Annotated in this window: 56 protein-coding genes and 2 pseudogenes; 35 read left to right on the top strand and 23 right to left on the bottom strand. The window is 56.8% G+C overall.

The window, feature by feature from the left end; translation table 11 throughout:
• Positions 1-48: 48 nt before the first annotated feature.
• The 9 genes from B2X55_RS04935 to rpmH form a co-directional block, all read right to left on the bottom strand.
• Positions 49-951, bottom strand: a complete 903-nt coding sequence (locus B2X55_RS04935; RefSeq protein WP_286821109.1) for an RluA family pseudouridine synthase — start codon at positions 949-951, stop codon at positions 49-51.
• A gap of 65 nt (positions 952-1016) precedes the next feature.
• Positions 1017-1730 carry a 16S rRNA (guanine(527)-N(7))-methyltransferase RsmG gene (gene rsmG / locus B2X55_RS04940; RefSeq protein WP_286821110.1) on the bottom strand — a complete coding sequence of 238 codons (714 nt, stop codon included), beginning with the start codon at positions 1728-1730 and terminating at the stop codon, positions 1017-1019.
• A gap of 14 nt (positions 1731-1744) precedes the next feature.
• On the bottom strand, positions 1745-3655 hold the full coding sequence (gene mnmG, locus B2X55_RS04945; RefSeq protein ID WP_286821112.1) for a tRNA uridine-5-carboxymethylaminomethyl(34) synthesis enzyme MnmG: 1911 nt from the start codon (positions 3653-3655) through the stop codon (positions 1745-1747).
• Positions 3656-3692: 37 nt separating this feature from the next.
• Positions 3693-5078 carry a tRNA uridine-5-carboxymethylaminomethyl(34) synthesis GTPase MnmE gene (mnmE, locus tag B2X55_RS04950; protein ID WP_286821113.1) on the bottom strand — a complete coding sequence of 462 codons (1386 nt, stop codon included), beginning with the start codon at positions 5076-5078 and terminating at the stop codon, positions 3693-3695.
• A gap of 129 nt (positions 5079-5207) precedes the next feature.
• On the bottom strand, positions 5208-5999 hold the full coding sequence (gene jag / locus B2X55_RS04955) for an RNA-binding cell elongation regulator Jag/EloR (RefSeq protein WP_286821114.1): 792 nt from the start codon (positions 5997-5999) through the stop codon (positions 5208-5210).
• Position 6000: 1 nt separating this feature from the next.
• Positions 6001-6672: a YidC/Oxa1 family membrane protein insertase gene (locus tag B2X55_RS04960; protein WP_226868115.1), complete on the bottom strand. Its 672-nt coding sequence runs from the start codon at positions 6670-6672 to the stop codon at positions 6001-6003.
• Between the two features lie 48 nt (positions 6673-6720).
• Positions 6721-6930 (bottom strand): membrane protein insertion efficiency factor YidD, encoded by a 210-nt coding sequence (gene yidD / locus B2X55_RS04965; RefSeq protein ID WP_036378769.1) that lies wholly within the window; start codon positions 6928-6930, stop codon positions 6721-6723.
• Between the two features lie 2 nt (positions 6931-6932).
• Entirely contained in the window at positions 6933-7373 is a 441-nt protein-coding gene (rnpA, locus tag B2X55_RS04970) for a ribonuclease P protein component (protein ID WP_082427673.1), read from the bottom strand.
• Positions 7374-7453: 80 nt separating this feature from the next.
• Positions 7454-7588 carry a 50S ribosomal protein L34 gene (gene rpmH / locus B2X55_RS04975; protein WP_005842699.1) on the bottom strand — a complete coding sequence of 45 codons (135 nt, stop codon included), beginning with the start codon at positions 7586-7588 and terminating at the stop codon, positions 7454-7456.
• A gap of 423 nt (positions 7589-8011) precedes the next feature.
• Between rpmH and dnaA the strand changes: the two genes are divergently transcribed.
• The 9 genes from dnaA to htpX all read left to right on the top strand — a co-directional run bounded on the left by dnaA (position 8012) and on the right by htpX (position 17555).
• On the top strand, positions 8012-9460 hold the full coding sequence (dnaA, locus tag B2X55_RS04980) for a chromosomal replication initiator protein DnaA (RefSeq protein ID WP_055160485.1): 1449 nt from the start codon (positions 8012-8014) through the stop codon (positions 9458-9460).
• Between the two features lie 267 nt (positions 9461-9727).
• Complete coding sequence (dnaN, locus tag B2X55_RS04985) at positions 9728-10840, top strand: DNA polymerase III subunit beta (RefSeq protein ID WP_286821117.1); 1113 nt, start codon at positions 9728-9730, stop codon at positions 10838-10840.
• Positions 10841-10888: 48 nt separating this feature from the next.
• Entirely contained in the window at positions 10889-11125 is a 237-nt protein-coding gene (locus B2X55_RS04990) for an RNA-binding S4 domain-containing protein (protein WP_286821118.1), read from the top strand.
• Between the two features lie 7 nt (positions 11126-11132).
• Positions 11133-12230 carry a DNA replication/repair protein RecF gene (recF, locus tag B2X55_RS04995; RefSeq protein ID WP_270528988.1) on the top strand — a complete coding sequence of 366 codons (1098 nt, stop codon included), beginning with the start codon at positions 11133-11135 and terminating at the stop codon, positions 12228-12230.
• Between the two features lie 47 nt (positions 12231-12277).
• The gene (locus B2X55_RS05000; protein WP_286821120.1) at positions 12278-13294 is read left to right on the top strand and encodes a DUF721 domain-containing protein; all 1017 of its coding nucleotides are present in this window, start codon (positions 12278-12280) and stop codon (positions 13292-13294) included.
• A gap of 6 nt (positions 13295-13300) precedes the next feature.
• Positions 13301-13567, top strand: a complete 267-nt coding sequence (gene remB / locus B2X55_RS05005) for an extracellular matrix regulator RemB (protein ID WP_036378618.1) — start codon at positions 13301-13303, stop codon at positions 13565-13567.
• A gap of 26 nt (positions 13568-13593) precedes the next feature.
• Positions 13594-15660 carry a DNA topoisomerase (ATP-hydrolyzing) subunit B gene (gene gyrB, locus B2X55_RS05010; RefSeq protein WP_278520046.1) on the top strand — a complete coding sequence of 689 codons (2067 nt, stop codon included), beginning with the start codon at positions 13594-13596 and terminating at the stop codon, positions 15658-15660.
• Positions 15661-15935: 275 nt separating this feature from the next.
• A complete protein-coding gene (locus tag B2X55_RS05015; RefSeq protein WP_349678229.1) occupies positions 15936-16646 on the top strand; it encodes a YjbE family putative metal transport protein in 711 nt (236 codons plus the stop codon).
• A 48-nt stretch (positions 16647-16694) separates the two neighbouring features.
• On the top strand, positions 16695-17555 hold the full coding sequence (gene htpX / locus B2X55_RS05020) for a zinc metalloprotease HtpX (RefSeq protein WP_036378626.1): 861 nt from the start codon (positions 16695-16697) through the stop codon (positions 17553-17555).
• Positions 17556-17981: 426 nt separating this feature from the next.
• Here htpX and B2X55_RS05025 read toward each other — a convergent pair whose 3' ends face one another.
• Positions 17982-18635 (bottom strand): prepilin peptidase, encoded by a 654-nt coding sequence (locus B2X55_RS05025; RefSeq protein ID WP_286821122.1) that lies wholly within the window; start codon positions 18633-18635, stop codon positions 17982-17984.
• Positions 18636-18841: 206 nt separating this feature from the next.
• Between B2X55_RS05025 and cpaB the strand changes: the two genes are divergently transcribed.
• The 11 genes from cpaB (at position 18842) to B2X55_RS05080 (ending at position 28403) form a co-directional block, all read left to right on the top strand.
• Positions 18842-19906, top strand: a complete 1065-nt coding sequence (cpaB, locus tag B2X55_RS05030) for a Flp pilus assembly protein CpaB (protein WP_286821124.1) — start codon at positions 18842-18844, stop codon at positions 19904-19906.
• Positions 19903-21516 (top strand): type II and III secretion system protein family protein, encoded by a 1614-nt coding sequence (locus tag B2X55_RS05035; protein WP_286821125.1) that lies wholly within the window; start codon positions 19903-19905, stop codon positions 21514-21516. Before cpaB ends, B2X55_RS05035 begins: the two co-directional genes overlap by 4 nt.
• 18 nt (positions 21517-21534) lie before the next feature.
• Positions 21535-22371, top strand: a complete 837-nt coding sequence (locus B2X55_RS05040) for an AAA family ATPase (RefSeq protein WP_286821126.1) — start codon at positions 21535-21537, stop codon at positions 22369-22371.
• A gap of 80 nt (positions 22372-22451) precedes the next feature.
• Complete coding sequence (locus B2X55_RS05045; protein ID WP_286821128.1) at positions 22452-23570, top strand: P-loop NTPase; 1119 nt, start codon at positions 22452-22454, stop codon at positions 23568-23570.
• Positions 23567-24532 carry a type II secretion system F family protein gene (locus B2X55_RS05050; RefSeq protein ID WP_286821129.1) on the top strand — a complete coding sequence of 322 codons (966 nt, stop codon included), beginning with the start codon at positions 23567-23569 and terminating at the stop codon, positions 24530-24532. The genes B2X55_RS05045 and B2X55_RS05050 overlap by 4 nt, the downstream gene beginning before the upstream one ends.
• Before the next feature lie 28 nt (positions 24533-24560).
• Complete coding sequence (locus tag B2X55_RS05055) at positions 24561-24812, top strand: hypothetical protein (protein ID WP_286821130.1); 252 nt, start codon at positions 24561-24563, stop codon at positions 24810-24812.
• A 71-nt stretch (positions 24813-24883) separates the two neighbouring features.
• Positions 24884-25108 (top strand): pilin protein, encoded by a 225-nt coding sequence (locus B2X55_RS05060; protein WP_286821131.1) that lies wholly within the window; start codon positions 24884-24886, stop codon positions 25106-25108.
• A gap of 57 nt (positions 25109-25165) precedes the next feature.
• Positions 25166-25603, top strand: a complete 438-nt coding sequence (locus tag B2X55_RS05065) for a TadE family protein (protein WP_286821132.1) — start codon at positions 25166-25168, stop codon at positions 25601-25603.
• Positions 25604-25619: 16 nt separating this feature from the next.
• Complete coding sequence (locus B2X55_RS05070) at positions 25620-27026, top strand: CpaF family protein (protein WP_286821133.1); 1407 nt, start codon at positions 25620-25622, stop codon at positions 27024-27026.
• Between the two features lie 35 nt (positions 27027-27061).
• Entirely contained in the window at positions 27062-27985 is a 924-nt protein-coding gene (locus tag B2X55_RS05075; RefSeq protein WP_286821134.1) for a type II secretion system F family protein, read from the top strand.
• A 64-nt stretch (positions 27986-28049) separates the two neighbouring features.
• Positions 28050-28403, top strand: a complete 354-nt coding sequence (locus B2X55_RS05080; RefSeq protein ID WP_286821136.1) for a DUF192 domain-containing protein — start codon at positions 28050-28052, stop codon at positions 28401-28403.
• A 42-nt stretch (positions 28404-28445) separates the two neighbouring features.
• Here B2X55_RS05080 and B2X55_RS05085 read toward each other — a convergent pair whose 3' ends face one another.
• Positions 28446-30119 (bottom strand): hypothetical protein, encoded by a 1674-nt coding sequence (locus B2X55_RS05085; RefSeq protein WP_286821137.1) that lies wholly within the window; start codon positions 30117-30119, stop codon positions 28446-28448.
• Positions 30116-31681, bottom strand: a complete 1566-nt coding sequence (locus tag B2X55_RS05090; protein WP_286821138.1) for an NAD(P)/FAD-dependent oxidoreductase — start codon at positions 31679-31681, stop codon at positions 30116-30118. The genes B2X55_RS05085 and B2X55_RS05090 overlap by 4 nt, the downstream gene beginning before the upstream one ends.
• 259 nt (positions 31682-31940) lie before the next feature.
• Here B2X55_RS05090 and B2X55_RS05095 point away from each other — a divergent pair, with 259 nt between their 5' ends.
• The 3 genes from B2X55_RS05095 to B2X55_RS05105 all read left to right on the top strand — a co-directional run bounded on the left by B2X55_RS05095 (position 31941) and on the right by B2X55_RS05105 (position 33095).
• Complete coding sequence (locus tag B2X55_RS05095; RefSeq protein WP_286821140.1) at positions 31941-32162, top strand: hypothetical protein; 222 nt, start codon at positions 31941-31943, stop codon at positions 32160-32162.
• A 308-nt stretch (positions 32163-32470) separates the two neighbouring features.
• Positions 32471-32836 carry a type II toxin-antitoxin system RelE/ParE family toxin gene (locus tag B2X55_RS05100; RefSeq protein WP_286821141.1) on the top strand — a complete coding sequence of 122 codons (366 nt, stop codon included), beginning with the start codon at positions 32471-32473 and terminating at the stop codon, positions 32834-32836.
• A complete protein-coding gene (locus B2X55_RS05105) occupies positions 32823-33095 on the top strand; it encodes a helix-turn-helix domain-containing protein (RefSeq protein WP_286821143.1) in 273 nt (90 codons plus the stop codon). The genes B2X55_RS05100 and B2X55_RS05105 overlap by 14 nt, the downstream gene beginning before the upstream one ends.
• A gap of 17 nt (positions 33096-33112) precedes the next feature.
• On the opposite strand, the pseudogene B2X55_RS10865 reads toward B2X55_RS05105, so the two are convergent.
• A pseudogene (locus B2X55_RS10865) lies at positions 33113-33316 on the bottom strand (transposase); the annotation flags it as partial.
• Between the two features lie 447 nt (positions 33317-33763).
• Between B2X55_RS10865 and B2X55_RS05115 the strand changes: the two are divergent.
• Positions 33764-33955 (top strand): annotated as a pseudogene (locus B2X55_RS05115) (IS256 family transposase); the annotation flags it as partial.
• 197 nt (positions 33956-34152) lie between these two features.
• On the opposite strand, the gene B2X55_RS05120 reads toward B2X55_RS05115, so the two are convergent.
• The 3 genes from B2X55_RS05120 to B2X55_RS05130 all read right to left on the bottom strand — a co-directional run bounded on the left by B2X55_RS05120 (position 34153) and on the right by B2X55_RS05130 (position 36929).
• Complete coding sequence (locus B2X55_RS05120) at positions 34153-34764, bottom strand: Flp family type IVb pilin (RefSeq protein WP_286821144.1); 612 nt, start codon at positions 34762-34764, stop codon at positions 34153-34155.
• A 228-nt stretch (positions 34765-34992) separates the two neighbouring features.
• Complete coding sequence (locus tag B2X55_RS05125) at positions 34993-35754, bottom strand: DUF3226 domain-containing protein (protein ID WP_286821145.1); 762 nt, start codon at positions 35752-35754, stop codon at positions 34993-34995.
• Entirely contained in the window at positions 35751-36929 is a 1179-nt protein-coding gene (locus B2X55_RS05130; RefSeq protein WP_286821146.1) for an AAA family ATPase, read from the bottom strand. Before B2X55_RS05130 ends, B2X55_RS05125 begins: the two co-directional genes overlap by 4 nt.
• Before the next feature lie 486 nt (positions 36930-37415).
• Here B2X55_RS05130 and B2X55_RS05135 point away from each other — a divergent pair, with 486 nt between their 5' ends.
• Positions 37416-38798, top strand: a complete 1383-nt coding sequence (locus B2X55_RS05135) for a Tad domain-containing protein (protein ID WP_286821147.1) — start codon at positions 37416-37418, stop codon at positions 38796-38798.
• A 115-nt stretch (positions 38799-38913) separates the two neighbouring features.
• Here the strand turns inward: B2X55_RS05135 and B2X55_RS05140 are convergent, their stop codons facing one another.
• Entirely contained in the window at positions 38914-39312 is a 399-nt protein-coding gene (locus B2X55_RS05140; protein WP_286821178.1) for a type II toxin-antitoxin system HicB family antitoxin, read from the bottom strand.
• Positions 39313-39334: 22 nt separating this feature from the next.
• A complete protein-coding gene (locus B2X55_RS05145) occupies positions 39335-39520 on the bottom strand; it encodes a type II toxin-antitoxin system HicA family toxin (protein ID WP_286821148.1) in 186 nt (61 codons plus the stop codon).
• Between the two features lie 323 nt (positions 39521-39843).
• Here B2X55_RS05145 and B2X55_RS05150 point away from each other — a divergent pair, with 323 nt between their 5' ends.
• The 3 genes from B2X55_RS05150 (at position 39844) to gyrA (ending at position 44338) form a co-directional block, all read left to right on the top strand.
• Positions 39844-40842, top strand: a complete 999-nt coding sequence (locus B2X55_RS05150; RefSeq protein ID WP_286821149.1) for a pyridoxal-phosphate dependent enzyme — start codon at positions 39844-39846, stop codon at positions 40840-40842.
• Between the two features lie 47 nt (positions 40843-40889).
• Positions 40890-41786 (top strand): exopolyphosphatase, encoded by an 897-nt coding sequence (locus B2X55_RS05155; RefSeq protein WP_349678230.1) that lies wholly within the window; start codon positions 40890-40892, stop codon positions 41784-41786.
• A gap of 125 nt (positions 41787-41911) precedes the next feature.
• Positions 41912-44338, top strand: coding sequence for a DNA gyrase subunit A (gyrA, locus tag B2X55_RS05160; protein WP_036378147.1), 2427 nt, complete (start codon positions 41912-41914; stop codon positions 44336-44338).
• 79 nt (positions 44339-44417) lie between these two features.
• Here gyrA and B2X55_RS05165 read toward each other — a convergent pair whose 3' ends face one another.
• Complete coding sequence (locus B2X55_RS05165; RefSeq protein WP_286821153.1) at positions 44418-45398, bottom strand: LacI family DNA-binding transcriptional regulator; 981 nt, start codon at positions 45396-45398, stop codon at positions 44418-44420.
• Positions 45399-45699: 301 nt separating this feature from the next.
• Between B2X55_RS05165 and B2X55_RS05170 the strand changes: the two genes are divergently transcribed.
• From B2X55_RS05170 to B2X55_RS05185, 4 genes are all read left to right on the top strand, one after another.
• Positions 45700-46923, top strand: coding sequence for an oligosaccharide MFS transporter (locus tag B2X55_RS05170; RefSeq protein ID WP_264293538.1), 1224 nt, complete (start codon positions 45700-45702; stop codon positions 46921-46923).
• Positions 46924-47045: 122 nt separating this feature from the next.
• On the top strand, positions 47046-48422 hold the full coding sequence (locus tag B2X55_RS05175; protein ID WP_286821155.1) for a NosD domain-containing protein: 1377 nt from the start codon (positions 47046-47048) through the stop codon (positions 48420-48422).
• Positions 48423-48712: 290 nt separating this feature from the next.
• Positions 48713-50203: a glycoside hydrolase family 32 protein gene (locus B2X55_RS05180; protein ID WP_286821156.1), complete on the top strand. Its 1491-nt coding sequence runs from the start codon at positions 48713-48715 to the stop codon at positions 50201-50203.
• A 72-nt stretch (positions 50204-50275) separates the two neighbouring features.
• Complete coding sequence (locus tag B2X55_RS05185) at positions 50276-51541, top strand: oligosaccharide MFS transporter (protein WP_286821157.1); 1266 nt, start codon at positions 50276-50278, stop codon at positions 51539-51541.
• A 75-nt stretch (positions 51542-51616) separates the two neighbouring features.
• On the opposite strand, the gene B2X55_RS05190 is transcribed toward B2X55_RS05185, so the two are convergent.
• Together B2X55_RS05190 and B2X55_RS05195 are read right to left on the bottom strand one after the other, a co-directional pair.
• Positions 51617-52264 (bottom strand): YczE/YyaS/YitT family protein, encoded by a 648-nt coding sequence (locus tag B2X55_RS05190; protein ID WP_286821158.1) that lies wholly within the window; start codon positions 52262-52264, stop codon positions 51617-51619.
• 27 nt (positions 52265-52291) lie between these two features.
• The gene (locus B2X55_RS05195; RefSeq protein WP_286821160.1) at positions 52292-52786 is read right to left on the bottom strand and encodes a nitroreductase family protein; all 495 of its coding nucleotides are present in this window, start codon (positions 52784-52786) and stop codon (positions 52292-52294) included.
• 209 nt (positions 52787-52995) lie between these two features.
• Between B2X55_RS05195 and B2X55_RS05200 the strand changes: the two genes are divergently transcribed.
• The 3 genes from B2X55_RS05200 to B2X55_RS05210 are packed head-to-tail and all read left to right on the top strand — an operon-like array spanning position 52996 to position 54136.
• Entirely contained in the window at positions 52996-53514 is a 519-nt protein-coding gene (locus tag B2X55_RS05200) for an SRPBCC domain-containing protein (protein WP_286821161.1), read from the top strand.
• A gap of 59 nt (positions 53515-53573) precedes the next feature.
• Complete coding sequence (locus B2X55_RS05205; RefSeq protein WP_286821162.1) at positions 53574-53915, top strand: winged helix-turn-helix transcriptional regulator; 342 nt, start codon at positions 53574-53576, stop codon at positions 53913-53915.
• On the top strand, positions 53912-54136 hold the full coding sequence (locus tag B2X55_RS05210) for a hypothetical protein (protein WP_036378166.1): 225 nt from the start codon (positions 53912-53914) through the stop codon (positions 54134-54136). Before B2X55_RS05205 ends, B2X55_RS05210 begins: the two co-directional genes overlap by 4 nt.
• A 636-nt stretch (positions 54137-54772) precedes the next feature.
• Here the strand turns inward: B2X55_RS05210 and B2X55_RS05215 are convergent.
• On the bottom strand, positions 54773-56020 hold the full coding sequence (locus tag B2X55_RS05215) for an NAD(P)-dependent malic enzyme (protein WP_036378170.1): 1248 nt from the start codon (positions 56018-56020) through the stop codon (positions 54773-54775).
• 307 nt (positions 56021-56327) lie between these two features.
• A complete protein-coding gene (locus B2X55_RS05220; protein ID WP_036378174.1) occupies positions 56328-57611 on the bottom strand; it encodes an LCP family protein in 1284 nt (427 codons plus the stop codon).
• Positions 57612-57671 lie beyond the last annotated feature (60 nt).

Consider the following 57671-nt stretch of genomic DNA (forward strand, 5'->3'; position numbering starts at 1 on the left):
GGTTGCTTAAAGTTGTAAACTACTGATTCTCTATTATAAAAAGCATAGCTAGTATTTTATCACTGTTTCACGTGAAACAATATCGGGGCCGATGAGGTGACGCATGTCTTGGGGAACGGGGGTTTGTACTTGAATCTCTTTGCCGGTAAGAGGATGGCGGAAACACACGCGCCAGGCGTGCAGGGCCTGCCGCTTCATCCTATCACAAGGGCCGCCGTAAGCTGCGTCGCCTAAAAGGGGATGGCCTAGGGCGGAAAAGTGGACGCGGATCTGGTGGGTGCGGCCGGTCAGCAGGTGGAGTTTGAGCAGGGAATATGCAGGCCACGATGCGCTGACCTCGTACTCCGTCAGCGCACGCTTCCCATCTGCGCGCACCTGCCAGTGATTCGCCTTGCTCGTGTCGCGGCCGATGGGCATATCGATACGTCCCTTTTCCCGATTCAGCTGACCAGTCACTAGTGCCAAATACTCGCGGTAAATCTGGCCGTGACACTGCGTCATCGCGTGCTGGATGCGCGCCGATTTGGCGAGGATGACGATGCCCGTCGTATCACGGTCAAGGCGGTAGAGCGGATGGATGCCGGCCGCTTCTCCTCTGCGCCGGAAATAACCGGCCACTGCATGGACGAGCGTGTCGCGCGCTTCGCGATGCGTCGGATGGACGATCATCGCGGCAGGCTTATTGACGATCAGGAAGGCTTCATCCTCGTAGAGGATATCGAGCGGCAGGTCGACGGGCACGACGGGCGACGCTTCCTGCCAGAGCATCGTCAGCTCATCCTCTGCCTTGACGCGCAGGCGAGCATTGCGGACAGCCTTCCCGTTGACAAGGATCGTGCCGTTCCACTTGATGTGTTTCCAGAGCTTCGCCGAAAGCCCCAGTGTGGACGATGCAAGCTGACGGATTTCCCTGCCGTCATGGGCATCATCAACCGTATAAGAAATCTTCACCAGACGTCTCCTCTCTTTTAAAAATAAAAACGGGGCATGTTTCACGTGAAACATGCCCCGCTGCATTAAAGCGGATTCTTTGCCGGAGTGCCGGCCTTGCGCGGGTAGGCCTTCGGCGTCGGCATCGTTTTGGTCACGGTGATGATGGCGCGCTTGTCATCGAGGCCGGGCAGATGGACTTCGCGCATCTCCGTCTTGCTGCCGCCCATGACCTTGATGGCCTTGGCTGCTTCTTCGACTTCCTCGGCGTACGCTCTGCCCTTGAGCGCGAGGAAGTGGCCACCGCGCTTGATAAAAGGCAGGCAGTATTCGCAGAGGATGGGCAGCCTTGCGACGGCGCGCGAGACGGCAAGGTCAAACTGCTCGCGGTATTTTTTGTTGCGCGCCCCCTCCTCTGCCCTCGCGTGGACGCAGTCGACGCCTTCGAGGCCGAGCTCGTCGACGACGGTCTGCAGGAAATTGACGCGCTTCTTCAGGGAATCCATGAGCGTCAGCTTGGCATCAGGGCAGAAGATCTTGAGCGGCAAGCCCGGAAAGCCCGCGCCTGTACCGACATCGATTATCGATACCGCCCCGTGGAACAGTGCCGGATCGTAGGCCGAGAGCGAGTCGACCATGTGCTTGACGGCCACCTCGTGTTCCTCCGTGATGGCAGTGAGATTCATTTTCTCGTTCCACTCCACCAGCAGCTCATAGTAGCGCGTGAACTGCGCGAGCTGCGTCTCACTCAACGTCAGGCCGAAGGCCTCCGCTGCTTTCTTCATCTCATCTCGAAACATCGTGCTGCCCCCTCTCAATCCTTCTCGTTCTCTTCATCATGGACATCGCGAAGCCGCTTCTGCTGCTCGAGCCAGACGAGCAGCACCGAGACGTCAGCCGGCGAGACGCCGCTGATGCGGCCGGCCTGGCCGACCGAGCGCGGGCGGATGGCGGCGAGTTTCTCGCGCGCCTCATCGCGAAGGCTCGGCACATCTTGATAATCAATATCCTCTGGCAGGAGCTTCGCCTCGAGTTTCTCCATGTGCGCGACCTGCTCGAGCTGCTTCTTGATGTAGCCCTCGTATAGGATGGCAGTCTCGACCTGCTGGCGCACTTCCTTTGCGAGCTCCGGCAGCTCCGGATACGCGAGGCGCAGCTTCTCGTAGTCGACCTGCTGGCGGCGCAGGAGGTCGGCAAGCGGCTGCGCGCTCTTGATGGGCTCGATGCCGGCAGTCGTCAGGCGCTCATTCGTCTCCTGGCTCGGATTGATCGTCGTCTCCTTGAGCAATTTCATCGCTGCGTCGATGGCCGCTTTCTTTGCCGTGAAGCGCGCCCAGCGGTCATCCTTGACGAGGCCGACGCGCCGGCCGTACGGCGTCAGGCGCAGGTCAGCGTTATCCTGGCGCAGAAGAAGACGATATTCAGCACGGCTCGTCATGATGCGGTACGGCTCATTCGTCCCCTTCGTCACAAGGTCATCGATGAGCACGCCGATGTACGCCTCTGAGCGCTTGAGAATGAGAGGCTCTTGCTTCTTTATGAACATCGCCGCATTGATGCCGGCGATGATGCCCTGTGCCGCAGCCTCCTCATAGCCCGACGTGCCATTGGCCTGCCCCGCCGAGAAGAAGCCATGGATGGCCTTGAACTCCAGCGTCGGCTTGAGCTGCGTCGGGTCGATGCAATCGTACTCAATGGCATAGCCCGCGCGCATGACGTGCGCGTGCTCGAGGCCCGGTATCGTCTTGAGGAAGGCGAGCTGTACATCCATCGGCATGCTCGTGCTCATGCCCTGCACGTAGACTTCATTCGTGTGCAGTCCTTCCGGCTCAAGGAAGAGCTGGTGGCGGTCCTTGTCCGGGAAGCGCAGGATCTTTGTCTCGATGGACGGGCAGTAGCGCGGGCCGATGCCCTCGATGATGCCGTTGGCCATCGGCGCGCGGTCCATGTTGTCGCGCAGGATCTTGTGGGTCGCCTCATTCGTGTACGTCAGCCAGCACGGCACCTGCTCGCGCGTCTCTTCATCGCTCATGAACGAGAAGTTGCGCGCCTCCTCATCGCCCGGCTGGATCTGCATCTTCTCGTAATCGAGCGTGCGCGCATCGACACGGGCGGGCGTGCCCGTCTTGAAGCGCATGAGGCGGATGCCCGCCGCCTTGAGCGAATCCGAGAACTTCATCGCCGGGCGCTGTCCGTTCGGGCCGCCGCTGTAGGTATGCTCGCCGACGATGATGCGGCCCTTGAGGTAGGTGCCCGTCGCCATGATGATGGCCGGCGCAAGGTAGACCTCCCCCGTCTCGACGAGGACGCCGCGCACGGCCTTCTTGTCCTCGGTGAGCAGCAGGTCCGTGATGAGGATTTGCTTGACATCGAGGTTCTCTGTCTTCTCGCACGTCTCCTTCATCGTGAACTGGTAGAGCTTCTTGTCCGCCTGCGCGCGCAGCGCATGGACAGCGGGGCCCTTGCCCGTGTTGAGCATGCGGAACTGTATGCAGGTCTTGTCCGCATTGACGCCCATCTCGCCGCCGAGCGCATCGAGCTCGCGCACGAGATGGCCTTTGCCCGGGCCGCCGACCGACGGGTTGCAGGGCATCAGAGCGATATTGTCCATCGAGAGCGTCGCCAGGAGCGTCTTGCAGCCGATGCGCGCGGCGGCCAGAGCCGCCTCCACGCCGGCATGGCCAGCGCCGATGACGATGACATCGTATGATCCAGCGGTAAACAACGAAAATCCCCCTTATCTATATTAGGTATGAACTGATTTATTTGCCAATGCAGAACTTGCTGAAGATCTCATTGATGATATCCTCCCCGACCGTCTCGCCCGTGAGCTCGCCGAGCTTTTCCCAGGCAGAGCGCAGGTCGATGGAGATGAAGTCGAGGCCCATCGAGGCCTCTATCGTGCGGATGGAAGCCTCGAGGTGCTCGTCCGCCTGGCGCAGGATCTCGGCCTGGCGCGCGTCCGTGACAAAGGTGCCCTCCTGTCCGGCCTGCGTGCCTGCGTAGACCTTTGCGGTAATGGCATTCGTGAGGTCGGCGAGTCCATCCTGCGTGCGCGTCGAGATCGTGATGACGGTGACATCCTTTCCAGCGCGCTCCTGCAGCATCGCCGGTGTGACAACGGCTGCGAGGTCGTCCTTGTTGAGCAGCAGGATGGCTTCCCGCCCGCGGACGAGCTTCAGGATCTCCGCGTCCTCGCTGTCGAGCGGGCGCGAGGCGTCGAAGAGCGCGAGGATAAGCGAAGCCTCCTTGACATAGGAGCGCGCCTTCTCGACGCCGATGCGCTCGACGACATCGTCCGTCGCGCGGATGCCCGCCGTGTCGATGATGCGCAGCGGGATGCCGCCGACGTCGGCGTACTCTTCAATGGAGTCGCGCGTCGTGCCCGGCACATCCGTGACGATGGCCCGCTCCTCGCGGAGCAGGGAATTGAGCAGGCTCGACTTGCCAACATTCGGCTTGCCGATGATAGCCGTCAAGAGACCGTCGCGGAGAATCCGGCCGGCATGAGCCGTCTTCAATAGATTTGCGATTTTGTTGCGTATCTCAACCACATTTTTCTCGATATCGTACGTCAGGATATCGTCGACTTCATCCTCGGGGAAGTCAATCGCGGCCTCGATATGCGCAATCATGCCGAGGACGTCGTGGCGCATTGCCTGGATCTCCTTCGAGAAGTGGCCTGTCAGGTGGCCGGCCGCCATCGTCAGGGACGTCTCCGTGCGCGCCTGGATGATGTCCATGACGGCCTGCGCCTCTGAGAGGTCAAGACGCCCGTTGAGGAAGGCGCGCTTCGTGAACTCGCCACGCTCTGCCGGCCTTGCACCGGCCTTCCACGTGAGCTCCAACGTCTTGCGCAGTGTCATGAGGCCGCCGTGGCACTGCAGCTCCACGACATCCTCCACCGTGTACGAATGCGGCGCTAGCATGACGAGCGCCAGCGCCTCGTCGATGACCTTGCCCGCCTCATCCACGATATGGCCGTAGACGGCGCGATGGCTGCCCGCCATGACGAGCGGTTTGCCGTTCTTCGCCCGGAACACTTTGCCGGCCGTCTTCAGGGCATGCTCGCCGCTGATGCGGATGACGCCGATGCCGCCCTCGCCCTGCGGCGTCGCGATTGCACTGATCGTATCTCCCTGCTGCATACTGGGTCTCCTTTCTCAATCCTTGTCAAAAACTCCGTCAAATACATCAAAAAGGGCCTGCTCCCAGAAGGAGAAAGCCCTTTCACAGCTCTCTTATCTTGCTGTCTGCCTCCGGGAAACGAATCAGTCTTACTCGTTTTCCCGGCCGCGCTGGCTGCCTTCCGCCCGACGGCGGCGACGCGGCACGATGACGACGTAGCGGCGCGGCTCATCGCCGGCGCTGTACGTCGATACCTTGCGGCTGTCCTGCAGCGCCATGTGAATGATCTTGCGCTCATGGCGGTTCATCGGCTCGAGGTGGATCTCCTGGCCGATGCGGCAGGCCTTCTCTGCCAGATGGCCCGCGAGGCGCGTGAGCGTCTCCTCGCGGCGGGCACGGTACCCCTCGATATCGAGGAGCACGTGCAGGCGCTCGCCCGAAACGCCGCGGTTGGCCGCGAGATTCGTCAAGTACTGCAATGCATCGAGCGTCTGGCCGTGCTTGCCGATGAGGATGCCGAGGCTCTCGCCCTCGATCTGGAAGAGGACACCCTCCTCCGTCTCCGAGTGCTGCAGCTCGACCTCGATCTTCATCGCCGCAAAGACATCATCGAGGAACTTGCGTGCGCGCTCTTCCTGCTCTGCGAGCGAGACGTCCGGCTTGGCAGCCGTCTCCGTCGCTTCGGCCTCTTCTCCGAGGCGCGTCTCCAGCTCCGCCATATCGGCAGACGGGTCCTTTGCGTCGAGGTCTGCCGATGCGCTCGTATCGATCTCACGGACGCGGATGCGCGCATCCCTGCGGCCGATCAGGCCGAGGAAGCCGCGCGAAGGCTGCTCGAGCACTGTGTACTCCAGGCTCGCGGGCGCACAGCCGAGGTCCGAGGCAGCCGCGTCAAGCGCCGCCTCGACCGTCCGGCCGGTCCATTCCATGGTTTCTGCCATATCAGGCAGCCTCCTTTTTCTTGTCGTCGTTGCGGTACATCCACCACTGCTGCGCGATCTGGACGATGTTCATCGTGACCCAGTAGAGAACGAGACCGGACGGGAAGTTCAAGCTGATCCAACCGATGAAGAGCGGCATGACCGTCATCATGATCTTCATCTGCTGGTTCATCTCCGTCGTCGTCTGCTTCTGCTGCAGGAACGTCGTCAGAGCCGAGAGGACCGGCAGGATGTAGTACGGATCAGGATCCGACATGTTCGGCAGCCAGAGGAAGGCAGCCGACTCCGGCGTCGGATACGTGAAATTGTAGAGCGCGTAGTACATGCCCATGAGGATCGGCATCTGGATGAGCAGCGGCAGGCAGCCAGCCAGCGGGTTGACGCCGGCCTCCTTGTAGAGCGCGCCGACCTTCTGCTGCATGACCTGCGGATTGTCCTTGTACTTCTCCTGGATCTTCTTCATCTTCGGAGAGAGCTCCTGCATGGCCTTCATCGACTTGACCTGCTTGACCGTCAGCGGGTAGAGCAGCATCTTGATGAGGATCGTCAGCAGGACGATGGCCACGCCGTAGCTGCCGAAGCCTGCAAGGTCCGTCACATTATAGAGTGCCTGCAGCACAACGTGCAGGAGATTCTCGATCGGTTCGAATATCGTTCCAAAGAAACCCAATATATCACATCCTAATCTTCACAAAAATAACAGTATCACATACGCCCGGCCTCACGGCACGGGATCATAGCCGCCCTTGTGGAACGGGTGGCAGCGCAGGATGCGCTTGAGGGCCAGCCAGCCCCCACGCCGGGCTCCATAACGCTCGATGGCCTCGAGCGCGTATTCAGAACACGTCGGGACATAGCGGCAGGAAGGCGGGAACATCGGCGAAATGAATCCGCGATAGAACCGCACCAACAGAAGAAACAGTGTCTTCAAGCTCAGGACCTCTTTTGCCTTGCAGTCGATTTCCCAGACGACGCCTTGCGGGGCGCCGCATGCCTCGGCCCGTGAAAGGCGCGCAGGTCCTTCTTCGAGCCCTTGAAGATGCCCGCCTGCTGGCCGAGCTGCAGGAAAGCCCGCTCGACAACAGGGCACTTGACATCGACGATGGGCTTGCGGCCGACGAGCAAGAGAGCCGCATCCTCGCGGACGCGGTCCTGGTTCAGCCGGTACGTCTCGCGCAGCAGGCGCTTGACGCGGTTGCGCGTGACGGCACAGCCGAGCTTCTTGCCGGCGGCAAAGCCGACGCGCCCGCGCACCCCGTCCGACGGGAATACGTACAGCACAAAGTAGCGGTTCGCAAAGGAACGGCCACTGCGGTAGACACGTTGGAAATCACTGCGGCGCTTGATGATCCGTCTTCTCGGTAAGGTAAGCATTCGCATTTCCCCAAAATCCAATCAGTAGTAAAAACGGTAAAAGATAAGCAAAAAAGGCCACCGAAGTGACCTCATCCGATTTATGCCGAAAGCTTCTTTCTACCGCGCTGGCGTCTTCTCTTCAGAACGAGACGGCCGCCCTTCGTCTTCATGCGCTCACGGAAGCCATGGGTCTTCTTTCTCCAATGGTTGTTCGGCTGGAAAGTCTGTTTCATGTGTGTAACACCTCCTTCTGGATTTGTGTCTGAGACTAATTGGCTGTATAGAAGCATAGTATCAGATTTTAACTATGTCAAATTATAGACTACCGACTCGCGGCCTGTCAAGGATTTTCCCTTGTCTTTTTCCCGTCAGACTGTGGATATTTTCAGGCTTATGGCCACTTGCACACAGAAAAACTGTTGATAAGTCACGCTAGTTTTGATAAGATATTGTTGATTATTGTGCGGAAAACCCCATTGGTGCCCTGCGAGGCAAGGCTCGTAAACATAAGATACTGTAAGATATCATCCACATTTCCCGCCTCTATCCCAAGGAACGACTATACTTATCCACAGCTGTGGATAAAAATGTGGATAACGTTATGCACCTGTGGAAAAAGTTTCTACATATTCTAATAGCAGGAAAGGATTTTTTTCATGGAGCAGACACAGCTGCAGGCTGTCTGGGAGCAGATCCTCACCAAGATGAAGGAAACTCTCGCCGAGTCAGCCTTCAAGTGGTTCAAGTCGGTCAAGCCGCTCTCCCTGACCGACGACGGATTTGTCCTGAGCGTCCAGAACGACCTCGTCAAGGACTGGATCACCAGCCACTACCTCACGATCGTCGAGGACGCGGTCAGCGCCGTACTGGGCAGCAAGCACAAGGTGAGCTTCCAGGTCGTGCCCGAAGCACAGCCTGAAGTGGAGCCAGCCAAGAAGGAGACAGCTGGAGAAGAAGAGACGGCCGCCAGTCACAGCAGCAGCCGCAAGAAAGAAGACCCCAATCAGGGAAGCCTCTTCCAGGACCAGCCGCCCGCCCCTGTCGATAACGGCGACATGCACATCGTCGCGCCGGGCGACCGCTCGTCGCTGAACCCGAAGTACACCTTCGAGACGTTCGTGACAGGCAGCTCGAACCGCTTTGCCCATGCGGCCGCCATGGCCGTTGCCGAATCGCCAGGCAAGGTCTACAACCCGTTCTTCATGTACGGCGGCGTCGGCCTCGGCAAGACACATCTCATGCACGCCATCGGCAACCGCGTGCTGCAGAACCACCCCGAGATGCGCGTGCTCTACGTCTCGAGTGAGCAGTTCACCAACGAGATCATCCGCGCCATCCAGGAGGGCAAGGCCGAGCTCTTCCGCCAGAAATACCGGACGATCGACGTCCTGATGGTCGACGATATCCAGTTCCTTTCCGGCAAGCAGAGCACGCAGGAAGAATTCTTCAACACCTTCAACGCGCTGCACGTCGCCGACAAGCAGATCATCCTGTCGTCCGACCGCCCGCCGCGCGAAGTCCAGAAGCTCGAAGACCGCCTGCGCTCGCGCTTCGAGGGCGGCCTGATCACCGACATCCAGGCGCCTGACCTCGAGACGCGCATCGCCATCCTCAAGAACAAGGCGCTGCTCGACCACGTCGACGTGCCGAACGATGTCCTGATGTTCATCGCCAACCGCATCGACAGCAACATCCGCGAACTCGAGGGCGCCCTGACGCGCGTCGTCGCCTACGCTTCCCTCATCAAGAAGCCCGTCACGACAGATGTCGTCGCCGAGGCCCTCAAGGACGTCTTCCCGAACAACCATAAGAAAGAGGTCACGCTCGAAGTCATCCAGGAGATTGTCGCCACCTACTTCAAGATCCGCATCGAGGACCTCCATTCCAAGAAACGCACGCGCAGCATCGCCTTCCCGCGCCAGATTGCCATGTACCTCTGCCGCGAGCTCACCGACACCTCGCTGCCGCAGATCGGCAATTTCTTCGGCGGGCGCGACCACACGACGGTCCTGCACGCCTACGACAAGATCGCCAAAGAGCGCGAGGAAAACGCCAAGCTTCATAAGATCATCAAAGACCTCATCGAGAGCATCCAGAAGATGTAAATGCCCCACAGGTTGCCGTGGATAACCCTGTGGAGAAGCCTCTGGATTTCCTGTCGATGGATTGTGGATAACCGCTAGGGGAGATTATCACCGTGGATACTGTGGATAACCTCCCCTATTGTTATGAACAAGTTACCCACAGCCAACTGTGCGCTCCTGCAAAGCCTCAGGCGACTTATCCACTTTTCCACATGGCCTACTACTACGTCGGCTATTTATATAAATATTTTAGTTATATCATAAAAAAAAGAGAGAAGGCCCCAAAGTATGAAAATCACATGCAATAAGAACGAGCTCACCAATGCCCTGCAGATCGTCGCTCGCGCCGTAGCCAGCAAACCGCAGACCCCCATCCTCTCTGGCATTTACCTGAGAGCCGAAGGCACGACCTTGGAACTCCAGGCCACAAATTATGAGATTGGACTCGTCGCACGCATCGAAGCAGAGATCGAGGAAGCAGGCGAGCTGACCGTGGGTGGCCGTTATTTCCAGGAAGTTGTCCGCAAACTACCTGGAGAAAACGTCAAACTCGCATGCGCAGCCGATGAAAAGATCGTCCACATCGAGTCCGCCATGGCCAAGTTCACGCTGCTCTCCATGAACGCAGCCGAGTTCCCGACCATCCAGCCGCTCGAAGGCAATCTCGACTTCGCCATCAAGGACAATATCCTGCGCGACCTCATCAAGAAGACCGTTTTCGCCTGCAGCAACGATGAAGCAAGACCTGTCTTCACGGGCTGTTCCTTAGAGGTCACCGAAAACAAGGTCACGATGGCCGCCACGAACACACATCGCCTCTCCGTCAAGTCCGAGACATTTGACCAGAGCATCGGCAATATCAAGGTCATCATCCCCTCGCGCATCCTGCAGGAACTCCTGCACAACATGTCCTCGGACATCCCGACAGATGTCAAGATCTCCTGCTCCTACAACCAGATCAGCTTCTCGTTCGACAATCTCTACATGACCTCGCGCCTCATCGAGGGCCAGTTCCCGAACTACCGCGGCGTCATCCCGCCGGAGTTCGCGACGCACGTCAAGACGGACACCGCTTCTTTCGCCGCTGCTGTCGACCGCATCTCCCTTATCGCGAGAGCCGGTGTCTACAACACCATCAAGCTCGAGTTTGCCGGCGACCAGATCCACATCACCTCGAACAACCCGGAGATCGGCAACGCCGAGGAGTACATCCCCGCTGAGATCGACGGTCCGGACATCGCCATCGCCTTCAACGCACAGTACATCATCGACGTCCTCAAGAACATCGACAGCAAGACATGCCGCATCGGCCTCAACCAGCCGCTCTCCCCTGCTTCCATCCAGGAAGAGGACGACGACAGCTTTGTCTACATCGTGACGCCGGTCCGCACGAACCATTGACTTAGACTCCTGCGCTGAGCGCAGGAGGATTGCATAAAGGAGATACATATGAACATCGAAGAAGTCAAGATCGACACCGAAGAGATCCAGCTCGACCAGTTCCTCAAGTGGGCTGGCGTGCTCGCATCCTGCGGCGAGACGAAGACCCTGATCGCAGAGCGCCGCATCAAGCGCAACGGCGAAGTCGAGTCGGCGCGCCGCCGCAAGCTCCACGATGGCGATGTCGTAGAGGTCGAAGGACTCGGCGCCTGGAAAGTCGTCCATGAGGTTCACGAGAAAGGCTGAAACAGGAATGCATGTTCGTTCTTTAAAGCTGAGAAATTATCGGAACTATTATGAGCTCGAACTCGCCTTGCAGCCGGGCATCAACATCTTTCTCGGGCCGAATGCCCAGGGGAAGACGAATGTCATCGAGGCCATCTACTATGCCTCGCTCGGCCATTCGCACCGGACCCATCTCGATGCCGAGCTCATCCGCTGGGATGCTGCCGAGGGTTGCATCATCCTCGACTTCGACCGGCGCGGTGTGGCCAATCACCTCGAGTTCCAATTCAGCCGGGCGAAGCGCCGCCGCATCCTCCTGAACGGCCATCCCATTCGCCTCAAGGAGCTCATCGGCAGCATCAACACTGTACTGTTCTCGCCAGAGGATCTGTTCCTCATCAAAGGAGCGCCGGCCGGACGCCGGCGCTTTTTAGACGGCGAGATCTCGCAGGCGAGCCCTGCCTACTACCACGAGCTCATCGAGTTCAACCGCATCATCAGCCAGCGCAACACGCTCCTCAAGCGCATCCGCGAGCGCCGCGCCGACACCTCGATGCTGCCGCTCTGGGATGAGCAGCTCGTCACGAGCGCCGAGAAGATCGTCCGCAAGCGCCTCGAGGCCGTGCGCAAGCTCAATATGCTCGCCAATCTCATGCAGCGCCGCATCTCGAGCGATCAGGAGAACCTGACCGTCAGCTACGAGATACACGGCGGCGAGGACATGACAAAGCCCTTTGCTTCATGGTATAATGAAATGCTGAGGAAATCGCAGGAGACGGACATCCTGCGCGGTTCGACGAGCTACGGTCCCCACCACGATGACATCGTGCTGACGGTCAACGGCATCAACCTGCGCACCTTCGGCTCGCAGGGACAGCAGCGCACCGGCGTGCTCTCGCTGAAGCTGGCCGAGCTCGAGTTCCTGCGCTCCGAGACGGGCGAGTACCCCATCCTGCTGCTCGACGATGTCATGAGCGAGCTCGACGTCAAGCGGCGCCAGCAGCTCCTGCACTTCATCCGGCGCGAGCGCATCCAGACGCTCATCACGGCGACGGATGCCGCCTATTTCCCGGCAGAGGGCATGGGGCAGTACTACCATGTCCGCAGCGGTCAGATATCGACTTGACGATTTGACAGGATGTTGGAGTCAGGAGACAAGACGGAGGTGGCAGCATGGCGAAGCGCACACCGGGCCTCGAGAAGGTGGTCAGCATCATCCCGAAGGCCCTGCACGAGCTCGGCTCAAAGCAGGAGCGCGAGTTCTACCAGCACTGGGTGCTCTGGCACTGGGCCGACATTGTCGGCGAGGCATACGCAGAGAACGTCAAGGCCGTGCGCATCGAGCGCGGCTCACTCTACGTCTACTGCCGCAATGCCGCCTGGAGCAACGAGACGCGCTACCAGATGCCGCGCATCATCCAGCAGGTCAACAACTACGCGGGCGGCGAGATGGTCAAGGAAATCCGGTTCAGCCGCTTCTGGCGCGAGGAAGACTGGGCTCCGCAGCGGGCCGACGAGGAAAGGGCAGAGAAGGAAGTGCCAGAGGTCAATGTCGGCCACGAGCGGGCCAAGATGGTGCTCACGCCGGACGACCTAGCGGCCGCCGAGAAGATCGGCTCGGGCACAGAGGACGAGGACATCGCCCTCAAGGTCCGACAGCTCTACCGCAAAGACCGCCAGCTCGACAAGCTGCGCCTCGCGCGCGGCTGGAAGCCCTGTCCCACCTGCGGCCGTCTCAGACCGCCTCAGGCCGCCGCCTGCAGCCATTGCCGCAGGCAGGCAGGGGAAGATATACGCGCGCGGGTTCGCGCCGTCCTGCGGGACATCCCGTGGGCGCGCTGCAAGGAGGTCTGCGAGTACGTGCCTGAGTGCACGCCGCAGCTCCTCAACGAGCAGCGCGCCGCCCTCGTCCAGCTCATGGCCTCGAAGGTCGCGGCCAACGACCGCACGAGCATGGAGGCCAAGACACTCGTCATGCTCTACCGCTGCCTGCCGCCCGACAAGCTGACCGACGAGGCTGTCAAGCGGGCCCTCTACGAGCTGCGCTTCAGCATGTACTGGCCGCCCGGCTACACGCCGCCGAAGCGCTACGAGGCCATCCCGCTGCGCCGCGCCGCGAAGCGCCAGTACGGCAAGGGCCATCAGGAAGGCAACCCCAAGAGCAGCGGTGCAAGCGAAGAGAAAGGATGAGGCAGCATGTTCCTGCATCTCGGCAATGATGTCTCCGTGCGCACGCGCGACATCATCGCGATCTACGACTACGTGGGATTCTTCGTCAAGGATAATCCAGACAACAAGCGCTACTTCGCGCGGTGCAAAGCCGAGGGGAAGGTGTGGCGGACGACGGCTTCGATGGACCTCGTCAAGTCCATCGTCATCACGAAGGACAGGATCTATCTGTCCGGCATCTCCACACTCGCCCTCAAGAACCGCACGCGCGCGATTTACGATATGGGTAAGTAACGACTAAAAGGGAGCAAAGAGTTTTTATGGCAAACGATAACGATAAGAAATCCATCGACCTGACTTTGACGCCGGATGATCAGCCGGAGGCTGCTCCTGCGCCGCAGCAGGAGGCCGAGGACCTCACGGATAAGGACCTCGACACGACGGGCGTCGAGATCCACACGGATGAGTCGAGCGCCGAAGTCACGGCTGTCGAGGCCGACTACGGCGCCGAGCAGATCCAGATCCTCGAGGGGCTCGAGGCTGTCCGCATGCGCCCGGGCATGTACATCGGCAGCACGAGCGAGCGCGGCCTGCACCATCTCGTCTACGAGGTCGTCGACAACTCCATCGATGAGGCGCTCGCCGGCTACTGCGACCACATCGACGTGACGATCCACAAGGACAACAGCATCACGGTCGTCGACAACGGCCGCGGCATCCCGGTCGACATGCACGAGAGCGGCAAGCCGGCCGTCGAGGTCGTCCTGACCGTCCTGCACGCGGGCGGCAAGTTCGGCGGCGACGGCTACAAGGTGTCGGGCGGCCTGCACGGCGTCGGCGTTTCCGTCGTCAACGCCCTGTCGACGAGCATGGAAGTCCAGGTCAAGCGCGACGGAAAGATCTACGAGATCGCCTTCAAGCGCGGCGTGACGACGAAGCCGCTGACAGTCGTCGGCACGACGGCAGAGACGGGGACGCGCGTCCACTTCGTGCCGGACCCGGAGATCTTCTCGGTCACGACGTACAGCTACGAGACGCTGCGCCATCGCCTGCGCGAGCTCTCCTTCCTCAACCACGGCATCACGATCGGCCTGCACGACGAGCGCGTCGAGCCTGTCCGCAGTGAGTCGTTCCACTTCGAGGGCGGCATCAGCTCGTTCGTCGAGCACCTCAACCGCAAGAAAGAAGTGCTGAACCCCGAGCCCATCTACTTCAACGGCGTCAAGGACGCGACTGTCGTCGAGATCGCCATGCAGTACAACGACAGTTACCAGGAGAATATCTACTCCTTCGTCAACAACATCAACACGGAAGAGGGCGGCACGCACCTCGCCGGCTTCAAGCTCGCGCTGACGCGCGCAGCCAATGACTTCGCGCGCAAGCAGGGCATCCTCAAGGACAAGGACTCCAACCTCTCGGGCGACGATGTGCGCGAGGGCCTGACCTGTGTCATCAGCCTCAAGATCCGCGAGCCGCAGTTTGAGGGACAGACGAAGACGAAGCTCGGCAATTCCGAGGTCCGCGGCATCGTCGACTCTATCGTCACGGAGGGCCTCTCCGAGTACTTCGACGAGAACCCGGCCATCACGAAGCGCATCATCGAGAAGGCCATCATGGCCTCCCGTGCGCGCGAAGCCGCCCGCAAGGCACGCGAGCTCACGCGCCGCAAGAACGCCCTCGAGGTGTCGAGCCTGCCGGGCAAGCTCGCCGATTGCTCCGTCAAAGATCCGGAGCAGGCCGAGATCTACCTCGTCGAGGGTGATTCCGCAGGCGGCTCCGCCAAGCAGGGCCGCGACCGCCGCTTCCAGGCCATCCTGCCGCTGCGCGGCAAGATCCTCAACGTCGAGAAGGCACGTCTCGACAAGATCTTCGCCAATGCCGAGATCCGCACGATGATCACGGCCTTCGGCACGGGCATCAGCGAGGACTTCGACCTCTCGAAGCGCCGCTACGGCAAGATCATCATCATGACTGATGCCGATGTCGACGGCGCCCACATCCGCACGCTGCTCCTCACGTTCCTCTACCGCTACATGAAGCCGCTCATCGAGCACGGCCACGTCTACATCGCCCAGCCGCCGCTCTACCAGATCCGCAAGGGCAAGAAGCACTGGTACACCTACAGCGACGATGAGCTCGCAAGAAAGCTCGACGAAGTCGGCCGCGACGGCGTGACCGTCCAGCGCTACAAAGGCCTCGGCGAGATGAACCCAGAGCAGCTCTGGGAGACGACGATGGACCCGGAGGGCCGCACGATGCTGCGCGTCGAGATGGAGGACGCCGAAGAAGCCGACGAGCTCTTCACCATCCTCATGGGCGACAAGGTCGAGCCGCGCCGCCAGTTCATCGAAGAGAACGCCAAGCTCGTGCGCAACCTCGATATCTGATTTTTTGACGTTTCTCTTGTCAAACACGACGAAATATGCTATATTGAGCATACGATATACGAGTACTTCCAACAGGGGGAGTAGCTGAACGGCCACCATCGTCAGGACGGAGCAATCCCGGTGCGGCCGGCGCTAGCAAGCAAGACCCTGCCCTATCACCGCCATTTTCGGCGGCGCATAGGGCAGGGTTTTTCGTATACGCTGTAGAACTCTATCAAGAAGAGCCCCTGCCAGCTGGGCAAGAGCTCGGAAGCATAGGGATTTATCTTAGGGGAGTGAATCGATTGGAAAATTTCTTTGCGGGGATGTTCTCGCCGGAATGGCTCGCAGCGCTCTCGGGCATCTTGCTGCTCGACCTGCTGCTCTCCGGCGATAACGCCATCCTCATCGCCCTGGCCTGCAAGAACCTGCCGCATGAGATGCGCCGCAAGGCCATCATCGTCGGCGGCCTCGGCGCCGTCTTCGTGCGCATCGTCTGCACGCTCTTTGCGACAGGGCTGCTCGCCTCGCCGTACATCGAGTTCATCGGCGGAGCCGCTCTCGTCGTCATTGCTGTCAAGCTCGTGACCGACCACAGCGACGGGCGCGTCGAGGACGGCGGCAGCCACCCGACTACCTTCGGCCAGGCCGTGCGCACGATCCTGATTGCCGACTTCATCATGAGCATCGACAACATCCTCTCGCTCGCCGGCGTCGCCAACACCGTGCCAGAGGGCAAGTGGAGCCTGATCATCTGCGGCCTCATGATCTCCATCCCCATCGTCCTGTTCGGCGCTCAGATCTTCCTGATGATCATGCTCAAGGTCCCCGCCCTGATTTACCTTGGCGCTGGCATCCTCGGCATGACAGCCGCCGAGCTCATGACCGAGGACAAGGCGCTCGGCATCTACCTCGCCCCCTACGCCCTCGAGCTCAAAGTCATCTTCGTCATCGCCGTCTTGCTCATCGGCTACGCCATCAACCGCCGCCGCGAGCAGCAGAGTTAATCAAGCAATAAATAAACGAGATATATCCTAGGAGGGATTATCATGAATATGAACAATATCAAGACCGTGATGCTCATGGTCCTCATGGCCGTCATCATGATGCTCATCGGCGGGCTCGTCGGCGGCCGCACCGGCCTCACCGTCATGCTCTTCTTCTCCATCGCCATGAACATCTACAGCTACTGGTGCAGCGACTCACTCGTCCTGCGCTGGAGCGGCGCCCAGGAAGTCACCCGCGAACAGGCACCGCAGCTCTACGACCTCGTCGAGAAACTCGCGAGCCGCGCCGGCCTACCCATGCCGCGCGTCTGCATCATCGACGCCGATGAGCCGAATGCCTTCGCCACCGGCCGCAACCCCGAGCACGCTGCCGTTGCCGTCACCACCGGCATCATGCGCGTTCTCGACTACAACGAGATCTCCGGCGTCCTCGCCCACGAGCTCGCCCACGTCAAGAACCGCGACATCCTGACCTCCACCATCGCCTCCATGATGGCCACCGTCATCTCCTACGCCGCCCAGTTCTTCATGTTCTTCGGCGGCTCCAGCGACGATGATGACGGCGTCAACCCGATTGCCGCCATCGCCATGATGATCCTCGCCCCGATCGCCGCCATGCTCATCCAGATGGCCATCTCCCGCTCCCGCGAGTACGAAGCCGACCACGACGGCGGCGAGATCTGTGGCAACCCCAACTACCTCGCCGACGGCCTCGAGAAGATCGAGTACTACGTCACCCACTCCCCTGAGACACTGCCAGACGCCAAGCCGGCCACAGCCAACATGTACATCGTCAACCCATTCGAAGGCACCGGCAAAGCCCTGACCAAACTCTTCAGCACCCACCCCGACACCGCCGACCGCATCGCTCGCCTGCGCGAACAGGCCAGAGAAATGCGCGTCTACTGATTGAATCGAATATCGAGTATAAAAAACGAGGTACCGTAACGGTACCTCGTTTTGCATTTCAGCTATGGTAATCAAAACCCCACTAGGCAATAGCCCGCAGGGCTGAGCCAACACAAGCCCCTCAACAACGCCACCATGTCAACCTACGAACAACGCCTCCATCCTCTCGCCTTCTCGCATTGCAGCATCCTCACCCTAGATGCCACGATGTCACACAGACGTACCTAGGGCCGGGGGATGTATTTCGCCTGCAGGAGCGCAGCGATTGCCCGCAGGGCTGAGCCCTGCTGCTCATCCGCCTAGCCACACGATGTCAGAACGCCGCGGCAGGCGGCGAACCCGCCTCAAAGGCAAAACGCATCATAGGGCTCATTCAGCGGAGCGACGAAGCCGAAATACATCCCCGGCCCCCTTGCTGCACGTACCTCACAGCAGCGTAAACAGCAGCGCGCTGATCGTGAAGTATGGCCCGTAGGCGAAGAAGTCTCCCTTCTTGCGCTTTCCTGTCGCCAGCATTATGAGCGCAGCCATCCCCCCGAGCACGATGCCCGCGATGACGACCGTCATGAGCATATCCGATCCGAGCCAGAGTCCGAGCGCCGCGACGAGCTTGATATCCCCGCCGCCGATGCCGCCCTTTGTCAGCACCGCCAGCACGAGGAACACGATGCCGCCCACAGCTGCTGCCATCAGGTGGTCCGTCAGCACGCGGTCGAGCAGCGGGACCGAGATGAGCCCCATGACCGCAAACGGTATGAGCATGCGGTCAAAGATCACGCGCTGTTCGAGGTCCGTCCACGTGTAGAGCACCATGAAGTACTGGAAGATCATCAGGAACACGAGCTTTGCCAGATGCACGTACGGCAGCTCCAGCATCGTGAAGCAGAACAAGAAGCCGATGCAGACCGCAAAGCGCCCCGGCCGCCTTTTCTCCTGCTCCTCGATGCGGTCCGGGAAGCTTAGCAGCCCCTCCTCATTTTTCGCTCTGCGGTAGCTCGCCGCAATCCAGCGGCTGCCGAGCAGTCCGCCGCCCACAGCCAGCAGCACCGAGAGCAGGCATTTCATCACGATAAATATCATCAGAAACACTCCCTTTTCACAAAAAGTGCAGTATGCTGCCCCTATCCTAGCAAAAACGAGAGAAAAGGTCAAAATTTGCAAGAACAAATCGTGCTTGATATGATATACTAAGTACTATGATGATAAAGCAAAATGGCGAAGTGTTTTGCCTGGCGGGCAAGGCATGATTGCAGCAACAAATGAGAATGAAGTAAGGGAATGGCAGTATGGCAAATCAGATGAAGCCCGTGGAGCGCATCCGTGAGTTCCTCGACAAAATCACATATCGTCAGTGGGTCGTGGCAGCAGGTGTCGTCAGCATCCTGCTCGGCCTCATGGTCTATTTTGCGATGTCCGGCGACGACGAGAAAGCGGCCGAGAAGCCGCAGACGAACCTCGTGCAGGTCGTCGCCGCCAAGCAGGACATCCCCGAGCGCACCGTCGTCAAGGAAGACATGCTCAAGGTCGTCGAGGTCCCGAGCGAACTCGTGCCTGAGGGCGCCTTCCGCGACGTCGCCGATGCCGTCGATCACCCGACGAGCACCGCGATACAGCAAGGCGACATCATGACCTCGCGCAAGGTCTACGTCGACATCCGCATGGCGGGCTTCACGGGCATCATCCCGCCTGACTGTCGCGCCGTGACCATCCCGATAAACGATGTCACCGGCGTCTCAGGATTCGCGCATCCGGGCGACTACGTCGACATCATGGTCATCACCGGCACGAAGGAGAACGGCGTCAACGGCCGCATCATCCTGCAGGACGTCCTCCTGCTCGGCATCAACCACACGGCTGACCTGCCGAACACGCCGACAGGCGACAGCAGCAAGAAGGACGGTGACAAGAAGGATGACGCGAGCGCCCAGAACGTCGGCAGCGTCAACACAAAGGCATCGAGCGATACGATGGCCACCGCCACCGTCGCCCTGAAGCCAGCCGACGCCTTAAAGCTCGCCGCCGCCTCGCAGGAAGGCACCCTGTACCTCGTCCTGCGCCCGTTCAAGCCGCGCGACATGTACACGTTTGACACCGACTATGCAGGCGTGCCGCAGGGCAATGGCCAGTCTGCTTCGAGCTCGAGTGCTCCGAGTGCTCCGCAATCCGCTCCAGCACCGTCTTACAGCGCACCGTCGCCCACTCCGAGTGCTCCAAGCACGGGCGGCTACAGCGCGCCGAGCAGTGCCGGCAGTTCAGGAAGTTCTGGCGATTCGGCCAGCTCGATGCCCGTCCTCGGGCGGACCATCGAGGTCATCCGCGGTGTGACATCGACGAGGGAGGGAGTCCAATGAGAAACGCCATCTACGGCCTGACTGCCACGACAATCGCAGCGGCCGCCATCCTCTCCCCGGCTCCTGCCTACGCGCAGTTCACGCCGCTTTCCATCGACCTCAATCAGTCGTACTACCTCAACACGGGCCGCAGTATCACGCGCGTCGCCATCGCCAATCCGAAGATCGCTGACGTGAGCCTCGTGGACGGCACGTCACTCAATGTCATCGGCATCTCGCCGGGCACGACGACACTCAACGTCTGGGCGTCGAACGGCTACCGCTACGAGTACCGCATCACCGTTTCCAACCAGGATTCCGGACTCGCCAAGATCATCGAGGACGCCATCGGCCTGCCAGACGTCCGCGTCCAGATGATCGGCGGCAAGGTCCTGCTGCGCGGCACGGTCAAGAACCAGTATGAACGCGACCTCGCCTACAAGATTGCCAGTCTCTATGCGGGCGGCGGCAGCGCCGCGCCGAAGTCGTCGAAGGGCGGCTCCTCGGGCGCAGCGAGCTCGGGCGGCCTGCAGTCGCTCGGCTCGAACATCGGCTCGTCTGAAGACACGCGCGGCGATGTCGACGACTCTGTCGTCAACATGCTCGAAATGACGAATCCCGATCAGATCAACATCGAGGCGATGTTTGTCGAGATCAGTGCCAACGACGCCAAGAGCCTCGGCATCAACTACATGTCGCAGGACATGAGCGGCGACAATGACGACGGCATCTCAATGAACCCAGCTGGCACCTTCTTTGCTGGCGAGTCGTACGGCCGCCAGCGCGACGGTGGCAGCCATTGGTACAACCGCAACTGGCTCTTCACCCACTTCTCGAAGGTCAACGCCGAGATTCACGCGCTGATCGAGAACGGCAAGGCCCGCGTCGTCTCGCGCCCGAATGTCACGACGATGAGCGGCAAGGATGCCAAGATCCTCATCGGCGGCGAGATTCCGTACCAGACAGCCAACGGCTTCGGCGCGACCTCGACCGACTACAAGGAGTACGGCATCGGCCTCGACCTGCACGCCCCGACTGTTGACCGCGACGGCAACGTCACGACAGAGCTCGAGACACAGGTCAGCCGACTCGACTGGAACAATGCCGTCACCAAGGACGGCTACAAGATGCCTGGCATCGCGACGCGCTCCGCTTACACGACTGTCAACATCCCTTCGGGCATGACGATGGTCATCGGCGGCCTCTTGAACTCCGACGATGCCAACACCATCCAGAAAGTCCCCCTGCTCGGCAACATCCCAATCTTAGGCGAGCTCTTCAAGTACCACAACAAGTCGCGCCAGAGGACCGAGATCGTCGTTCTGATCACGCCGCGCGTCGTCAGTGAAGAGACACCGGCACGCATGTCGCCTGACATGGAAGACGCCTACAACGATAGCCGCCGCGAGGTCCGCGACATGAAGCAGGTAGATATCAACGGCGACATCCCCGAGAAGTCGAACGAGCAGCTGGCCAAAGAGGCGAAAGAAGCCGCCAAGGCTGCCAAGAAAGCGGCCAGAGCACAGGCCAAGGCTCCTGCCATCGACCAGCCCGCCGCGCCCACGGCCGACCTGCCGGGCGACCGCATCAAGGCGACCGCCCGCGACATCCTCGACCGCATGGATAAGTAAGTGAAAGGAACGATGCCCATGTCAACAGAATCACGGCCGACGCCGGTCAACGGCATTGTCATCACCTTTTTCAGCACGGCTTCGGCCGTCGGCAAGACGCTCGTCGCCTGCAACATGGCTTCGGAGCTGGCCCGCGAGGGCTACCGCGTCTGCCTAGCCGACTTTGACCTGCAGTTTGGCGATGTCTGCCACTTCCTGAAGCTCCAGCCTTCTAAGACCCTGGCCGACCTTCAGCGCACGATGCAGGTCGAGGGCGATTCGTGCCGCGCCGAGGACTTCCTGACGCCGTACGAGCGCGAGGGTGTCCACTTCGATGTGCTCGCCGCGCCGAAACTGCTCGAAGAGGCCTACAACATCCATCACGAGTACGCCGTGCGCGCCGTGCGCAACCTGCAGCCGCATTACGACTACATTCTCGTCGACATGGCCTCGATGTTCAGCACGCTGAATCTCGCCATGCTCGACCTCTCCACAATCGTGACATTCCTAGGGATTGTCGACTTCCTGCCGACGATAAAAAATATGAAAATAGGTATGGACACGCTCAAAACACTGGGTTATGATAAGAACAAGATACGACTCGTTTTAAATCGAAGTGATGCCAAGACGCGCATCCGTCTCGCAGACGTCCAGAACCTCCTCGGCGAGCCCTTCTACCACATCCTGCCGAACGACTTCCGCGCCGCAAGCACCTCGATACGAGACGGCATCCCGCTCGTCCTGGCGCCGCAGAAGACGGCCCTCGGCGATGCTTTAAGAGCCCTCGTCGGCCGCTACACCAACCACAGCAGCACGCCCGCCGAGACCGAGGCTCAGAAACAGGAGTCATCCTGGCTCAGCCGCATCTTCAGCTAACCTTGGGGGACCGCGCAAGCGGCGGATGTGGTTGTGTTGCATGTAGTTAGAGAAAGGAGGCATTCCCGATGTACCGTGTCATGCTGGTCGAGAAAGACCGCCTGATGCTCGAGAAGCTCAGCGCTGTCATCGAGCGCACGCCGAACTTTTCCATGGCCGTGCGCTACCAGAACAAGCAGGACGCACTGGGCCAGGGCCGCATGTTCGACCCGAACCTCATCCTGCTCGACATTGACGACGAGAATGCCGTCCCCCTGATCGAGGACTTCCACAAATCCTACCCGAGTGCCGACATCCTCGGCATGGCGGCTGAGTGGCGCCCCGAGAGCGCGACGCACCTCATCGGCGCAGGCGCGCGCGGCTGCCTCATCAAGCCGTTCACCGGCGTCGAGCTGCAGGAGGCCGTGCGCGAATTCGTCACGGAGGGCAGCGAGAAGGACTGCGAGACGCTCGTCTTCTTCAGCCCCAAGGGCAAGAGCGGCAAGACGACGCTCATTGCCAACCTCGCCGAGGCCCTGGCGCGCCGCACGCACGAACAGGTCGGCATCATCGACGCAGACCTGCAGTTCGGCGACATGGCGGTCTTCTTCAACCTCACGCCGCAGTCGACCATCGTCGAGGCGGCCCGCGACATCCGCTTCCTCTCGCCGGTGACGCTCAAGCGCTACTACATGCCCGTCTCCGAGCGCGTCCACGTGCTCTGCGGCACGACGAAGCCGAACTACATCGACAAGGTCTCCATCCCGCAGTTCGAGAACATCATCCGCATGTCGCGGAGCCTCTTCCGCTACCTGCTCATCGATGTGCCGCCGGGCTTCAACCCGACCTCCATCGCCGCTGCGGAGAACTCCACCGTGACGTATCTCTGCGCGATGATCAACGGCGCCTACGAGATGGACCACATGCGCCGCGCACTGGCCATCTTCCAGGACTGGGACGATGCCGACGAGCGCGCCAAGGTCATCTTCACGCGCGTCTCGCCGTGCACCGAGCAGAAGCGGCGTGAGCTCGAAAATGAGCTCGGCCATCCCGTGGCGGCCATCATCCCGAATGAGTACCTCGTCGTCTCGCAGGCCGCCGACAACGGCCAGATGGCGACCGAACTGCAGCCGGACAACCCGCTCGCCAAGAGCGTCGACCGGCTCGCCGAGCAGATCATCGGCAGCCGCGCGCCGCAGGCCGCGAGGTGGTCGTCATGAGGCCGCTTCTCGCCGTACTCGTCGCCGCCCTCTGTTTCGGCCTGCTCGTCGGCCTGCTCTCCATCCGTTCGCGTGCGAAAAAAGAGCACGCGATGACGGAGCGCCTCAACTACTTTGCAGGCGTCCGCCAGGAAGAGCGGCCGCAGCGCAAGCTCACGCCGAAGGCACTGCTCTACAGCTGCATCGAGGCCCTTGCAAAGGGACTCGGGCGGCTGCAGCAGGGCCGCCGCATCGAGCTGCTCATGCAGCAGGCCGACTGGCCGATACGCGGCACGGAGTTTGAGGCCATCCTGCTCCTCTGGGGCGGGCTTGTCGGCCTCATCACCTTCCTCGTGACGCTAAAGGGCGCCATGTTCTTCGCCGGAGCCCTCGCGGGCATACTGATGGGCCTGGCCCTCTTGGGGCTGCGCATCCGCAGGCGGCGCAAGAAATTCACGAACCAGCTCGGCGACATGCTGACGATGGTCGCGAACGCTCTGCGCGCAGGCTTCAGCTTCATGCAGGCCTTCGAGCTCATCTCCCGCGAGATGGACGCCCCGATGGGCCGCGAAGTCCAGCTCGTCGTCAACGAGGTCAACCTCGGCAACACACTCGAGTCCGCGCTCGACAACATGCAGCGCCGCGTCGCCAGCCCCGACTTCGAACTCGTCGTCACCGCCGTGCTCATCCAGAGACAAGTCGGCGGCGACCTCGCCAGTATCCTCGATACCATCAGCGAGACAATCGCAGAGCGCGTCAGGATGCGGCGGGAGGTCATGGCATTGACGGCGCAGGGAAGGGCCTCTGGATGGGTATTAGCAGCTATCCCCGTTGGACTCTTTATCATCCTGTACATGATGAGTCCTAATTATTTGAGCCCGCTGCTTGATACAGAGATTGGTCAGATGTGCATCGTTGGGGCACTTATCTTAGAAGTGATTGGTTTTTTCATTATCCAGCGTATTGTTAATATCAATATCTAGTAACTTTCTTGAAGGAAGAGGATAACCAATGCTTCAAAGTTTGGCTATTTTGGCTATATTCATCAATCATACGAAACATGAGAAAGCACAGGCTACAATTGAGTATGCATTGATATTGACATTTGTTGTTTTGATAGCTGTCTATTTATTTCAGTTGTTTCCCATCTCGGTTGAAACGCCGGAGGGAGAACATCGACTGATTGTGCAGCTGTCGTTGAGTGTGAAACAGGTCTTTATCCGAGTTTCTGATTTAATGGAAAAATTACCAGAGTTACCTTAGATGTCAATCCTAAAGATTTTAGGGTTTACATAAATAAATCAAAACAGCTCTATACTTGGGAGGAATGAAAAATGGTTAAGATCTTAAATTATCTGAAAGCACGCTATGTAGGTGAAAAGGCACAGGGCATCGTTGAATACGCTTTGATTCTGGCATTTGTTGTTGTTCTCGCTACAGCTCTTACAAATGCTGGCGGGATTGCAGGTGGTGCTAAAAACGTATTCAATAACGTTGCAAACCTTTTCACTACTACTACTCCTACTACTACTTCTACTACTCCTGCTAATAAGGATTGATTCATTTTTAGAGAAAAGGAGACAGGAAAAATGAGATTCCAGAGAGGTCAATCGATTATGGAATTTGCATTAGTCCTGCCTCTTTTTCTTTTGTTTACTTTTGCTATCATTTACTTTGGCTGCGTATTTGCCGATTATGTTACCTTGGGAACAATTGCACGGAGCAGTGCTCGTGCAGCGGCTGTTTTACAGCAGGAAGATGCGGCGAAGCAGCAGCAGGATTACAAAACCATACGAGATGGATTTCATGACCAGAAGCTCCCATTTGATATCTATGAATGGAATCCTGGTGATATGGACGACTTTGATATTCAGCATAAACCTCCAACAACTTCCGCGCCGAATGGTAATGTGGAGGTTACAGTCAATGCGAAATTGCAGGGATTTGGAAAGGACTTAGTCCGCATTGTCAATGGCTTGAGTGATTCTAAAATTGATGGAAATTTGAGTATAACGTATACAATGTATAGTGAATATAATTGGAGCAAGAAATAATGAGAGGTGAGATGCGATGTCATTATTGACGCGCCTGGGACGGGCGGCTGGTGAGAACCGTCAGGTCAATATCTTTGGGGCCCGTGAGGACAGCCAGGACATGGCGGCGGAGCGCTCGTATCAGGAAGTCAAGCAGCGTATCCATCAGCGCATTGTCGATGAGATGACGCCGGAGGAGCAGCTGATGCTGACCTCGGTGCATCAGGACCCGCATCAGGTCGAGACGCTGATCACCGACTACTGCCAGCGCGTGCTCGACGAGAATCCCTTTGCCATCCCGCAGGGCGAAAAGCCGCGGCTCATCGCGGACATTCGCGACGAGGTGCTCGGCCTCGGCCCGATCGAGGCACTGCGCAAGGACGATTCCATCACCGAGATCATGGTCAATGGGCCGCGCCAGGTCTTCGTCGAGCGCATGGGCAAGCTCGAGCTGACGGATGCGAAGTTCCACGACACGGCGCACCTCATGAACATCATCGAGCGCATCCTGACGCCGCTCGGCCGCCGCGTCGATGAATCGTCGCCGCTCGTCGATGCGCGCCTCGAGGACGGCTCGCGCGTCAACATCATCATCCCGCCGCTCTCGCTCATCGGCCCGTGCCTGACCATCCGCAAGTTCTCCAAGACGCCGCTGAGCGTCGACAACTTGATCTCGTTCGGTACAATGGACGAGAAGATGGCGACTTTCCTGCGCGCCTGTGTCAAGGCGCGCATCAACATCCTCGTCTCGGGCGGCACTGGCTCCGGTAAGACGACGACGCTCAACGTCATCTCGTCTTTCATCCCCGACGGCGAGCGCATCGTCACCATCGAGGATGCCGCCGAGCTGCGCCTGCAGCAGCAGCACGTCGTGACGCTTGAGGCGCGACCGGCCAACCTCGAGGGCAAGGGCGCCATCACCATCCGCGACCTCGTGCGCAACGCCCTGCGCATGCGCCCCGACCGCATCATTGTCGGCGAGGTCCGCACGGGCGAGGCACTCGACATGCTGCAGGCCATGAACACGGGCCACGACGGCTCGCTGACGACGGCGCACGCCAACAGCCCGCGCGATGTCCTCTCGCGCCTCGAGACGATGGTCATGATGTCCGGCCTCGAGTTGCCGGAGCGCGCCATCCGCGAGCAGATCTCGTCGGCCATCGACCTCATCATCCACCAGGCGCGCCTGCGCGACGGCAGCCGCAAGATCACCTACATCACCGAGGTGCAGAAGATGGAGGGCACGACCATCACGACGCAGGATATCTTCCGCTTTGAGCAGACCGGCTTCGACAGCAACGGCAAGATCCTCGGCCACTTCGTGCCGATGGGCCTGCAGCCGAGCTTCCTCGAAAAGTTCGAGGTCAGCGGCATCAAGCTGCCCGAGGGCTTCTTCACCCCTGCAGGGGCGAACGACATCGCCTTCGAGGGCGGCCGGTTCTGAGTTGTGATTGGAGAATGTGAGAAAGGAATGAGACGATGCTGAAGCTGCTCTTTGTACTTTCCGTGACGGCGCTGCTGTTCCTCGTGCTGCTCGGCCTCATCCGCAGCAAGGTCGAGCCACAGACGACCGTGCGCCGCCGCATGGAGAGCCTGGAAACGCTCGCTGAGGAGCGCGAGCCCTTTGCACAGCCGCGCGCTGCTCAGCCCGAAGAGAAGAAGCAGGCGGGCGGCTTCAAGCAGATGCTCGCCGCGCTCTCCACGGCCCTGACGCCGCTGCGGCTGCGCCCCATCATCCAGAAGCGGCTGCTGCTCGCGGGCAAGTCGCGCGAGTGGAGCATTGCCGAGTTCTTCGGCAGCTGCCTGCTCGGCGCTGTTGTCATGTGGCTCTTCGCGCTCGTGATGCTCCACAACAGCTCCTATGCGCCCGTGCAGAAGGCCATGCTGGTCTTCCTGCTCGGTATCCTCGGCGGCCTGATGCCCGTCGTCTTCCTCAACACGACCATTCAGCGTCGCCAGAAGCAGGTCGAGCATCAGCTGCCGGAGGTGCTCGACCTGCTCTGCGTCAGCGTCCAGGCGGGCCTCTCCTTCGATGCCGCGCTGTCGAAGATCACCGCGCGCATGAAGGGCCCCTTCATCGACGAGTGCCGCCGCATGCAGGACGATATCCGCATGGGCGTCGTGCGCCGCACCGCCATGCGCAGCATGGCCGACCGCTGCGGCCTCGAGGACGTCTCGCTCTTCATGACCTCCATCATCCAGGCCGAGCGTCTCGGCACGAGCATGGGCAAGACCCTCAAGAACCAGGCCGACAACATCCGCGAACGCCGCCGTCAGTACGTCAAAGCCCAGGCCATGAAAGCCCCGGTCAAGATCGTCTTCCCGCTCGTCCTCTTCATCTTCCCTGCCATCTTCGTCGTCACCCTCGTGCCAAGCTTGCTGTATCTGCTCAAGAATCTCTAAAGCCTTCTCCTCTGGAGAAGGGGGACCGCGAAGCGGTGTGGTTCACTCCGAGAAAGAAGCCATTATGCAGACAAAAACATTCATCATCGAATCTTCCAATATCACCCTCACCGTTCATTTGGCGACAACCTTCTGGCAGCGCTTTTGCGGCCTCATGATGCGCCGCCCCCTGCCGCCCGCCACGGCCCTGCTGATCGCACCGTGCAACAGTATCCACATGTGCTTCATGCGATTCGCCATCGACGCCGTCTACCTCGACAAGCAGGGCAGGATCCTCAAGATCACCCGCCACCTGCGCCCATGGCTCGGCCTCTCCGCCTGCTGGCACGCCCACAGCGTCCTGGAGATGACAGCCGGGCAGGCGGATGCGCTGGGACTGAAGGTTGGACAAGTATTCCAGACTCCATACGAGCAATAAAAAATCAGGTTTTGACTACCGTCATCACCTGATTTTTTTGTGTCATTTTGTTATGGGCTTGTAGAGCCGGACACCGCTGTCCTGCCCAAATGACTTTCCCTCGTATTCGAGCACGAGCTCATAATTGGGGTCTTCGTTGAGATATGTGTAGAGAAGGTCGCCCTTTTCTGTCAGCAGATAGTCGAAATCGTAGCGGGATAGGAATTCCTGATAAGATATGGCCGCTGATATTAAGTCGTAGTACTCCTGCAGGATGTCCTTTTGGTGATTATTGACCTCCAGGAATACCTCAGCGCGTGGGTCAATATAAGGACGCAGCCCGCGGAACTCTGCGTAATCTCCTGGCGCATAGCCTGTCCATATCACGATGTCAGGTCTACTATCATTGGCAAGGATGTACTCTACGGCCTGCTTGGCAATCGGGTCTGCTGGTTTTGTGGATTTCAGCAGCGATGTCAGGCTCGTCATGGTCAGGATTACCGTGCCGAGAATCAAGAGCCTGATGGGGAGCGAACGCACTCGCTTTATCCTGCCATATCGCAGCTCGATGATGGCTGTCAGCAGAGTGATGAAAAAGATAGTGGCTTTGATGAGGAGAGGAACCTGTTCTAAGGAGTGAAGCAGAGATACTTTGGATTGATAGAGGCCGTATCCGTATGTGCCTAGAATCAGGATCATCATGATTACACAGAAACGCTTATTGATCTTGATGTTTTTGGTGTCTGCTTCAGGCATGCCTTGCCAATGACGGAAATAATATGCTACAGGGATTAAGCCTAGTGTCATGAATAAGCCTAAACTGCGATTGGCAGATAGAGCCAGGATCATCATGCCGAAGGATATCAGAACTAGATGAAGGGAAAACTTTTCTTTTGTGAACAGTATGATGAGGAAGCCCATCAGTGCGAAGGCAATCTTTCCCAAGATATTGTCAAAGGTCACTGGATGCATTTCTGTGACCATCGTATTGATGAGTTTGACCCCGTAAGAGTGGGATGTGTATGTCATCGCATCGATACCGTATGGGTTCAGGAAGCCAGCGCATAGTATGAGGCACAGGAGCAGGGCATAGGAGCGCCAGCCTGTCTCAATCTGATGCAGGAAATACCCTTTTTTATCGAGTCGGACGATTTTTTCGACCAGATACGGCACGACAAGGATGGCCATCAATGGCCACATGGCGGCATGGAGATTGATCAATAGGGCAGAGAGCAGGAAGAACGCGAGATAACGTTGCCATGAGATGTGCTGGGTAGATTTTTCGAGCAGATAGACGGTCAGGATGAAGATGAGCAGGGAGAAGATCTGGGGGCGTGTCACCATGAAGAGGGGACAGACAAAGACCATGACAAAGGCTGTGACAGCAATGGCGATATTGCGATTGCCCTGTGATATGAGCCGCAGCAGGTGGTAATAGGCGCAGATGATGGCCGTACTGACGACGTAGACGACGGCAATCGGGCCGGATTCCCCGCCGATGACGTAGGACTTCCAGAAGATGACGGCGCTGAGCCACTGCTGCATGACGAAGTCGAGTCCCTCGTGCATGGATAACGGGTCGGTCGTCGGCCAGCCGTACTGCACGACGTAGCGGCCATGGCTCAGCAGGAACCAGATATCGTTGTCGAGGGAGCGGGAGATGAAGAGCAGTCCGATGAACATGGACAGGAAGAACAGCGTCTTCCGCTCTCGCTGCAGGAGATTGGCAGAGTTCATTTCATTTGTTCATCCTTTCTTGCAGTCTGTGTCTCTTGGTAGTCTTTCTCCGTGTTGACATTCCAGACATTCTCTTTGTTGAGAAGATGTTCCCTGATGTTGCGCACGGCCTCGAAGGCCGTCATCATGGAGTGGTCCATATTGTTGTAACGGTGCTGGCCGTTGCGGCCGATGCAGTAGAGATTGGCAATGCCGTCGAGCTCGGCGCGCACAGCTGGGAACGCCTCATAGGCATCGAAATACGCAGGGTAGGCCTTCCTGATGCGGTAGCGCACGGCATCTCTGACATGTTCCTTCTCGATGATGCCCATCTTGGCGAGCTCATCGATGGCCATCTCGATGAAGTCCTTGTCATCCATCTGCCAGAGCGCATCGCCCTCGCTGCAGAAGTACTCGAGGCCGAGCCAGACCTGGTGCTCCGGGTCCGGTACGAGATACGGCGACCAGTTGTTGAAGATCTGCAGGCGGCCCATGCGGATGTCCGGCTCCTGCACGTAGATCCAGCAGTCGGGCGGTATATTGCCGAGCGTGGGCTGATCTGTCTCATTGGTCAGGCTGAGCTTGTCGGCGAGGATGCCGACCGTGATGAAGTCGCGGTAGGGCAGCTGCGCAGCCATCGTCTTGACTCTGTCGGACAGCGCACCGTCCGGCAGCTTGTCGGCAAGCTCGGCTATGGGCATGCTGGAGAACATGTAGTCTGCTTCGAGCGTCACTTCTCCGTCTGGCGTCTCGATGACAACGCCAGTCAGTTTCTCACCTGTGCCGAGCAGGCGGATGACGCGGCTCTTGAGGCGCACTTCGCCGCCCATCTGCTCGACTTTCTCGCGCATCGTCTCCCAGAGCTGCCCTGGGCCGTATTTTGGATAGAGGAAGCGGTCGATGAAGGATGTCTCTTTCTCGCTTGTATTCTTGTTGCTGAAGAGATTGGCCAGGGCTTTGCGGATGGAGACGCCCTTGATGCGCTGACTGCCCCAGTCGGCATCGATGGCGTCGGGATAGCGCCCCCAGACCTTGTGGGTGTAGTCGCGGAAGAACATGCGGTAGAGCTCCTCGCCGAAGCGGTTGACCATGAAGTCCTCGAGGCTCTTCTCCTCGCGCGGGTGGAGGCAGGCGCAGAGATAGCTGATGCCGACTTTGAGGAGTTGCACGAACCCAAGATTGCGTATCGTTTCAGCACTCAGCGATACAGGATAGGCAAAGAAATGATGGAGATAGCGGATGCGTGAGAGACGCGTGCGCAGTAGCATGACGCGGTCCGTCTGTTCCGGATCCGGTCCGCCCTGCTGCAGCTCGCAGTCGCGATGCAGACGACGGTCATCCAGTGAAGGTGCACCTTGTACGGGCAGCAGCTCCTTCCAGAGCGCCATGACTCGCGGGTTCTTCGAGAAGAAGCGATGGCCACCGACGTCGATATGGCAGCCGTTGTGGACCATCGTGCGGGCGATCCCCCCGACAAAATCTTCCTGCTCAAGGACAATCGGATGGATGTCCGTCTGCTTCAGCAGCTCATAAGCCGCCGTCAGCCCCGCAGGTCCGGCACCGATGATGATAGCTTGCGGCAAGAGTGAAACCTCCCTTATGTTTTTTAGCGCTTTTATAGTCTGTCTGTCAAAACAATTTGTTAACCTTGCTCTATTATAGTATGCTATAATGAATTTGTCATTTTCAGATAGCATTATGCGATATCTTAAGAGAAGGTCTGCGATAAGGCGCTGAATCCGTTGAAAGCGGAAACGGAGCATCTGTTGAAGCCGATTGCGGCGAGGCGGGTGGACTGCTATACTAGAGAAAACGATAGGTTTTAGGAAAGAAGGCGCAGATATGAAGAGACATTGGAGCGGACAGCAGGGGGCGATCCTGGTACTGACGGCTTTTCTGCTGCTTTTTATCATCGCATTCACGGGCATTACCCGCCACCTGCGCCCCTGGCTAGGCCTCTCCGCCTGCTGGCACGCCCACAGTGTTCTCGAGATGACAGCTGGCCAGGCAGATGCCCTAGGACTCCAGAAAGGGCAAACCTTCATAATCAAAGAACTAAAATAAAAGTCAGGCCCGAAATCATCGTGCCTGACTTTTTTGCTGTCTTGTATCATTACGTGCATGCGCGAACTGACAACCAACTGGGCGCGGCCTGGCCAACTGCGGGCGAATTGTCAAGCTAAGTGCAACACCTTTGAGAAATAGACCTCATATGGTGTTTTGTAGCCAAGGCACTTCCTAGGGCGCAGGTTCAACTCATGGTACTTCCGTTGGATGTAATCCTCTGGCGTATAATTCGCACTCATTTCTTGATAAAGATTTGCAAATATGATATCATATTTATGGGATATATCCTATAAAAGGAGTATGTAGTGAAGAAGTTTACGATTTCTTTTTATGAAACGGCCAATGGCGAACGTCCTGCCGAAGAGTTTCTTTTAGATCTCGATATTAAGATGCGTGCTAAGATGGCACGTACCATTCAACTCCTATCAGATAATGGAAATGAGCTTCGGGAGCCATATTCCAAGGAATTGGATGACAAGATCTTTGAACTGCGGGCAAAGGTTGGCAGTAACATCTCTCGTGTCTTGTATTTCTTTGTTATCGGGCAAGAGATCATATTAACGCACGGATTTGTAAAGAAAACTCAGAAGACACCACGGCGAGAGATTGAGCGGGCAAAACGATATCGCCAAGATTACATGGAAAGGGTGAAGATGCATGATGAACTTTGACGATTTTCTCAATACACAGATGAAGGATCCGGAATTTAAAAAGGAATATGATGCATTGGAGCCTGAGTTTGAAATCATACAGGCCATGATCGATGCCAGAAAGGATGCTGGACTAACGCAGCAAGAGCTGGCCAAAAGGACCGGCATTGCACAATCCGATATCAGTAAACTGGAACGCGGCAATGCAAATCCTTCCTTACGCACACTAAGAAGACTGGCTGCTGGCATGGGGAAAAAACTTCATATCCAGTTCACTTAACTATGCCTGGCGAATTGTCAAGCTAAGTGCAACACCTTTGAGAAATAGACCTCATATGGTGTTTTGTAGCCAAGGCACTTCCTAGGGCGCAGGTTCAACTCATGGTACTTCCGTTGGATGTAATCCTCTGGCGTATCCGTGATGTCCTTGCCTTTCGGGAAGAACTCCCGTAAAAGCCCATTGGTGTTTTCATTGGTCCCGCGCTCCCATGGATGGTGCGGAGGTTGACGGCAGCGGCGGTCTTGCTCATGGCTTTTCCAACAAGCAAGTACCGGCTCTTCCGGTACACCAGCGTGACGAGGCATGCCTTTCCTTGCTTGCCCACCACAGTATCCGCTTCCCAGTGGCCACGGACGGAACGGTTCGCTGCACTGGCAGGACGCTCTTCGATGGGGGCGATATGACGAACTTGCCACGATGTTCTTCGCTGCCTTTCTTGTGACGCCGTTTCCCGTGATGCCGTAGTCTTCGAAGTACAAGATAAGGTAAAATATATTTCGCAAATTCAATTTCATAAAAAATAGACATAGTCTATTGCCGCTAGTACAATTAAGTTACCACACCAAATTCGTAAGGAGGCAATCAAGCTGCGCGTGCCCAAACTCAAGGGCATCCAGTTCGAGACGGCTATCATCGAACGCTACAAACGCCGTGAATGCTCGGTCGAGAATCGCGAGATACGCCGCCGTACAAGGGCCATTGGTACATTTCCTGACGGCAACAGTGCGCTGATGATCGTCTGTGTCAGACTTCGCCATGTTGCCGCCTCAGAATGGATCTCGAAGCGCTATATGGACATGGAACATCTATTCAAGATGGAAATTGAGCAGCTAGCTGACGAGGAAAATCCATACATTTGATGCCGATATTTACTGGCGGATGAAATGAATTTGCGAAAGAATCTTGACACTACCGATAAATCTTTCATAATGATAGCATTCTATCGAAATCAAACGCCCCCTCCAAGGTTAACATCCTTAGAGGGGGCGTTTTGTGCCATGAGAATTCTTGATTTGGTTGTCTAGGAGCTGTTGCACTTAGATTGTAAATCCATCGGTCAGTAGGAGCCAGGATAGATACTCATTCCGCTACCATCAGCTGCCGGGCCTACATGCCCCGTGGTCTGATTAAGGTATAACTGCTTACCCGTGCCGTTATACAGCCCTTCATAGATAGTTACTTTAGTAGGATAACGGTTATATTTGTCATTTTTCGGATTATAATATTGCGAAGTATTGTTCTTATAATCTTCTTTCAGCGCAGAGTAGGTCAATTTGTTGGCATCTGCTGCATAATAAGTAATTACATACATCCCATTTGTATGAAGGTCCACAAACCATCCATCCCCTTCTGGGGTCTGGATGTTCAGTTTGCGGGCCAGTTCCTGTCCAGCTGCACTGTCTGAAGCAATCGTCATCCGAGAAGATGGGTTGTCCTTTAGCTCTTTTGCCAATTCTTTATACTGTCCATATCGTCCCTCACGGAGCCGCTCAATGATGTCCTTGGCTGTAGTGGCCGGATCAATCATGGTATTGACATTGCTGAAAACAGAGCGGATGGAATTCACAAAGCTTCCGCTCGTATTGGAGTAGAGTACACCCCCTACGCCCACAACAAAAGCCAGTATCAACGCGTATTCAACGATACCCTGTCCTTTCTGTTTCCACATCTGTTTTCATCTCCCAACTCGTTGTTGTCTATTTGAACGTCGAACGTATCATCTTCTATTATACTCGCAACCAGCCTGCAATGCTAGTCATGGTAGGGGCAGATCCGCAAAGGATGCAAAATCCGTCTTAATCGCGTGGACCAAGGCTGAGACTTTGTCAGGCCGTCTCCCGTCAGGGAGAAGGGGAACTGCGGAGCGGGGAAAGAGGTCTTTGGGGTTACTTGGGATTCATTGGTCAACTTTGAAAATCTCAAACGCACGGAAAGATGTCTGTATCTGCTTGTACTTTTCCCAGGGGACTTCCTGGAGCAATGCCTTGGCATCGGTAAAGGCACGGTCGGGCCATGCAAGGGCGAAGAAGACGGCCAAAGGGGCCTTGATCTGCGTCCTTCGTTTCGCTAGGTACTTTGGATTAAATTCTTCTGCGGAGAGTGTGGTCTTCTTTTCGATGATATCTTTGACAAATTGTTTGGATTGCTGAGATAAGAAGACGTTACCCGGTTCATTCTCTATAGCATTCAGCAGGAATGTCTCTAAGGCTCCCTCGCCTTCGAGCGGAATGGACAGGAAGAGATATTGTACGGCGATGGATTCGTCGAAATCCAATTGCTGTACTTGCTCTATCCATTGGTTTTCTGCAATCTGGAAATCGCAATGGCAGGCTGTCGAAATCGTCTCAGCTATGCTGTTCCAGCGCTCTTGGATTTCTGTATCGCTGTCGTGATCACTGATGCCGGCGACATGGGAGTAGGCGAAGCCGCTGTTCATGCGATTGATGCTCAGGATTTTCTGGATGTATTCAGAAAACTGGTTTCCGCCGACGTATACGATATCCATTGTAATATCTTCGTGGGCGTACCGGCAGCCTGTCGGCCAGCATCCTTTGTCGCGCTTGTTTGGCCGCAGGTAATGGAATCCGTACATGTGGCAGAAATATTCGCTCAGGATGATCTGGTCGGTTTCGCCTTCACATAAAATAATGACGTTCATACTCGTAACTCCAGTCCATTGTCCATGGCTTCTAAGGCTTCGGCGCCGTTCAGGGTGCGTGCTTTCACGGTCTGATTGACATTGCGCAGGGTTATGACGCGCACTTCATCGGTCAGGGAGGTTGTGCGCTCTGCTTCATCTTTGTCGCGTATTGCCATCAGGAAGGAATACAGGAACTCTTCGCTATGGGATGTCGTGAAGATCTGATTGTGGAACATTTTCGCGTATTGGTACAGCTGGAGCGAGAGTTCGCGCTGTGAATCGTGGTGGAAGTTTACGTCGATTTCCTCGATGCAGTGGATGGCTCTCTGGTAGACGGCCATGTTGCCGATGATGTTGAACCAACGGCGCACGCCGTCGCCCAGCATGTAGAGCGGCAGGATGCGCTTGTCCTGAAAGCGGCAGCTCAGCGTTGCTTCGGAGCCGTCTGGGTAGGGGATGTTCTCGATGCTATCCAGCCCAAGTCCTGCAAATGACTGATTCATCTCGCCGACAATCTTGTCGAGCAAGCGTAGACGCGACAGGGCGGCGTATATCTTCTTGTTCTCCACCTCGTTCTGATGTGCGAGGATGTCGTCAATCTTGGCGGCAATCAGGGGTTTCTTCGACAGAGTGTTCTGGAAGAAATCAGGGTATTCCATGGCGAAGGTCATCGGCGCGTCCTTCGTGGTCTTGACCGTCCAATTGCCCATGGATACTTTGCGGATGGGGATGGTCAGCCCTTGAGGCCCCATCGGGATCTCGATATGCAGTTCCGGTTGCTTTTGCCCCAGGTCACTTGCTTCAAAAATGCCCATTTGGTTCGGGATCAGGTCTGCAAAAATCTGGTCGGGCTGAAAGGTATAGTCGACGTTAACGGATTCCCCGTTTATCTGGCCAGAAAAGGAAAACTGCATCCCTTTTTCGGCGGTCGTGTCATGGAAGGTATTCAATACAAGCTCTGCCACCTGATATGGGCTGCTGATCTTGAAGTTGTTGTTCTCCTTGATGCGGTGCGGCAGGATGTAATTCAGGAACGGACTGACATTCGCGCCACAGGCATAGAGAAAGACTGCCTCCAGTATGGATGTCTTGCCGACGTTATTGACGCCAAAGAACAGATTCAGCTTTGATAGGTCTGTTACATGTAAGTGTGAAAATTTTCTGAAGTTCGTCACTCCGAATTCTGTTAGCATACTACCCCTCCAAGCGTGAGCTGCATGATAAAATGAAAAGACCATCCTACTGCTGTAGCAGCGGATGGTCATTCGGATCATGCTGAGTCGCTACTCAAATGACTGATTGCAACGACATGTAGCGACCATCGCAGTGGTCTGCCTTTTCTATCATTGTAAGGCATCTGAGGGAGACCGTCAAGATAAGGCATGGTATTGTACTGGAGAGATGCACTAGGGTAACTCATCTGCCTCGCAAGCTCGGCATCTTCCCCATGCGCGGGGAAGGCTGCGCTACCGGGCTGGGCTTTGCAGATGATGTAGATGGTGCAAACTCGGGCCGTCTTCCGTCAGAGGGAAGAAGGGCCGCGGATCGTTGGAAGAGGGCGCAGCTCTGGGCGGGCGGATAAGGATTGCTTTGAGGGCAATCCTTTTTTCGTTGCGGCGGGGCGGGGGGACTGCTATACTAGAGGAGAACAATCGGTTTTAGGAAAGAAGGGCGCAGGCATGAAGAGACATTGGAGCGGACAGCAGGGGGCAATCCTGGTACTGACGGCTTTTCTGCTGCCTTTTATCATCGCATTCACGGGCATGGCCGTTGACTTTGGCAGCGCCTACGTGCGCCGCTCGCAGTTACAGAATGCAGCGGATGCGGCGGTCCTGGCTGGAGCATACCATCTGGACGACGGTAAAGCCGATGATATTGTCCTTCAATATCTGAAGACGAATCTTGATCCACATTTTACCAAGTATTCGTATGAGAAAGGCGATGCCTTCCCAGACAAGTTCGAGACGCTGAATTATCATACGGATAAACAAAAAGATGAATTGGATGTAACATTGCGGAGCAGCGTAGAGGCATCCTTTTTAAGGTTGTTTGATATCAATACGATACCAGTATCTGTTACGGCAACAGCAAAAGTATCTCAAGAGGAAAATAATAATTTTGATGATATGTTTAATTATGGATTGGTAGCATCTGATATACCAGATAATCCATATAACTGGTATGTCGATGAAAATTGGCAAGTTAACAATGATCGATTAAAGAAAGATTCAGCAATATTATTTGATAATACTGGTGCGATTGTTAATGGTAATATACTAACAAATGGACGAATCGGATTTGATGGAAGTAATGTAAACACATTGAATGGTAAAATCTATGCATCAAAAGACGTATTGAACGGAAATGCACCACCGGATTTCACTCGAAATGGAATAAATAAAAAGTTCTCACCGGATGTATGGGGGACAATCAACTACGTAGATTGGAATGGCATATCGGTACCATCTTACCTCGCTTTTAAAGACAAAGATGGAAATGGGTTTACAGAAGATGGAATAAGGAAAGACGTTAATAGGCCTGGTCTAGTGAATTATGTAAATCGAGTAGATATATCGCGAAATGCGAATCCTGGGATAAATGAACTAATTGAAAACTATCGAAAAATGAAGCCTGAGGAACGCATAGAAAATCATGTATTCTATGATGATGCTGGCACATCTGATTTATTTTTTTGGACGAATAGCAATGGTGGTTATCCTGGCTGGACGGATTATTATACTAGGTGGTACAGAGTCATTATTGCTCAAAAATCAGTTACGGTTAATCTACCTAAAGAACCTAAAGGCGATGAGTTTGCCATATTGATATCATTAAATGGAGATATTACTATACCGAATGGAAATGTGTTTAACGGGATATTATATGCTCCAAATGGGAAAATACTTATTAACGGTAATGGCAGTACATTTAATGGTAGTATTATAGGAAAGACTATAGAAATTAACAGCAGTAATCAGGTAATTAATCATAAGAATTACTTCGCACAAAATTCCAGTGGCTCAGGGTCGACAGGAAAAAAGACTGTAAAATTAATAAAATAATTGGTGGTGAATTCAGAAAAGGCTAGTATTGTTGAGGTCCTTTCTCCTAGCTTTTTGTGACTCATCAAAAATAAAAAGACATCTCTTTGAATTATTCAATAGAGATGCCTTTTTATTATGCTTCTTTGATATGCAATTCGTGCATCAACGCATTCTGTAATACATTTGAGAAATTAATATTATGCTCTTTTGCTGCTGTATTCAGCCATGCAGGGATGGATAAAGTTTTCTTGACAGCCTTTGCATTGTATTTTCTGTCGTAAGCTAGTTTATCAAATTCGACCATCATAACAAACTGATTGCCAGTGATTACGACATCTTTTGGATTCGATGGTTTTGGATACTGATTGGGAGTTTTATCTTCAAGCATCAGTCCAATTGCTTCTTGTACCATACTCAAGGCTTCTTCCATCGTATCACCTTGTGTCACGCATCCAGGGATATCAGGAATATAAACAGAATATCCAACATCTTCTGGCTCAAAAATTGCGGGATAAAAAAATTTATGGGACATTTTGCTCACCTCGTTGATTTCTTTATTTTAAACCTGCATCTTTCAATAGGCGTTGTTCCAGTCCTTTTTTCAATTCTTTGGCATGTAAAGGTACTGAAACGGTACGTCCTGTCTGTGGATTATGGTATTTTTGATGCGAGCCATTGTTGCTTTTTACATATAGGAAGCCATTCTTTTTTAGCAATCGAATCATTTCTGCAGGCGTCATTGGCACGAAAATCACTCCTCTTCTTATATTATACTACGTATTATTACGTATGTAAAGAGCGAGGATTTCTTTCGCGCAATACAAAAGCGGGAACAACCGAACGTTCCCGCTTTTGCCGCCTCTATACCTTCTGCCACCTACCACATACTAGATGTAGTAGGTCTCCCATGACTATATTACAACAAATGGGGGCGCTTTTCAATAGGGGAGAGAGATTTTTTGAGAGGAGGAAGAGGGAATGGGGGCTTTGTGGCGAATCTTTCTTAGTATAGCAAGGTGCTGCGGGCTGGGCCTGTGGCTTTTGTCGGAAAGGAAGCGATGGCATGTACTTCTACTGTGAAGACTGCAAGAAAGAATACCCATTGAACACACATTCGTACAAATGTGACTGCGGCGGCATGTTCCGCCTGCACAAGGACGCCAATGAGGCGGTGGCGAAGCATACGATTTCGCTCGGGGAGTTCGTGACGCCTCTTTTGCCGCTGCAGGTCGGCAATCTCGACTTCCTGCTCAAGATGGAGCACCTGCTGCCGACGGGGTCGTTCAAGGACCGCGGGGCGTGCAGCATGGTCAATGCGCTGCACGAGCTCGGCATCAAGAAGATCGCGCTGGACTCGTCGGGCAATGCGGGCGCGGCAATCGCGGCGTATGCGGCGGCTGCGGGCATGGAGTGCACGGTCTACGTGCCGGATGACATCTCGCAGGAGCAGGTGAAGCAGATCGAGTCGTACGGTGCGAAGATCGTGAAGGTGGCCAATGGCCGCATGCGGGCGTGCGCGGCGGTCAAGCAGAATCTCGGTGATGCCTACTATGCGTCGCATGTCTACAACCCGCTGTTCTTCGAAGGCATCAAGTCGATGGCGCATGAGCTCTACGAGCAGCTCGGCCACCATGTGCCGGACTACATCTTCATGCCGGTCGGCAATGGCACGATGCTTCTCGGGCTGTTCCTCGGCTTCATGGAGATCGGGCGGCTGCCGCACTTCGTCGCGGTGCAGTCGTCGAAGTGCGCGCCGCTCTACGAGGCGTACCACGAGGTACCGGCTGAGCCGAAGCGCGCGACGATCGCGGAGGCCATCCGCATCACGCAGCCGAAGCGTCTCAAGGACATGGTGCGGGCGATCAAGGCGTCGGGCGGCGATGTCGTCAAGGTGCTGGACAAGGACATCCTCAAGGCGCAGAAGTACTTGAGCCACCACGGTGTCTACGTCGAGATGACGTCGGCGGCGGCGCTGGCGGGAGCGGAGCAGTTCTTCGCGGACGGCAAGCCGGACAACTACAAGGTCGTCATCCCGCTGACGGGCAATGGGCTGAAGCGCTGAGCCCGTGACCGCGGTCGATGAGATTGGAGAGAATCATGTTATATGGAATGATTGATATTGGCTCGAATACGGTCCGCATGGCAATCTATCGCATCGAGGGCACGCATGTCGAGATGCTCATGAAGAAGAAGCACACGGTCGGGCTGGCGGCCTACCTCAAGGACGGCGTCATGCAGAAGCAGGGCATCGACAAGGCGGTGGAGATCCTCAAGGAGTTCCGGGCCTTCCTGCTCTCGTTCAACATCACGCATGTCGTGGCGTTCACGACGGCGGCGCTGCGCAATGCGAAGAACAGCGCGGCGGCTGTCGGTGAGATCGAGCGGCGCACGGGGCTGCCGATTCGCGTGATTTCCGGGGACGAGGAGGCGACGTACGACTTCATCGGTGCGACGCACGACCTCAATGAGGATGCGGGCCTGCTCATCGACATCGGCGGCGCGAGCACGGAGATCGTCTCGTACAGCTCGGGCAAGATCGAGCAGAAGATCAGCTTGCCCATCGGCTCGCTGGCCTTCCGAACGAAGTATGTGCACGGCATGCTGCCGACACATGCGGAGTGCGAGGCGATGCGCGAGGAGGCGGAGGCGACGATCGGGTCGGCCACAGCTTTCTCGGATGTGCGCGAGGCGTCGATTGCGGGCATCGGCGGCACATTCAAGGGGGCGGCGGCGCTCTACAATGCGCTCTACGCGATGCCCGTCGAGAATGTGAAGATGGAGACGCGCCGCCTCTCGGAGGTCATCGCGCGCTTCTCGGGTGACCATGGCATCAACGAGGATATGACGGCGATGCTGATGAAGACAGCGCCGGACCGCATCCACACGGTCATCCCGGGCCTCATCATCGCGGAGGTCCTCGCCGAGCGCTTCCATAGCAAGGAGATCACCTACAGCGACTCCGGCGTGCGCGAGGGCTATATCTATTCGGAGGTCCTCAAGCAGTGACGGGAAGTCCGTCAGCCCTTATAGTATGGGGGCTGATGGACTTTTTTTTGCAGAAATGGTATAATAAAATGCTAAATGATTTTGCTAGAAACACGGTTTTTGTTTTAAGATTTTGAGGTGAGATTGTGGATTTTGGTCAGGGAAAGATCGTGCCGGTCAACCTGGAACACGAGATGAAGAACTCATACATCGACTATGCGATGAGTGTCATCGTTGCGCGTGCTCTGCCGGATGTCCGGGACGGCTTGAAACCAGTACACCGCCGCATCCTTTACGCGATGCAGGAGGCGGGCATGGGCTCGAACAAGCCCTACAAGAAATCGGCCCGTATCGTCGGTGAAGTCCTCGGTAAATATCATCCGCACGGCGATTCGTCGGTCTACGATGCGATCGTCCGCATGGCGCAGGATTTCTCCATGCGCTACATGCTCGCGGACGGTCACGGCAACTTCGGCTCGGTCGACGGCGACCCGGCGGCTGCCATGCGTTACACAGAGGTCCGCATGTCGAAAATCGCGGAGCTCATGCTGCAGGATATCGACAAGGAGACGGTCGATTTTGCGCCGAACTACGATGAGTCGCTGAAGGAGCCGACGGTGCTGCCGGCGAAGTTCCCGCAGCTGCTCGTCAACGGCACGTCGGGCATCGCGGTCGGCATGGCGACGAACATCCCGCCGCACAACATGTGCGAGGTCATCGACGGCACGCTGATGCTCATTGACCACCCGGATGCGACAATCGACGACCTCATGAAGGTCATCAAGGGACCGGACTTCCCGACGGCTGGTCTCGTGCTCGGTCAGGACGGCATCCGCCAGGCGTACACGACGGGCCGCGGCGTCATCAAGATGCGCGCGAACGCCCGCATCGAGACGCTGTCGAACGGCAAGCCGCGCATCATCGTCACGGAGCTGCCGTACCAGGTCAACAAGGCGCGCCTCGTCGAGAAGATCGCGCAGCTCGTGCGCGACAAGCAGATTGAGGGCATCACGGCGCTCAATGATGAGTCGGACCGCGGCGGCATGCGCATCGTCATCGACCTGCGCCGCGACGCGAATGCGAATGTCATCCTCAACCAGCTCTACAAGCACACGCAGCTGCAGGACAGCTTCGGCGTCATCATGCTGGCGCTCGTCGACGGCAAGCCGAAGATCCTCAACCTCAAGGAAGTGCTGCACTACTACATCGCGCATCAGGAAGATGTCATCACGCGGCGCACGCGCTACGACCTCAAGAAGGCTGAGGCGCGCGCTCACATCTTGGAGGGCCTGACGATCGCGCTCGACCATCTCGACGCGGTCATCACGACGATCCGCGAGAGCCGCACGGCTGATATCGCGCGCGCTGCCCTCATCGCGGGCTTCAAGCTCTCGGAGAAACAGGCTCAGGCCATCCTGGACCTGCGCCTGCAGCGCCTGACGGGCCTCGAGCGCGAGAAGATCGAGGAGGAGTATCAGGAAGTCTTGAAGGCCATCGAGGACTACAAGGCCATCCTCGCGGATGAGAGCCGCATCCTCGGCATTATCAAGGACGAGCTCAAGGCAGTCAAGGCGAAGTTCGGTGATGCGCGCCGCACGCGCCTGACGGTCGACACGAGCGAGATTGACGTCGAGGACCTCATCGCGGAGGAAGACGTCGTCATCACGCTGACGCACAACAACTACATCAAGCGCATGGCACTCGATACTTATCGCCGCCAGAACCGCGGCGGCAAGGGCGTCAAGGGCATGCCGACGAAGGAGAAGGATTTCGTCGAGAATCTCCTGATCACGACGACGCACCACACGATCCTGTTCTTCACGAACCGCGGCCGCGTCTACCATCTCAAGGCATACGAGATCGCAGAGGCGAGCCGCACGGCGAAAGGCACGGCCATCATCAACCTGCTGCAGCTCGAGAAGGACGAGAAGATCACGGCGGTCATCCAGGTCAAGGGCTTCAATCCGGACGCCTACCTCTTCATGGCCACGAAGAAAGGCATCGTCAAGAAGACGAGCCTCGTCGAGTTCAAGAACCTGCACAAGGGCGGCCTCAACGCCATCAACCTCGATGACGATGACGAGCTCATCGGCGTCAAGTTCACGGACGGCGAGCGCGACATGATCCTCGGCACGAAGTGGGGCATGGCCATCGTCTTCGGCGAGGACGATGTGCGCTCGATGGGCCGCGCGGCCCGCGGTGTCAAGGGCATCAGCCTCAACGACGGCGATGAGGTCATCGGCATGGACACGCTCTCGCCGAACGCTGAGGTCTTGACGGTCACGGCCGAGGGCTACGGCAAGCGCACGGAGACGAGCGAGTACCGTGCCCAGAACCGCGGCGGCAAGGGGCTTATCAACCTCAAGGTCACGGAGAAGACGGGAGATGTCATCGGACTGCGCGTCGTCCACCCAGACCAGGAGCTCATGCTCATCACGACGGAGGGCATCGTCATCCGCACGAATATCTCCGACATCTCCGTCATCAGCCGCAATACCCAGGGCGTCAAGCTCATGTCGACCGGCGAGAACGACATTGTTGCTTCGATGGCTGTCATGGACCAGAAGAACTGAATCACCGCATCATAAAAGGCTATCCCTTCGAGCAAGTCTGCTCGGGGATAGCCTTTTTTCTGTGCATGTTCGGGACGAGTCAGCAAGTTTCGCCCTCTTGGAAGGCCATGGGGAGCGGCGTCAGAGAGGGCAGCGCTTCGTGGCGGATGCGGCGCACGATGGCTTCGGCGGCGCGTTGGCCGAGGGCGGGGACGGGCTGGACGACGGCTGTCAGGGTCTGCGGGCCGAGGCGCGTCAGGTAGGTGCCGTCGTAAGCGACAATCGAGAGGTCGTCGGGGCAGCGGCGGCCGCGACGGCTGGCCTCGCGCAGTGCGCAGATGGCGCCGAGGTCTGTGCCGGAGATGGCGTCGACATCGGGGTAGCGCTCGAAGACTTCGCGGGCGGCTTTGGCGAAATCCTCCGGGCGGAAGGCATTGGCTGGCATGACGATGCTATCGAGTGGCACGCCTGCATCCTTGATACAAGTGGCAAAAATATCCTCGTGCTCATGGGCCGTCGTGTGGACGGTCGGCGCGCCCGTGATCTGCACGACATGGCGTGGGCTTCGCTGCAAGAGAGCATTGGCTGCCATCTGCCCGCCCTGATGGTGGTCGGCACGGATGATGGGAATCTCGTCGCTGAGGAAACGGTCAAAGGCGACGATGGGCAGATCGACTTCCTGATAGTGCTCGAGATGGAGGGCATGGGCACCGATGATCAGGCCATCCATCGTGTGGCGGCGCAGCATGTCGAGGAAGGCGAGCTCTGCGTTCTTTTTCTCTCCCGTCGAGCAGATCATCGTTTTGTAGCCACAGTCGTAGAGCGCAATCTCGATCTCGTGCAGCAAGGCCGCAAAGAAGGGATGAGCGATGTCTGGGATGATGACGCCGATGAGGTTCGTGCGGTTGAGCGAGAGATTGCGCCCAACCTCGCTCGGCACGTAGTGAAGCGCAGCGACGGCCTCCTCGACTTTCTTCTTCGTGAGTTCTGACACATATCCCTTGTGGTTGAGCACGAGGGAAACCGTGCTGGTACTGACGCCAGCGAGCTTGGCGACATCCTTGATCTTTGCCTTGGCCATACACGACGCATCCTTTCTGACTGGTATCTACTTTCAAGTCTATCATAGATTCCGCTTATCTGCATGGTAGAAGACATAAAATAAATATTCAGACGATTTTAAGAACAGTAACAAGAAAAATAATATCGATAAAATGATTGACAAATAGATTTAAACAGAATATAATCAGTGTATCGAATCGGTTCGATGTCGACACGAACCCATTCGATTTTTTGAGAGATGATATCGAACCGGTTTGATATCGTCAAAATTATCGTAAATCATATTGGATAATCACGTTGGGATGAGAGGATGGATACCGATGAAGCAAAAACTTTATTGGATGCTCAGTTTTTTCTGCTTTATGTTCTTCTTTTGTTGGTTCGTGTTCAACGCGTTCCTGCCAATCTGGCTCAAACAGGTCAATCACTTGAGCGGCGTGCAGATCGGCACAATTTTCGGCTTCAATGCGGCGGTCACGATGGCACTGCAGCCATTCTACGGCTATATCCTTGACCGCTTGGGCATGCGCAAGAACCTGCTCTACTTTATCAATGCCTGCATTCTCTTCACGGCGCCGTTCTTCCTGTTCGTCTACCAGCCTCTGTTGGCCAGCCACTTCTACATCGGCGCCATCCTCGGCGCAATCTACCTCGGCGTAGCCTTCAATGCAGGATGTGCTGCGGTGGAGTCGTACATCGAGAAGGCAGGTCGCTCGCATGGCTTTGAATTTGGGCGCGCGCGCATGTGGGGTTCGCTTGGCGGTGCCGTCGGCGTCTTTGCCGCTGGCGTCGGCTTCAATCAGGACCCTAGCCTGATCTTTATCTTTTCGTCGATTGGCGCCATCCTAATGTTCATTTTTCTGTACAGCGCGAAGCTCAATCATCAGGATGTTGTGGCAGACAGCAAGATCAATATCACAGTGCGCGAGGCGCTCGGCCTCCTGAAAATCCGCAATGTCTGGATTCTCATCATCTTCCTGTTCGGCTCTTCCTGCGTTTACGCCGTATTCGATCAGCAGTTCGCCATCTACTACGCTTCGCTCTTCCCAACGCAGGCGGAAGGCGATGCGGCCTTTGGCTATCTCAACTCGCTGCAGGTCTTCTTGGAGGCTGCCGGCATGTTTGCTGCACCGGTCATCGTCAACAAGATTGGCGCGAAGCGCGGCCTCTTGCTCGCGGCATCTATCATGACGTTCCGCATGTTTGGCTCGGGCCTCATCACGGATGTCTACGGCATCTCGGCCATCAAGCTCATGCATGCGCTGGAACTTCCGGTCTTGCTCGTGTCGATCTTCAAGTACATCGCCCGCAACTTCGATAACCGCTTTGCTTCCGTCTTGTACTTGATCTGCTTCCATCTGTCCTGCCAGTTTGGCATCTTCTTGCTTTCCCCAGTGGCAGGCCATCTTTATGATGAAATCGGCTTCCCACACACCTACGTCATTCTCGGTGCAATCGTGCTGACATTCACAATACTCGGCGGCCTTACGCTCGTCTCGGACAAGAAGTCGGCATATGTGCAAGCCGGTGCGAAAACCGCTTGAGCGCACAGTGCGCGAATCGCTGCACCGCATGTATACTGCTGATGCGGTGGCGTTACGATAACGTTATGATCGCTTTGTGATAGATATGATAACAATGCAAAAAGAAAGAGGAGGATTTTTTTATGGATCGAGATAGAATGGATAAAACAGCAGAAAACTTTTACAACGTAACGGAGTGGCCGCATGGCGATGCCCATGAGGACATCGGCGCTGTCATTAACGACATTATCGCGGACATCAAGAAGCGCCAGGATTCTACAGATCATGACGGAGAATGCGGCAAACCTGGCGCTGTCATCTACATTCCGTCGGGCGACTACCATCTGCGCACGCAGGTATTCATCGACATCAGCTACCTGCGGATCGAGGGCTCAGGCCACGGCTTCGTGTCGTCGAGCATCCGTTTCAACATCCCCGAGAAGAATTGGAAAGATATGCACGAGCTCTGGCCGGGCGGCAGCCGCATCCTCGTCAATCTGGAGGCTGATCCGGACGATGAGACGGCTGGTGCTGCCTTCGTGGTCAAGCGCGAGGGCAACCCGCGTATCAGCTCTGTTGAATTCGTGGGCTTCTGCATTGACGGTCTCCATTTCGTGGACGATGGTACAGGCGAGGATATCCCGGAGAACACGTATCTCAACGGCAAGACGGGTATCTACATCGCTAGTGCACAGGACTCCTTCCGCGTCACGAACATGGGCTTCATCTATCTCGAGCATGGCCTGGTCATCCACAATGCCGATGCCTTGACAATCCACGACAACTTCATTGCGGAGTGCGGCAACTGCATTGAGTTGCGCAGTGCGGGTCAGGCTTCCAAGATCACGGATAACCTCATGGGCGCCGGCTATCGCGGCTATTCGATATACGCGCAGAATTTTGGCGGCTTGTTGATCGCAGACAACAATATCTTCCCGCGTGGCACGAGCATGGTCCACTTTGAGAACGTCGTACGCTCCACGGTCACGAGCAATCGCTTTCACTCGTTCTACCCCGGCATGCTCATCTTGTCTGGCTGCTGTTCAGAAAATCTCGTAGCGGCCAATCACTTCTACCGGGCGCGCGAGCCGTGGGCGCCGATGCAGATGCACGACAATGGCCTGATGGATGACTACGGCTTGGTGCGCGTGTCGGGCAACAACAATTCCATCGTTGCCAACCACTTCTCGGAGATTATCGATACGCCGTACATCAAGCCAGTCGGCACCAGCCCTGTCATCCTCTACCTCGCGGCCGGTCACGGTAATTACGTTGCAACAAACCACATCGTGGCGGCGACTGAGGCGGCAGCTGCTGCGGATACGTCAGCAGCTGCGTGTTTTGCCGCCCAGGTCGGCGCGATGATCTCCAATCAGGATGCCGAAGAATTCCCCGTTGTCACCGTCCAAGTGGCGGAGGAGTCGAGCGCCAATATCGTCCTGGATTCTGGAACAGAGTCGCAGGTTGTCCTGGATCGCAAACGCAATGCGTTCCGTCCGACACCGGACATTCCTCGCTGATTGTCCTCTCCCGTGTCGCCGTACCCTCTGCGGTGATGCGGTATTGATACAATCCCCTTTCCAGGAAGATACCGCAGGGGGAGGAAATGACACCTACTTCTCTAGGTGTCATTTTATTTTAAAACAAATGTTCAGTTTATTTTGATGAGGACGTCAAAACAACAGAATATGATAAAACTATTGACAAAAAATAGTCAATACGCTAGAATATAAACATCGAACCGGTTTTATATCTGGTTCGCTTCGTTTTTATTCAACATCGAACCGATTCGATATATGAGGTGAGCAATATGTCAACTATGTCAGAGGAAAAGGAACAACTCACGCCGGATGAATTCATCGCGGCAAATGAATCCAAGGTCAACAAGCGCTGGTATCCGCGCTTCCACATCGCGCCGCGCGTCGGCTGGTGCAATGACCCGAACGGCTTTGCCTTCTTTGGCGGCCAGTACCATTTCTTCTACCAGCACTATCCGTACGAGCCCAAGTGGGGGCCGATGCACTGGGCACATGTGACGAGCAAGGATCTCGTGCACTGGGAGCGTCAGCCAGTCGCGCTCTTCCCGGATCATCCCTACGATGCAGACGGCTGCTTCACGGGCAGCGGCATCGAGAAGGATGGCAAGTTCTACCTCCTCTACACGGGTCACGTTGACCTCTTGAAGAAGCCGGGCCAGCCGGACCGCATCGAGACGCAGAATATCGCTGTCAGTGTCGATGGCATCCATTTCGAGAAGTCGGAGAAGAATCCGGTCATCAAGCTGCCGGAATGTGTGTCGACGGGTGAAGATCACCACTTCCGCGATCCGAAGGTCTGGGAGCATGACGGCCGCTACTATGCGGTGGTCGGCGCACAGACGGCGGAGGAGAAGGGCCAGGTGCTCGTCTTTGTCTCGGATGATCTCCTGAACTGGAAGTTCCTGCACGTGATGGCCAAGGCGCACGGCAACCAGGGCTTCATGTGGGAGTGCCCGAACTTTGCCGAGTTCGACGGCCATGAGGCGCTGATTCTCTCACCGCAGGGCATCCGGCCGGAGGGCAAGCGCTACCTCAACCTGCACCAGTCCGTATCGATGCTCGGCAAGATGGACTACGCTTCGGGTATTTTCTACCACGATGCGATGCACCGGCTCGACCATGGCTTTGACTTCTATGCGCCGCAGGTCACGCAGACGCCGGATGGGCGCTGTGTGATGATTGGCTGGCTCGCGATGTGGGAGAGCGCGATGCCGGAGCAGGCGGATGGTTGGTCCTGTCAGATGACGGTGCCGCGCGAGCTGCACTACCGCGATGACAAGCTGGTGACGCCGCCCGCCAAGGAACTCACGGCTCTGCGCAAGGCGGCGCATACGACAGAAGACCTCGTCATGACGGAGGAGACGCCGCTTACCGACTGGTCGTATGAGACGGGCGAGTTCTGCGCAGAATTTGATTTCAAGGAGGCCGAGGGCCTGGCTGTCCACTTCACGGCAGGCTTCGACGATACGGTCTCGCTGATGGTCGAGAAGAAGAGCGGGCTTGTGACGCTCGTGCGCAAGTCGGCCGCGACGGGACGCAAGGAAGAGCGCTATGCGCAGCTTCCGGCCGGTGCGACGCATCTCTCGCTGCGCGTCTATGAGGACCGCTCCTCGCTGGAGTTCTTCCTCAATGACGGTGATATCGTCATGAGCACGCGCTTCTATCCGAAGACGGAGGAACGCGTCATCGTACTCGAGCCGCAGGAAGGCACGGTGCGCATGACGGACGGCGTCTTCTATGAGCTCGATGACATCTTTGCCTGAACATCATCTTTGATCACTCATTCCGTATAGAAATCCCGATGTTATTGTCTTTTGGGAAAGGGGAAACATATCATGGGGAATTTTTTGAAGGCTTTTTCGAATCCATTTTACAGGACAAGCTCGCTTGAGATCCTGCTGTTCTTCGTTGGCTGGGGCATCTGGTGGTCCTTCTTCCAGATTTGGCTGACGACGAAACAGGGCTTCACAGGCGCCCAGGTCGGCACGATTTATTCCTTCGGATCTGCCGTGACGCTCGTCTTGATGTTTGTCTACGGTTCCTTGCAGGATAAGCTCGGCATGAAGAAAACACTGCTGAAGTTCATCGTCGTCTGCCAGATTTTCGTCGGCCCGTTCTTCACCTGGGTCTATGTGCCGATGCTCGCAGCGAATTTCTACGTCGGCGCGGTGATCGGTGCCATTTACCTCTCCATCGCATTCCTCGCGGCCTGCCCGGTTTTCGAGGCGGTGACAGAGCGCCTGAGCCGCCGCTACTCCTTTGAGTACGGCCAGGCAAGGGCCTGGGGCTCCTTCGGCTATGCCGTTGCGGCGCTCTGCGCGGGCTTCCTCTTCACGATGAATCCGTACTTGATCTTCTGGACGGGTTCTGTCGTCGCTACTGTCCAGCTCGTTGTCCTGGCTGCGCTGTCGCCGGAGAAGAACGCAGCGCTCACGTCCCAGTATGAAGTCCAGTCGGAAACTCTCAAGGAGAGCAAGACGCCGTCCTTCGGCGAGATCATCGGTGTGTTCAAGCTCATCGATGTCTGGAAGATGATTGTCTTCGTCATCATGAGCTGGACGTTCTACACGGTCTTCGACCAGCAGATGTTCCCGGAGTTCTTCACGCGCTTCTTCGCGACGCCGGAGGCGGGCCAGCAGGCATACGGCGTGCTCAACTCCATCGAAGTCTTCCTTGAGTTCCTCATGATGGGCCTCGTGCCGATCCTCATGCGCAAGATCGGCGTGCGCAAGGCCATCCTGCTCGGCTGCACCATCATGATTGTCCGCATCGGCGGCTGCGGCCTCGTCACGAATCCTCTGGGCGTTGCCATCATCAAGCTGCTGCACGCACCGGAGACGGCCCTCTTCATCCTCGCTGTTTTCCGCTACTTCACGCTTCACTTCGATACGCGTATTTCGACGACGCTCTACATGGTCGGGTTCCAGATTGCCGCACAGGTTGGCCAGATCATCTTCTCGACGCCGCTTGGCGCCCTGCATGACAACATCGGCTACCAGAGCACGTTCCTCGTGATTTCCGGCATCGTCTGCGTGGCCAGCATCTACGCCTTTATCGTCCTCAAGAAGGATAATGAGAGTGTTGAAGGTCAGCCGCTTTAAAAGGATTTTTTAGATAGCACAACAGCCTCTGTTTTTTATTTGAAACAGAGGCTGTTGTGCTATCTAATTTCTTGTTTAGTGCAGGGACAGGTAGATGCGGCCGTGGGCGTCGATGCGGCTCAGGTGGCGCAGGTAGAAGCGGGCGATGATGCCGGTCAAGAGCGCGGAGATCAGTGTGCCTTCGCGGATGCCCTCGATGGTGCCCATGGTCAGCACGGAGACGATGGCGGCGATGATGACGAGGCTGACGTCGTTGCCGACTTTGACCTTGCCAAAGTCGATGTGGAACTGATGCGCGAACGTGTAGACAGCGCCTTCGCCGACGAGCATGAGCACGTCGGCGATGCCCTGCCCTGCGACACCGAGCGCGACGAGCACCGTGCCGAGCAGGCAGAGCAGCAGCTTGAGCGCATAGGCATCCGGCACGATGGTGAAGAGATTCATGAAGAAGTCGATGCAGAAGCCGAAGAGGATGGTCACGGGGATCTGCAGCCAGAAGACAGCCGGGAAGTCGCGCCGCAGCATCAAGAGCTCAAAGACGACGAAGACCATGTTGACAGCAAACGTCGTCTGGCCGAAGGTGAACGGCGAGATCAGGCTCAGGACATACGGCAGGCTCGAGATCGGCGACGTGCCCAAGAGGCTCTTGACCACGAGAGCAATGCCAGCCGACTGAATCATGACCGCTAGGATCAGTAATAGATAGCGTTTTGGCGTAGACAAATAAATCCTTCTTTCGTGAGGATGTATTCACTCGACCCAGTGGATTTTCTTGGCGTCGTAGCGGTCGACCTGGGGCTTTTTGCCGGCGGGGTAGCCGAAGGGCAGCAGGGCGAAGGCGTACTGGTTGTCGGGCAGGTTGAGGATCTTGCCGACTTTCTCGATGCGGTCCGGGACGGGGGAGACGGCCATCATGACGCCGCCGAGGCCGAGCTCTTCGAGTTCGAGCCAGAGGTTCTCGGTGGCAATCGCACAGTCGATGTCGGTGATCGTCGGGAAGATGACATCCGTGCGGGCGGCAATGACGAGCACGACAGGGGCCTTGGCAGCGGCGACGGCATAAGGGCTGGTCCTGGAGAGCTCTTCAATCGTCTCGCGCTTTGTCACGATGTAGAACTCCCAGGGCTGCTGATTGCCCGCTGACGGCGCAACAAAGCCAGCCTGCAGCACTTTCTCGATTTTCTCTTTCTCCACGGGCCTGTCCTCGAATTTGCGGACGCTCGTGCGGGTGAAGATGGCGTTCATGGAATCATCCTTTCTCTTTTGTCTTTGTCTATGTTCATTATAGCAGATGCATATCTATCCTCAATACTATCCTTTTAGATACTATCATACAATAAAGTGCATTCTTCACAAAAAGATTCTTTGCGGCTACAATGAATACATCAGCTGAAATGAGCCGCTACGGCAAAAGGAAAACTTATTAGATACGACGAAATAAATGGAGGATATTTATGTTAAACGAAATCAACTGGCCGCATGACTACCTGCCGGGATTCACGGACAACTTTGCTTCGAATGAGGTCATCGTCAGAGGCATCGACGCAGCGGAGACGTTCGCGAACCTCATCGACACGAGCATCTGGCCGACGTACTACAGCAATGTTGCTGATGTCGAGTTCGACAATACAGAGGGCACGAAGCTGGCACCGGACACGCGCTTCCGCTTCAAGACGTTCGGCTTCCCGATTGAGGCAGAGATCACGGAGTTTGAGGCACCGCATGATGACCAGCCGGGCCGACTGGCATGGCATGGTTGGGCAGAGGGCGACGCAGAGCACCGCCTCGATGTCATCCATGCATGGCTCATCGAGGACCTCTCGGAGGGGCGCGTGCGCATCCTGACGCAGGAGTCGCAGAAGGGCAAGCCGGCGGCTGAGCTTCACAAAGATCCGAAGGATCCGATGAATGTCGGCCATCAGGAATGGGTCCGTGGCCTCGCCGCTACGGTACTGGCAGCACATCAAGGCTGATGGTCGCAGACTAGTGCAAGGCAGCGGTTCCTACTGGTCATCTGGATATGGGAGGAGTCATGGTAAAAGAGACAATGTTTCACTGTCCGGTTGAGGCGGCACTGAGCCTCATCAGCGGCAAATACAAATGCATCATCCTCTGGCACCTGATGCAGCGGACGCACCGCTATGGTGAACTGCACCGCCTGATTCCGCAGGCGACGCCGAAGATGCTGACACAGCAGCTCCGCGAACTCGAGGCAGACGGCGTCATCCACCGCGAAGTCTATCCCGTCGTGCCGCCGCGCACAGAGTACAGTCTGACCGAGTTCGGCCGGAGTCTGTCTCCTATCATCGAGGCAATGTGCGACTGGGGCAAGGAGAATATGAAGCAGAGAATACTGTCCGGGGCTGAGGAATGACGGTCCTCTCGGACGCCGAGGAATGGCCGGGGGAAGTCGCGAAAGGCACGGAGATGCCGTTCCATGTCGAACAAGCCCTGCAGATCGCGGGCGGCAAGATGCGCGTCGATGGCATGTACGGCAGCCATATCGTACATGACCGCGAACTTATCACGGGCCAGAATCCCGCGTCAGACCTCGAGTTGGCCAAAGAGCTCGACAAGAGTCTGCAAGCTGAGTGACGAATGTTCTGTATAATTCTTCCCGAAGAGCCGAACACCTTTTGATGTTCGGCTCTTGATGTATTCTATTCTTTCGGCTCATGTTTTGTTTGTGTGCCTGGTGGCCAACTGCTCTGAACCTGTGTAAGAGGCCTCGATGCTTGACTTATCAGCGGGGTGTACTATAATAAAGGCATAAAAAAGCTAGACCTGTTGATGCTTTTATTTGCTTCACCTTGCAATATGTGCTATACTAAGAGTAATCGAAAAAGTATCTATCGTAAGATAGGCCAAAAGGCTTCCAGTTTGCACACCTGGGAGCCTTTTTCATACTAAGAAAGGTCAGCTGCTCCCGAATGAAGGGATTGGCTGACCAACAGGCTAAGAACGTGTTGCCGCTACCGTTCTAACCATTTCTGGACGCAGTACCAAATTGCACACGATACTACTCCAGCAAGAACGGACATCGAAAAAGTATCCACAGTAGATAGGCCCCCTTCCTGCTGCCAGTATAGGGGCGGCAACGTATCTAGTATAGCATAGTTCGTGTTCTCTGTAAGGATGTTTCTTTATACAAAATAAGGAAGAGGCTGTGACAAAATGGTTTTACATTTTGCCACAGCCTCTTTTTGCGTATATATCTGCGTGTAGTAAGGCTCAGGCCTCGCTGGCGTGCTCGGCGGCGAGGAGCTGGCGGGTGTGCTCGGCTACCTCGTCGGGCGTGATGTCGGTGATGCGGGCGACGCCGGTCTTGATGGCGGCATCTGCTACGGCTGCGGCGACGTGCGGTGCGACGCGCGGGTCGAACGGGCTCGTGATGACGTGCTGCTCATCGAGCTCGCTCTCGTCGATGAGGTCGGCGATGGCCTTGGCGGCAGCCATCTTCATTTCTTCGTTGATCTTTTTCGCGCGGACGTCGAGAGCGCCGCGGAAGATGCCCGGGAAGGCCAGCAGGTTGTTGACCTGATTCGGGTAGTCGCTGCGGCCCGTGCAGACGATGCGGGCACCGGCAGCGTAGGCCTCATCCGGCATGATTTCCGGCGTCGGGTTGGCCATGCCCATGACGATCGGGTCCTTCTTCATGGAGCGGACCATGTCCTGGGTGACTGCACCGGCTACGGAGACACCGATGAAGACGTCGGCGTCCTTGATGACGTCTTTGAGCTGGCCTGCCTCATGCTGCGGGTTCGTGATCTTGGCGATGGCGTCCTTGTAGGGGTTCATGTCTTCCTTGCGGCCCTCGTAGATGGCACCCATGCGGTCGCAGAGGATGATGTTGCGGCCGCCCATGCTGTAAATGAGGTGCGTGATGGCCTGGCCGGCAGCACCTGCGCCGTTGAGGACGAACTTCGACTCCTCGAACTTGCGGCCCGTGAGCTTGAAGGCGTTGATGAGGGCCGAGACGACGACGATGGCCGTGCCGTGCTGGTCGTCGTGGAAGACCGGGATGTCGAGTTTCTGCAGGCGCTTCTCGATGTCAAAGCACTGCGGTGCCTTGATGTCCTCGAGGTTGATGCCGCCGAATGTCGGCGCCATGAGCTCGACGGCGCGGACAATCTCATCGACGTCCTGCGTGTCGAGGCAGATGGGGACGGAGTCGACGCCCGCGAAGCCCTTGAACAGGATGGACTTGCCTTCCATGACCGGCAGGCCGGCGCCAGCGCCGATGTTGCCGAGGCCGAGTACAGCGCTGCCGTTCGTCACGACGGCGACCGTGTTGCCCTTGTTGGTGTAGTCATAGATCTTGTTGTAGTCCTTCTGAATCTCCAAGCACGGCGCAGCGACGCCCGGCGAGTAGGCCAGCGTCAGGTCCTTCGCCTTCTGGAGGGGGACCTTGCTGTGCATCTCGATCTTGCCGTGGTGTTCTCTATGCAGGGCCAATGCCTGGTCGTTCAATTTGCTCATGGGGAAGACTTCCTTTCTCGCGTCTCTGTCCGGCTCTGGTGGGAATCAAGGCCGGATGGCGCCTTGATGGGATATGAGTTCGTTATGATGGTGATGAATGTTACACTTTTTTGAAACTTTATCCGTAAGTGTTACAAAGTTTGTAAAACGTGTTGCATACTATTATATTGTTGTTGAAATGAAAATACAAATATGATTTATTAATGGGAAAATAAATTGGCATAATAAAATGAGCCTTTTCGACAGTTTATGGCGGTATCCTCCATGAATTGTCGGCAAAGGCTCGTTTTGTTTCAGTAAAGTGATGTCACTGTGTCTTGGCGGTGTTGCTGCTGCGCGTCGGGGCGGCTGGTGCCGTCTCTGCCGGAGCGGCTGTCGTGTGCGCGCTGCCCGCGTGGGAACTGCTCGTGGAGTGCTCGCTCGCACCCTCGGAGCTCGAGCGGCTCGTGCTCCGCGAAGTCGAGCTCTGAGAGCTGTTGCTCGAGGAAGAACTCTTGCTCGAACTCTTGGCACTGCTCGTGTTTGAACTGCTCTTCGCCTTTGTCGTGGATGGCGACGAGGTCGCACCAGCCGGGATAGAGCTCTCGTACTCATGCTGGGCGCGGTCGAGCTGTGCTTTCTCGCTGGCGTTCAGCGTGATGCCAAGCGTCTCGGCGAGCGTCGTGCGCAACTTGTGCAGGTCCGGTATCCAATAGCTGACGCCGTCGATGTAGAGCGGCTTGCCCGGTACCATCTCCGTCTTGAGGCCATTCTTCTGGGCTTCCTTGAGCGTGCCGGCGAACTCGAGCAGCTGGCGGAAGGAGAGGTCGGTCTTGACGGAGGACATGACCTCGCTGATGACGTTTGGCAGTTTCGGGATGATGGCCGGGGATGTGATTTTGTCCATGCAGGCCTTCATGAATTTCTGCTGGCGCTTGATGCGGCCGATGTCGCCCTCCTCGTCGCGGTAGCGCACGTAGGTGACGGCCGTCTTGCCGTCCATGTGCTGCATGCCCGGCTGGAGGTCGATGATCAGGCCGCCGTCGTCATCCCAGGGGTCTTCGTAGTACATGCGCTTCTCGACATCGATGTCGATGCCGCCGATGGCGTCAATGATCTTCTGGAACGCCTGGATGTTGATGACGACGTAGTGATCCATGTTGACGCCGAGGAAGTCCTCGACGGTGCGCTGTGTGAGCTTCTCGCCCGCTTCTGGGCCGCCCTTGGCGCTGCCGTAGGCGTAGGCTGCATTGATCTTATCCCAGCCGTGGCCCTTGATCTTGACGCGTGTATCGCGCGGGATGGACATCAGAGCAGCATGGTCTTTCTTCGGGTCGAGCGTCGCGACCATCAAGGTATCGCTGCGGCCGACATCGTCGTCGCGCTCATCGACACCCATGATCATGATCGTCGTCTTGTCCTTGGCCGTCAGCAGGCCGTCCTCTACGACATCATCGGATGATTTGTCGAGCAGGCTGTTCGAGGCGAAGAGTGCGCCCATGGCGGCGGCCGCGATAAAGGCGATGATCAGGAGTCCCCAGAGGAGCCCTCGGTGCCGACGGCGTGAACGGCGCGGCTGGCGAGGCGGGATCGGATTCGTTTGCAAGATGATACCTTCTTTTTCACAAAATCAAATATAAATCCCTGCTATTCCAGCAGGGGATATTCATAG

Source organism: Mitsuokella sp. UBA4253 (assembly GCF_002395285.1).
GTDB lineage: Bacteria > Bacillota > Negativicutes > Selenomonadales > Selenomonadaceae > Mitsuokella > Mitsuokella jalaludinii.

What these genes read in the sequence shown, in the direction of transcription:
- rsmG (WP_286821110.1), bottom strand. Translation starts at nt 1,730, where the DNA reads ATGTTTCGAGATGAGATGAAGAAAGCAGCGGAGGCCTTCGGCCTGACG.
- mnmE (WP_286821113.1), bottom strand. Translation starts at nt 5,078, where the DNA reads ATGCAGCAGGGAGATACGATCAGTGCAATCGCGACGCCGCAGGGCGAG.
- jag (WP_286821114.1), bottom strand. Translation starts at nt 5,999, where the DNA reads ATGGCAGAAACCATGGAATGGACCGGCCGGACGGTCGAGGCGGCGCTT.
- rnpA (WP_082427673.1), bottom strand. Translation starts at nt 7,373, where the DNA reads ATGCTTACCTTACCGAGAAGACGGATCATCAAGCGCCGCAGTGATTTC.
- rpmH (WP_005842699.1), bottom strand. Translation starts at nt 7,588, where the DNA reads ATGAAACAGACTTTCCAGCCGAACAACCATTGGAGAAAGAAGACCCAT.
- dnaA (WP_055160485.1), top strand. Translation starts at nt 8,012, where the DNA reads ATGGAGCAGACACAGCTGCAGGCTGTCTGGGAGCAGATCCTCACCAAG.
- dnaN (WP_286821117.1), top strand. Translation starts at nt 9,728, where the DNA reads ATGAAAATCACATGCAATAAGAACGAGCTCACCAATGCCCTGCAGATC.
- B2X55_RS04990 (WP_286821118.1), top strand. Translation starts at nt 10,889, where the DNA reads ATGAACATCGAAGAAGTCAAGATCGACACCGAAGAGATCCAGCTCGAC.
- recF (WP_270528988.1), top strand. Translation starts at nt 11,133, where the DNA reads ATGCATGTTCGTTCTTTAAAGCTGAGAAATTATCGGAACTATTATGAG.
- B2X55_RS05000 (WP_286821120.1), top strand. Translation starts at nt 12,278, where the DNA reads ATGGCGAAGCGCACACCGGGCCTCGAGAAGGTGGTCAGCATCATCCCG.
- remB (WP_036378618.1), top strand. Translation starts at nt 13,301, where the DNA reads ATGTTCCTGCATCTCGGCAATGATGTCTCCGTGCGCACGCGCGACATC.
- gyrB (WP_278520046.1), top strand. Translation starts at nt 13,594, where the DNA reads ATGGCAAACGATAACGATAAGAAATCCATCGACCTGACTTTGACGCCG.
- htpX (WP_036378626.1), top strand. Translation starts at nt 16,695, where the DNA reads ATGAACAATATCAAGACCGTGATGCTCATGGTCCTCATGGCCGTCATC.
- B2X55_RS05025 (WP_286821122.1), bottom strand. Translation starts at nt 18,635, where the DNA reads ATGATATTTATCGTGATGAAATGCCTGCTCTCGGTGCTGCTGGCTGTG.
- cpaB (WP_286821124.1), top strand. Translation starts at nt 18,842, where the DNA reads ATGGCAAATCAGATGAAGCCCGTGGAGCGCATCCGTGAGTTCCTCGAC.
- B2X55_RS05035 (WP_286821125.1), top strand. Translation starts at nt 19,903, where the DNA reads ATGAGAAACGCCATCTACGGCCTGACTGCCACGACAATCGCAGCGGCC.
- B2X55_RS05040 (WP_286821126.1), top strand. Translation starts at nt 21,535, where the DNA reads ATGTCAACAGAATCACGGCCGACGCCGGTCAACGGCATTGTCATCACC.
- B2X55_RS05045 (WP_286821128.1), top strand. Translation starts at nt 22,452, where the DNA reads ATGCTGGTCGAGAAAGACCGCCTGATGCTCGAGAAGCTCAGCGCTGTC.
- B2X55_RS05050 (WP_286821129.1), top strand. Translation starts at nt 23,567, where the DNA reads ATGAGGCCGCTTCTCGCCGTACTCGTCGCCGCCCTCTGTTTCGGCCTG.
- B2X55_RS05055 (WP_286821130.1), top strand. Translation starts at nt 24,561, where the DNA reads ATGCTTCAAAGTTTGGCTATTTTGGCTATATTCATCAATCATACGAAA.
- B2X55_RS05060 (WP_286821131.1), top strand. Translation starts at nt 24,884, where the DNA reads ATGGTTAAGATCTTAAATTATCTGAAAGCACGCTATGTAGGTGAAAAG.
- B2X55_RS05065 (WP_286821132.1), top strand. Translation starts at nt 25,166, where the DNA reads ATGGAATTTGCATTAGTCCTGCCTCTTTTTCTTTTGTTTACTTTTGCT.
- B2X55_RS05070 (WP_286821133.1), top strand. Translation starts at nt 25,620, where the DNA reads ATGTCATTATTGACGCGCCTGGGACGGGCGGCTGGTGAGAACCGTCAG.
- B2X55_RS05075 (WP_286821134.1), top strand. Translation starts at nt 27,062, where the DNA reads ATGCTGAAGCTGCTCTTTGTACTTTCCGTGACGGCGCTGCTGTTCCTC.
- B2X55_RS05080 (WP_286821136.1), top strand. Translation starts at nt 28,050, where the DNA reads ATGCAGACAAAAACATTCATCATCGAATCTTCCAATATCACCCTCACC.
- B2X55_RS05085 (WP_286821137.1), bottom strand. Translation starts at nt 30,119, where the DNA reads ATGAACTCTGCCAATCTCCTGCAGCGAGAGCGGAAGACGCTGTTCTTC.
- B2X55_RS05095 (WP_286821140.1), top strand. Translation starts at nt 31,941, where the DNA reads ATGAAGAGACATTGGAGCGGACAGCAGGGGGCGATCCTGGTACTGACG.
- B2X55_RS05105 (WP_286821143.1), top strand. Translation starts at nt 32,823, where the DNA reads ATGATGAACTTTGACGATTTTCTCAATACACAGATGAAGGATCCGGAA.
- B2X55_RS05120 (WP_286821144.1), bottom strand. Translation starts at nt 34,764, where the DNA reads ATGTGGAAACAGAAAGGACAGGGTATCGTTGAATACGCGTTGATACTG.
- B2X55_RS05125 (WP_286821145.1), bottom strand. Translation starts at nt 35,754, where the DNA reads ATGAACGTCATTATTTTATGTGAAGGCGAAACCGACCAGATCATCCTG.
- B2X55_RS05130 (WP_286821146.1), bottom strand. Translation starts at nt 36,929, where the DNA reads ATGCTAACAGAATTCGGAGTGACGAACTTCAGAAAATTTTCACACTTA.
- B2X55_RS05135 (WP_286821147.1), top strand. Translation starts at nt 37,416, where the DNA reads ATGAAGAGACATTGGAGCGGACAGCAGGGGGCAATCCTGGTACTGACG.
- B2X55_RS05140 (WP_286821178.1), bottom strand. Translation starts at nt 39,312, where the DNA reads ATGTCCCATAAATTTTTTTATCCCGCAATTTTTGAGCCAGAAGATGTT.
- B2X55_RS05145 (WP_286821148.1), bottom strand. Translation starts at nt 39,520, where the DNA reads ATGACGCCTGCAGAAATGATTCGATTGCTAAAAAAGAATGGCTTCCTA.
- B2X55_RS05150 (WP_286821149.1), top strand. Translation starts at nt 39,844, where the DNA reads ATGTACTTCTACTGTGAAGACTGCAAGAAAGAATACCCATTGAACACA.
- B2X55_RS05155 (WP_349678230.1), top strand. Translation starts at nt 40,890, where the DNA reads ATGATTGATATTGGCTCGAATACGGTCCGCATGGCAATCTATCGCATC.
- B2X55_RS05165 (WP_286821153.1), bottom strand. Translation starts at nt 45,398, where the DNA reads ATGGCCAAGGCAAAGATCAAGGATGTCGCCAAGCTCGCTGGCGTCAGT.
- B2X55_RS05170 (WP_264293538.1), top strand. Translation starts at nt 45,700, where the DNA reads ATGAAGCAAAAACTTTATTGGATGCTCAGTTTTTTCTGCTTTATGTTC.
- B2X55_RS05175 (WP_286821155.1), top strand. Translation starts at nt 47,046, where the DNA reads ATGGATCGAGATAGAATGGATAAAACAGCAGAAAACTTTTACAACGTA.
- B2X55_RS05180 (WP_286821156.1), top strand. Translation starts at nt 48,713, where the DNA reads ATGTCAACTATGTCAGAGGAAAAGGAACAACTCACGCCGGATGAATTC.
- B2X55_RS05185 (WP_286821157.1), top strand. Translation starts at nt 50,276, where the DNA reads ATGGGGAATTTTTTGAAGGCTTTTTCGAATCCATTTTACAGGACAAGC.
- B2X55_RS05195 (WP_286821160.1), bottom strand. Translation starts at nt 52,786, where the DNA reads ATGAACGCCATCTTCACCCGCACGAGCGTCCGCAAATTCGAGGACAGG.
- B2X55_RS05200 (WP_286821161.1), top strand. Translation starts at nt 52,996, where the DNA reads ATGTTAAACGAAATCAACTGGCCGCATGACTACCTGCCGGGATTCACG.
- B2X55_RS05205 (WP_286821162.1), top strand. Translation starts at nt 53,574, where the DNA reads ATGGTAAAAGAGACAATGTTTCACTGTCCGGTTGAGGCGGCACTGAGC.
- B2X55_RS05210 (WP_036378166.1), top strand. Translation starts at nt 53,912, where the DNA reads ATGACGGTCCTCTCGGACGCCGAGGAATGGCCGGGGGAAGTCGCGAAA.
- B2X55_RS05215 (WP_036378170.1), bottom strand. Translation starts at nt 56,020, where the DNA reads ATGAGCAAATTGAACGACCAGGCATTGGCCCTGCATAGAGAACACCAC.